We start from the raw sequence: 57,671 nt of genomic DNA on the forward strand, positions 1-57,671 counted from the left end.
GCCGTCCTCGGTGCCCCGGCCGACGCGCAGGGCGTCCACCTTCTCGGTGAGGGCCGCGACGAACGCGTCGGCGATGCCGTCCTGCACGAAGAACCGGTTCGCGGCGGTGCAGGCCTCGCCCGTGTTGCGGAACTTCGCGAGCATCGCCGCGTCCACCGCCTCGTCGAGATCGGCGTCGTCGAACACGAGCAGCGGAGCGTTGCCGCCGAGCTCCATGCTCGTCTTGAGCACGTTGTCCGCCGCCTGCCTGAGGAGCGCCGAACCGACCGGGGTCGAACCGGTGAACGTCAGCTTGCGCAGGCGCGGGTCGGCGATGATCGGCTCCGACAGTCCCTTGGCGTCACTCGACGGGATCACGTTGAGCACGCCCTCCGGCAGCCCGGCACGGCGGAACAGCTCTACCAGGAACAGGGTCGTCAGCGGGGTGAGGTCGGCCGGCTTCGCGACCACCGTGCAGCCGGCGGCCAGGGCCGGGCCGATCTTCCGCGTCGCCATCGCGAGCGGGAAGTTCCACGGGGTGATCGCGTACACGGGGCCGACCGGACGCTTCAGCACGATCGCGCGGCCGGTGCCCTCGGGGTTCGTGCGGTAGTCGCCGGTGATGCGGACCGCTTCCTCCGAGAACCACCGCAGGAACTCGCCGCCGTAGACGACCTCACCGCGGGCCTCGGCCAGGGGCTTGCCCATCTCGAGCGACATCAGGGCCGCGAGGTCGTCGGCGTGCTCGTGCACCAGGTCGAAGGCCCGGCGCAGGATGTCCGAGCGCGTGCGTGGGGCCGTCGCCGCCCACGACTCCTGCGCCGCGGCGGCTGCGTCGAGGGCCGCGAGGCCGTCCTCGGGGGTGGCGTCGGCGACCTCGGCCAGGACGGCACCGGTCGACGGGTCGTGCACGGCGAAGGTGGACCCGCTCGACGAGGCGCGCCAGGTGCCGCCGATGAAGAGTCCGGTGGGGACGCCCTCGACGCGGACGTGCTCGTCGGCGACGGTGGTGGTGGTGGTTTCGTTCGTGGTGGTGTCGGTCACAGTCGTGCTCCTCCTGGGTTCGCGAGGCCCTCGTCCATGTCGCTGCGGTCGACGTGTCCGCCGGCCGCCCGGATCTCGTCGAGCGCCCGGGCGCTGCGCTCGACGTCGACCCCGGCCACCAGGTCCTCGTACACGGCGACGTCGAGGCCCGCGGCACGGGCGTCGAGCGCCGAGGCACGGACGCAGTGGTCGGTGGCGATGCCGACGACGTCGATCGTGTGCACGCGGCGCTCGGCGAGCACCTCGGCCAGCGGGACGCCCGCCTCGGTCCGGGCCTGGAACGCCGAGTAGTCCGGCGTGCCCTGCCCCTTGCGGACGTCGACGTCGATCAGTGCGGTGTCGAGATCGGGGTGGTAATCGGCCCCGGGTGTGCCGGCGACGCAGTGCACCGGCCACGTGTCGACGAAGTCGGGTCCGTCGGGTCCGGCGAAGTGTCCGCCGTTGTCGTCGTCGCCGTGGTGCCAGTCGCGGGACGCCACGATCAGGTCGTACTCGTCCCCGTGCCGACCGAGGAACGCGGTGATGCGCTTCGCGAGCGCCGCTCCCCCGGTGACCGCGAGCGCACCGCCTTCGGTGAAGTCGTTCTGGACGTCCACGACGAGCAGTGCTCTTGGCATGGGTCCATCCAACACCCGTCGGCTCAGGAGCCGGTGAGCTTGCTCCCGCACGAGTACGTCGCGGCGGTCACCGCATCGAGTGCCGGCAGTGCCGCTGCACGCGGCGATCCGATGGCGTAGAAGGCGAAGGTCAGCCGCGACCCGTCGGCGGCGTCGATGTAGCCGCCGAGGGTGTTCGCGCTGTCGATCCAGCCCGTCTTCGCGTGCACCTTGCCGCGGGCGACCGCGTTCGCGCCGGTGAACCGGCTGGCCAGGGTGCCGGACTGGCCGGACACCGGCAGGGCGTTCGCGAGCGTGCCGAGGCCCTTCGCGCCGGAGGCGACCTGCACCATGAGGTGTGCGACGAACTCCGGCGACACGGCGTTCGAGGCACTCTCGCCCGAGCCGTCCTTGATCACGATGCCGGCCGGGTCGAGGCCGTAGGAGCGCAGTGCCGACTGGTACACGGACGACAGCGACGCCGCCGAGCCGTTCGAGCCGGACTCCTTCGAGGACACCCGGGCGAGCATCTCGGCCAGGGTGTTGTCCGAGTTCGGGATCATCTGCCCGATGAGCGTCGACACCGGCTGCGACGACACCGTGGCGATCGTCTCGGTGCCGGTGGTCGCCCGCTTGACGATCTGCGCTGACGAGGCGCCAGCGACGCCAGCGTTCGCCAGTGCCGTCCGGAAGGCGATGCCGGCGCGTCCGACCGGGTCCTCCGACCGGGGCGAGGTCGCCGCCGCGGGGTTCGCCCGGTCACCGTCGACCATGAGCGCCGTGACCTTCGGCTGGTACCCGATGGTGCGTTCGGACACCGGCCACGTGGGGTCCCAGGCGTCGGCGTCGCTCCAGTACGTGTCGTCGGTGACGATCGTGGTGACCGGGGTGTCGCCGACCTTCGCCTTCACCTGCTGCGCGAGCTGGGCGAGGGTCGGGGCGCCCGGGTACACCGTGCCGCCGCCGGCGGACAGCGTCGCGTCGCCGTGTCCGACCAGGGCGACGGTGTTCGCGGACTCCCGTGCGACGGTCGTCGGGATGCGGTGGTCGCCCCCGAGCACCGAGAGCGCGGTCGCCGAGGTCAGGGTCTTCATGACGCTGCCGGTCTGGGCGGCCCGCTCGCCGTGCTTCGAGAACAGGACCTTGCCCGTCTTCGCGTCCATCACGTACCCCTCGAAGTCGCCGAGGCCGCTCGCCGACGCAGCCGTCGCGATCGAGCAGGTCCGGAGCGCGGACGGACCGGCGAGGTCGTCCGGCACCGCGCGGGCATCGGCGGTCGGGGTGGGGGACGGCTTCGTGGTCGGGCGCTTCGTGGTGGTCGTCCGGTCCGGAGCCGAGGACGCGGTCCGGGTCGGGCTGGGCGCCGCAGCGGTCCGGGAGTCCGGGGTCGTGGCCGCAGCGACGGCGACGGCCCCACCGGAACCGACCACGAGCAGCGCCGCGAGACCACCGGCGATCCACGGGACCGGGCGTCGCGCGGCGGAGGCCCGCACCGCGGTGACGGCGGCGCGGAACCGCTCCGGGACGGAACGCGGGGTGGGCTGCTGCTCGGACATCGCGACCGATCCTACGGAACTGCGGCAGGAGCCTCCAGGCCGGATCCGGGATCCGTGGCGGACGGGAGCCGGATCAGGGAGCCGTGACGGGACCGTCGGCCGGGTACCGGACCCCGACCTGGCGTCGTGCCTCGTCCAGCACCGCCATGATCGCGACGGTCTCGTCCGGGTCCATCGGGCCGCCGTCGTGGCGGCCCGACGTGATCATCGTCTCGAAGGCGCGGGCCTCGTGCTCGTAGCCGGCGAGCTCCTCGCGGCCGTCGAACTCCTCGACGACGGCACCGTCGCGGTCACGGATCCGCCAGGTGGTCGGCGTGTACCAGGTGGAGTCGAGGTCGATGCGGCCGGTCTCGCCGATGATCGACGCCGTGTTCGGGCTCCGCAGGTCCATCCCGAAGTGGATCATCGACTGCGCACCGCCCCGGTGCGTCATGACCAGGCCCATCTGTTCGTCGACGCCCTGCTCGCTCAGCATCCCGGCTGCGACCAGCGCGGTCGGCACCCCGAGCACGTCCACCGCGAAGGACACCGGGTAGATCCCGAGGTCGAGCATCGCTCCCCCGCCGAGTGCCGGGTCGCGCAACCGGTGGCCGGGGTCCGTCGGGAGCGCCTGGTGGTGGGTCGCCTCGACCACCATCGGGCGGCCGATCCGTCCCTCGGCGACGACCTCGCGGATCATCGCCATCTGCGGCAGGAAGCGGGTCCACATCGCCTCCATCACCGCGACACCCGCTTGCCTCGCGGCGTTGACGACCGTCCGGGCCTCGGCCGCGGTCATCGTGAAGGCCTTCTCGACCAGGACGTGCTTGCCCGCCCGGATCGCGAGCAGGGCGTCCTCGGCGTGCCGGACGTGCGGGGTCGCGATGTAGACCGCGTCGACGTCGTCGTCCGCCACCAGGTCCTCGTAGGAACCATGGGCCCGCTCGATGCCGAACTCGGCGGCGAAGGCCTCGGCGTGTTCGCGGGTGCGGCTGCCCACGGCCGTGAACACGATGCCGGCCGCGGTGCAGTCACCCACGAAGGACCGTGCGATGCCGCCTGTGCCGATGACTCCCCAGCGAACCGTCATGGGTCCTGTCTACCAGCGCGGCGTGTGGCGCGGCCCGCGGCGGTCGTCAGCGGGGTCCGCGTCGGGCGGTCAGCGGCGGTGCCCGCCTCGGGTCGTCAGCGGCGGTGCCCGCCTCGGGTCGTCAGCGGCGGTGCTTGCCGAGCGCGGCGTCCGGGGCGGCCATCGGGTGGTTCCGGAACCAGCGCAGGAGCTCACGGGCACGGCTCGTGTCGGCGCTCGCATCGCCCTCGGCGAGGAACGAGTCGAAGCCGTCGGGCAGGTCGGCTTCGGCCTCCCGGTGGAACGCCATCTTCCACTCGCCGAAACGCCGGGTGTGGATACGCTCCTCGACGAGCAGGCCGACGTCGGTGTGCCGCGGGTCGTCGATGATGCGCTGGTACGTCTCGAGCACGGCCGCCTCGGGGCCCTCGAGCAGCTGCATGAACCGGCCGTCCTTGTAGACGAGCAGACCGGACAGGCCGGACGCGGTGTTGCGGACCCGTGCGTGCTCGAGCAGTGCGTCGAGCCGCTCCTGGTCGAACACCTCGTTCGCTGCGCTCATGTAGACCAGGGACAGCAGCATGACGACCTCTCGGTGACGACGGAACGGGTTCGTGTCCCATCGTTGCCCGAGTGGCCCGGCAGGGGAATCCCCAGAACGGGGATCGTTCCCGCCCGCGCACCCGCGTCGAGGTTCGGGTCATCGACGCGAGCACACGGGTGTCGGGTCGTACGACCGGACTGATTCGGAGCCCCCGTCCGGGGGGTTTGGTCACTCCGTGTCGTAGGTGCGGACCCAGTCGATCTGCACGTGCCCCGGGTCGCCCCAGTTGCCGATCTGGAACATGTAGCGATGCGGCGTGGTGGGCACGTTGCGCGGCACCGTGAACACGAGCTTGCCGTCGAGGTAGTACCGGATGATCTTCCCCGGCACCCACTCGGTCGTGTAGGTGTGCCAGTCGTTCCAGGACACCCTGGTGTTGTAGTGCTCGGTCCGCTTCTCGAGCCCCTGGAGCATCGAGTGGTGGAAGACGCGCGGTGAGCCGTTGAACTGCCCCTCCGGGTAGTTCAGCTCGCCGTCCGCCCAGGCGTTCGACGTCGGCCAGAGCATGACCGCGATCCCGTTGCCGTCGCCACCGGTCGCCCGCGCACGGATGCTGAAGGTGCCGCCGACGTGTGACCAGGCGCCGGTGGGGGTGCCGAACGTCCCGGCGGCGCCGTGCTCCCCGTCCATCGCGACGTCCAGGTAGCCGTCGTGGGCGCTGATGAGCTTGTCCGAGTAGTACTTGCCGCCCGTGCCGTCGGGGTACGGCTGCCACGAGTTCCGGTACGTCTCGGCGAAGGGGCCGCCAGCTGCGGCGGGGGTGTCGAAGTCCTCGGAGAAGGTCGGCTCGCGGTCCGCGAGGTACGCGGGGCCGGTCGCGGACGCCGTCGGGGTCGCGGAAGGACCGGTGCTCGGCGACGAGGTCGATGCGGACGTGGCACGGGACTCGGGCACGGCTGCCGCGGTGACCGCGAGGGCCCCGGCGGTGGCAGCGATCACGACGATGACCAGGACACGCTTCAGCACGGCGTCACCGCCGGTGGAGCGCTGGGCTGGTGGTCGGTCATCGTGTCCCCCGTATCGCGGACAAGGCTAGCCCGCGGACGCGCCCGACGTCTGTCCCTCGGGCGAGGGACACGGGTTTCGTCCGGAATACGAAAACCCCGGTCAGAGCCACTTCGAGTGGGTCTGACCGGGGTGTTCACGGAGCCGCCTGTCGGAATCGAACCGACGACCTATTCATTACGAGTGAATCGCTCTACCGACTGAGCTAAGGCGGCACACACTCCATGTCCGGAGTGGCACGAGCAATGACTATACAGGTTCAGACGAGTGAACGCGAAACCAGCACGCCGAGCTCGGAGAAGGACCGTTCGAGCTCGTCGACCAGGTGTGTTCCGGCCTCGGAACCCGACCACTCCCACCACGCGTGGCGCAGGGCGGCGAGGGCGACGATGGCCGCGAGACCCGCGCGGCGGCGGAGTGCCTCGGCGTCGGCGGCGAGCTCCGGGTCGGCGTGTTCGAGCCGTCGCGTGACGGCCGCCTGCAGCTCCGCCTGGAACTCCTTCATGGACGCCATGCGACGGCTGAACAGCTCCGGGTTCGCGCGGAGCACCTGCTGCCGCTCCTCGATGAGCCCGCGCTCCTCGATCAGTTCCCGCGTGGAGTGCACGAGCAGCGTGCCGATGTCGGCGAGCAGGTCACCGCTCGGACCACCGTCGACGAACGCCTGCAACGCCGCGTCGTCGGGCAGCTGCGGGTCGTCCCCGAGGATCGCCTGCTCCTTGCTCGGGAAGTAGTTGAAGAACGTCCGGGGCGAGACGTCGGCCCGCCGGGAGATCTCGTCCACCGTCACCGCGCCGAGGCCGTCCTCGATGGCGATCCGGAGCGCAGCCTGCTGGATGGCGCGCCGGGTGGCGCGGCGCTTCCGTTCGCGCAGGCCGGGTTCAGCGTCGGGCATGCCGTGATTGTCGCACGCCGGGCCTCAGCGGCGGGCGCGGGCGATGGTGACGAGCAGTGCTTCGAGCGCCAGGAGTGCCGCCACGTTCGCCGCGATGCGCTGGCGCGCCAGGGCGACGGCGTCGAGGACCTCGAGCGCGGCAGCGGGCGGTGTCGTCGGCAGCGCGTGTTCGAGCTGGTCCTGCATGGCCAGGTTGACCGGTTCCGCCGGGGCTCCGAGCCCCAGCAGGAGCAGGTCGCGGTACAGGGACGAGACGTCCACCAGGATCCGGTCGAGGCCGTCACGCAGGCTGCGGGTGGCCCGGCGTTTCTGGTCGTCCTCGAGGGCGCGGAGCTGCGACCGGAGCGCCGGCGGGATCGTCCCGCCGGGTTCGACCCCGAGCGAGCGCAGGGCTGCGTCGCGCTCTTCGGAGTCGCGCTGCTCGGTGATGGACTTCGCGTCCTCGTCGGCGACGGCGAGGAGCTCGGCGGCCGCCATGACGGCATCGCCCACGCTCCGCACACCGAGCACGGTCGTCAGGGTCCGGCGGCGACGGCCTCGGGCCGGCTCGCTCGTGGCGAGACGCTGCGCCATGCCGATGTGGCTCTGCGCCTGGCGAGCAGCATCCATCGCGAGGGCACGATCGACGCCGGTCCGGGCGACGAGCAGGTCGGCGACGGACTCGATGCCGGGCACGCGCAGGCGGACCGAGCGGACGCGCGACCGGATCGTCGGCAACAGGTCGGCTTCACTCGGAGCGCAGAGGATCCACACCGTGCGCTCCGGGGGTTCCTCGAGCGCCTTGAGCAGCAGGTTCGAGGTGCGCTCGGTCATGCGGTCGGCGTCCTCGATGATGACGACGCGGTAGCGGCCGACTGACGGCGAGTAGTACGACGAGGTGACGAGCTGCCGGATCTCGTCGATCGTGATGATCACGCGCTGGGTCGTGAGCACCGAGACGTCGGGGTGGGTCTTCGCGGTGATCTGCCGCAGGGTGTGGTCGTCGTCGGGGCCGTTGCCCACGAGCGCCGCCGCGAAGGCGGTCGCCACGTTCGACCGTCCCGACCCGGGCGGGCCGGTGATGAGCCACGAGTGCGTCATGCCGCCGGTGCCGTCGGTGGACTCGGCCGCGTTGCGCAGCGACGCGACCGCTTCTTCCTGCCCGGTCAGGCCGTCCCACACGCTCACGGGACCATCCTGTCAGTGACCACCGTCATGCCGGGTCGATCCCGACGAGCGGGGCGACCGCTCGACGGACCGCGTCCTGCACGGTGTCGGTCGGGGCCGAGGCATCGACCACCAGGAAGCGCGCCGGCTCGGCCTCGGCCATCGCGAGGAAGGCCTGACGGACGGACTCGTGGAACGCGGCAGCCTCGGACTCGAGACGGTCGAAGGTGTCGCCCCGCGCCGCGGCCACCCGGGCGCGTCCGACGGTGACGTCGAGGTCGAGCAGGATCGTGAGGTCCGGTGCGAGACCGTCCGCTGCCCACTCCGAGACGGACCGGACCTGCTCGGCGCCGAGGCCGCGCGCGACGCCCTGGTAGGCGACGGACGAGTCGATGTAGCGGTCCTGCAGGACGACCTCGCCGCGGGCGATCGCCGGACGGACGACCGTCTCGACGTGCTGGGCTCGGTCGGCCGCGTACAGGAGCGCCTCGGCCCGGGGTGCGACGTGGCCCCGCTCGTGCAGGACCATCTGCCGGATCTGGACGCCGAGGTCGGTGCCGCCGGGTTCGCGGGTGCGCACCACGGTCCGGCCGTGCGCACCGAGCCACGCCGAGAGCAGCTCCGCCTGGGTCGTCTTGCCCGCGCCGTCGCCGCCCTCGAGCGTGATGAAGCGACCGGTCACTTCTTCTTGGCCGCCGTCCGACGAGCCGGGGTCTTCTTCTTGACCGGCCCCTTGGCACGCTTGTCGGCGATGAGCTGGACCGCGCGGGCGTGGTCGACGGCCTCGACGTCCTCGCCCTTCGGGATGGTCGCGTTCGTCTCGCCGTCGGTGACGTACGGGCCGAACCGGCCGTCCTTCATCTTGATCGGCTTGCCGGACACCGGGTCGGCGTCGAACTCCTTGAGCGCGGCGCTCGCGGTGCGGTTGCCGCCGTACTTCGGCTGCGCGAACAGCTCGAGTGCGCCGGGAAGGTCGATGTCGAAGATCGCGTCCTCGCCGGGCAGGGTCCGGGTGTCCGTCCCCTTCTTCAGGTACGGCCCGTACCGGCCGTTCTGCGCCGTGATGTCGTTGCCCGTCTCCGGGTCCTGGCCGACGACGCGGGGCAGGTCGAGGAGCTTCAGCGCGGTCTCGAGGTCGACGGTCTGCGGGTCCATCGACTTGAAGAGCGAAGCGGTGCGTTCCTTCGGCGCCGCGGCCTTCTTCGTCGTCTTCTTCGCAGGCGCCTTCTTGGCGGGGGCCTTCTTCGCGGTCGCCGACGCCGTCTCGCTCGTCGCGGTCGCAGCAGCCGCGTCGGCCACGGGGGCCTCTGCCGCTGCGGGCGCTTCGACGACCTCGCCGGTCTTCGGGTCCACGGTGGGTTCGGGCTCCGGGGTGCGCTCCGTGACGTAGGGGCCGAAGCGGCCGTCCTTCGCCAGGACCTCCTTGCCGGTCTCCGGGTTGATCCCGACGACACGGTCGCCGATCACCGGGGCGTCGACGAGTTCCTTCGCCTTCTCGACGGTCAGTTCGTCGGGAGCGAGGTCCTCGGGCACGTTGACGCGCCGCGGCTTCTCGGGGTCGTCGCTCGGCACCTCGATGTAGGGGCCGTACCGACCGATCCGGAGCGTGAGGCCCGGAGCGAGCTCGACCGAGTTGATCTCGCGGGCGTCGATCTCACCGAGGTTGTCGATGACCGTCCGCAGGCCGCGCTGGTCGTCGTCGCCGCCACCGAAGTAGAAGCCCTTGAGCCAGTCCACCCGGTCCGCGTCGCCGCGAGCGATGCGGTCGAGGTCTTCTTCCATCTCGGCGGTGAAGTCGTACTCCACGAGCTCGCCGAAGTACTCCTCGAGCAGGCGCACGACGCTGAACGCGATCCAGTTCGGCACCAGCTGCGTGCCGCGGAGCGAGACGTAGCCGCGGTCGATGATCGTCGGGCTGATCGTGGGGTAGGTCGACGGACGCCCGATCCCCAGCTCTTCCAGCGTCTTGATGAGGCTCGCCTCGGTGAAGCGCGGCGGCGGGGTGGTGTCGTGCCCCTTCGCCTCGACGTCGGTGACCGTGAGGTGCTCGCCCTGGGCCACGTTCGGCAGGGCGACGTCCTGACCGGCACGCTCGGAGGACTCGTGGCGGTCCTCGTCACGGCCTTCTTCGTAGGCGCTGAGGAAGCCGCGGAACGTGATGACGGTGCCGGAGGCGGTGAACTCGGCGTCCGTGCCGTTCGCGGTCGAGGCGATGCCCTCGACCGACTCGGTCGAGGAGATGCCGAGCACGATCGACGCGGTCGAACCCTTCGCGTCCGCCATCTGGGACGCGATGGTGCGCTTCCAGATGAGGTCGTAGAGGCGCCACTCGACACCGGTGAGGGTGCCCTGCAGGTCCTGCGGGGTACGGAAGGAGTCGCCGGCGGGACGGATCGCCTCGTGCGCCTCTTGCGCGTTCTTGCTCTTGCTCGCGTACAGGCGGGGCTTGTCGGGCACGGTGGCCGAGCCGTACAGGTCCGCTGCCTGCTTGCGGGCCGCGTCGATGGCCTGCTTCGAGAGCGAGACCGAGTCGGTACGGATGTAGGTGATGTAGCCGTTCTCGTACAGGGTCTGCGCAGCGCGAGCGGTCTGTCGCGGGGACAGGCGGAGCTTGCGCGCGGCTTCCTGCTGGAGCGTCGACGTGGTGAACGGCGCGGCCGGGCGTCGCGTGTACGGCTTCGAGTCGACGCTGCGGACGGTGGCGTCGCCGGCGCGCTCGAGGACCGTGGTCAGCGACGCGGCAGCGGCCTCGTCGAGCCGGACGACGTCACCGCTGAGCGTGCCGCGGTCGTCGAAGTCACGGCCGGAGGCGACGCGTGTGCCGTGGATCCGGGCGAGTCGCGCCGAGAAGGAGGACTCGCCGGCCTTCTCGAACCGGGCGGAGAGGTCCCAGTAGTTGGCGGACACGAAGGCCAGGCGCTCGCGCTCGCGGTCGACGACGAGACGGGTGGCGGCGGACTGCACCCGGCCGGCGGACAGACCGGGGGCGACCTTGCGCCACAGGACCGGGGAGACCTCGTACCCGTACAGCCGGTCGAGGATGCGGCGGGTCTCCTGCGCGTCGACGAGGGCGGTGTCGAGCTCACGGGTGGCTTCCTGCGCGCGCTGGATCGCCTCCTTCGTGATCTCGTGGAAGACCATCCGCTTGACGGGGACCTTCGGCTTCAGGACCTGCAGCAGGTGCCACGCGATCGCTTCACCCTCGCGGTCTTCATCTGTTGCGAGGTAGAGCTCGTCGGCGTCCTTGAGGGCGCGTTTCAGCTCGGAGACGGTCTTCTTCTTGGCGTCGGACACGACGTAGTACGGCTCGAAGCCGTTGTCGACGTCCACCGAGAACTTGCCGAGGGAGCCCTTCTTGAGCTCGGGCGGCAGGTTCTTCGGCTCGACGAGGTCGCGGATGTGTCCGACCGAGGCCTGGACTTCGTATCCGTCACCGAGGTATTGCGCGATCGTCTTCGCCTTCGCAGGGCTCTCGACGATCACGAGCTTCTTCGTGCCTGGCACGTGTCTCCTTGATCGATGGTGCTGATCGGCCCTGGCCACGAGCGTGTCCGGGTCGACCGGGACATCGGTGACCGCGGGCCGACAGGCACACCATACACATAGTGTTCGGGCGGGTCGCCTGCCGGACCGGCCACCGCGAGTGCGCCGACGACGAACGGTCCGGTGCCCACGACCACGCGGACGCGGGCCGCGGTGGCGACGAGTTCGCAGGCGTCGAGGGCGGCCCCGTTCGCCGTGGCGATCCGGGTCGCGACCGCACACGGCTCCCCCGGCACCAGCCCGGTGGCGGCCGCCGCGGTGCCCACGGCGGCGGCGTCGGCGGCGGCCTGGGCGCGGAGGGCCTGCGTGCGGTGGCCGGCGGCGGCGAGCGCCGTGGACCCGACGAGGACCCCCACGCCGAAGACCGCCACGAGCAGCACGGTCGCCGAGCCGCGTTGGCCGTCGGGGATCGTCACGTCAGCCCCCTCGGGCCGCGGCGCACGCCGTCGCGGTCAGTGGGAGCGCCGCGAAGGGGCCGGTCCCGCCGCGCGTGGCGTCGACGCAGACCAGGTCACCGTCCGACCGGACGACGACCGAGACCCCCGGAGCGATCCGGTCGGCCGCGGACCGGCCCTGGTGCTCGTCGTCACGCCCGATCGCCCGGGCGGCGGTGGCTGCGGCGAGTTGCAGACGGCCCTGTGCGTCGACGACGAGGACGGCCGCGACGAGGGCGGTCAACACGATCGCCACCACGGGGAGCGCCACCGCGAACTCGACGGTCACGGAGCCGCGCTCACAGCGAGAGCGCGCCACGGACGAGGTCGGTGAGGATGGTCTGGACCTCGCCGGAGCGCATGACCGCGACGAGCACACCGGCGAACGCCACGGCGGCGAGGATGACGACCGCGTACTCGGCGGTGGCCGATCCCCGGTCGTCCCGCAGCCGGGACGACCACCGGGCGACGAGGCGACGCGGGCGACGGTGGTGGCGGATGGCCCGACGGGTGCGGCGGTCGGGGGATGACGTGGTGCTCATGGAGTCCGTCCTTTCTGTTCGGTGGGACCAGCGTGTCCTGACCGGGGTGTCGACGACGAGGCCTCGGCGCCATCTGTGGAGAGGTCACGCGGCCCCGCCCACCGTGGAGGAGAGGACCCCGACCACCACGGGCACCACCCCCACGAGCACGAACGCCGGCAGGACGCAGACCCCGAGCGGCAGCACCAGTCGGACCGCCAGTCGTTCCGCCGCCACGAGCCCGTCGGCAGCGGCCTCGTCGCGCACGTCCTCGGCGGCGCGGCGGAGCAACCCCGCGGCGGGCACCCCGGCGCGCCGGGCGAGGTCGAGGACCTCCCGCAGCCGGTGCACGTCCCCGGCGGGCGGGGCGGCTCCCGCGGACGCCTCGGCGACTGCCTGCCCGGCGGTGCTCCACGACCCGCCTCCGGCGACCGCCACGGCCCAGGCGTCGAGGAGCACCCCGGGGACTCGGCCGTCGGGGGTCGCGGAACGGACCAGCCGGGCGGTCCACCGTCGCCCGGCCAGCACGAGGGCCGCCGCGGTGCACGAGCACGCCCAACCGGCCGGTGAGCCGACCAGGACCTCGACGGCACCGGCACCCCAGGCCGCACCGAGCCCCAACCCGAAGAGCGGCAGCGCGAGCACGACCCGGGCGCTCGTCCGCGGGCCCGCCAGGGCGACCCGGATCGCCCGGTCCGATGCTGCGGCCCGCCGGAGCGCACCGGCGAGCCCGCGGAGGGTCTCCGCGACGGGCGCTCCCGTCCGGTCCGCCACGCGGAGGACGACGACGATGTCCTGCTGGGCGGGTCCTCCGACCCCGGGCAGACCGCCGACGAGCCGCCAGGCCCGCGGCGGCGGGACGCCTGCCGAGACCAGCGTCGCCACCCGGTCGAGCACCCCGGCCACCCGCGCCGGGCCGTCGGGTGTGGGTCGTCTCACCGCAGCCCGTCCACCGGGCACACCTCGAGCCTCCCGTCCGGGCCGACGCACAACGTGCCCACACCACCGAGCCGTCGCTGGCCTGCTCGTCGCTCCACGTGCAGGACCAGGTCGAAGGCGCTGACGGCCTGCCGGGCGAGCGCCTCGGCACCGAGGCCGGCGAGTGCCCCGAGCGCTTCGAGGCGCGCGGCCACGTCGGCGATGCCGTTGGCGTGCACGGTGCCGGCTCCCCCGTCGTGCCCGGTGTTCAGGGCGGAGAGGAGTTCGCGGACCTCGGCGCCGCGGCACTCCCCCACGACGATCCGGTCGGGGCGCATCCGCAGCGCCTCGCGCACGAGCCGGTCGAGGCCGAGCGCGCCGACCCCCTCGGCGTTCGCCTGCCGCGCCTCGAGCGCGACGACGTGCGGATGGGCGATCCGGAGCTCCGCGACGTCCTCCACCGTCACGATCCGCTCGTCGACGGGGACGTTCCCGAGCATCGCCGCGAGCAGGGTGGTCTTGCCGCTCCCGGTCGCGCCGGTGACCAGGACGTTCCGGCGCGCAGCGACGGCGTCCTCGACGACCGACCGCGGGACGAACGCGAAGGTCCCGCCGCGTTCGAGGGTGGCGAGAGAGGGTCGATGGACCTGTGGCAGTCGGATCGACACGGCGGTGCCCCCGACGGACACAGGGGCGAGGACGACGTGGACCCGGACGCCGTCGCCGTGCCGGACGTCCGCGCACGGGGTGGTCTCGTCGACGTGGCGGCCGCCGAGCGCGACGAGCCGGGTCGCGAGTTCGCGGGCACGCGCCTCGGTCAGTCGCGGCTGCACGGCTTCGAGGCCGGTGCCGCGGTCGACCCACGTCCCCACGCCACCGACCACCAGGACGTCCGTCACGGTGGCATCAGCCACCAGGGCGGCGAGTTCCTCGAACTCGACGACCACGGACGCCCGGCGACGAGCCGGCGGCGCTGCCCCGGGCAGGAACGGCGCCGACGGAACATGCGCCCGCGCCGGTGCCGGCACCGAGAACGCAGGCGATGTCGACGCGGAAGGCGCCGACGCGCGGGGAAGCAGTGGAGCACGGTGCAGGGGCATGCCGCCGACGGTAGGGAGCACGTCAGCCCTCAGCCGGGACGGTCCCCACTTCTGTGGACAACGTCGGAGTGCCCCACCAACGGACCGGTTTGTCCCCCGAAACGGAAAGCCGTACCCCGGTCGATGATGCGACACCGACGCGCTCGGGGCCGCCCACCACCCCCGCTTCCCCCGGCCGGACTGTGCGTAGCACCTGCTACGCAAGAACATGCAGAATGCATGCACGAGCATGGACCGGTCTGTCCACGCGACCGGCGTCCCTGCGCGGATCGGGGCACACGGCGGAGCCCGACGAGCCACCATCGCTCGAGTCGGCCCCCGGGAAACAGAAGAGGCGGCACCGGTTGGGGGGAACAGGTGCCGCCTTGACATCGAGGGATTGGGGGGAATCCGATTCGATGCCGCCGGAAACGAGTCCAGCGGGAACTACTGTACCCCACGATCGGCCCTCCAGGGCAACCCCGGACACGACCTCCGGGCGTGCCGCGCCCCGACCGGGCCGAGGGGTAGTCTCCGGATGCACGCAGGCACCGGCGACGGATGCTCGCATGCATCCACGACGGATGCCACCAGAGGCCGCAACGACGCGAAAGGACATCGATGTCCACTCCGACCCAGACCGACCCCCGAGGCGACGACGGAGCGACCTTCGCACCGCCGCCCGAGTTCGTGGCCGACGCGGTCGCCGGCGAGGATCTCCACCGCGCAGCAGCGGCCGACCGCGAGGCGTTCTGGGCCGAGCAGTCCCGCTCCCTGCTCGACTGGCGCACCCCGTTCACGCAGACCCTGGACTGGTCGGGCGCCCCGTTCGCGAAGTGGTTCGCCGACGGCACGCTCAACGTCGCCGAGAACTGCCTCGACCGACACGTCCGCGCCGGCAACGGCGACCGGGTCGCGATCCACTTCGAGGGCGCTCCCGGCGACACGCGCCGCATCACCTACGCCGAGCTGACCGCCGAGGTGCAGCGCGCCGCGAACATGCTCACCGACCTCGGCGTGGGCCAGGGCGACCGGGTGGTCGTGTACCTGCCGCTCATCCCCGAGGCCGTCGTGACGATGCTCGCCGTCGCCCGCATCGGTGCCGTGCACTCGGTCGTCTTCGGCGGGTTCAGCGCGGAGAGCCTCCGTGCCCGCATCGAGGACGCCGGCGCGAAGCTCGTCGTCACCGCGGACGGCGGGTGGCGGCGGGGTGCCGTCTCACCGCTCAAGCCCGCCGTCGACGAGGCACTGACCGGCGAGGGCACCGACACGGTCGAGCACGTCTTGGTCGTCAAGCGCGGCGGCAACGACATCGCCTGGAACGACCGCGACGTCTGGTGGCACGACGAGCTGGCGAAGGCGGCGCCGACCCACGAGGCCCAGGCCTTCCCCGCCGAGACCCCGCTGTTCATCCTGTACACCTCAGGCACGACCGGGAAGCCGAAGGGCATCGTGCACACCTCCGGCGGCTACCTGACCCAGGCGGCGTACACGCACAAGAACGTGTTCGACATGCACCCGGAGAAGGACGTCTACTGGTGCACCGCCGACATCGGCTGGATCACCGGCCACTCCTACGTCGTCTACGGCCCGCTCGCCAACGGCGTCACCCAGGTGCTCTACGAGGGCACCCCCGACGAGCCGAAGCCCGGCCGCTGGTGGGACCTCGTCGACGCGTACGGCGTCACCGTCCTCTACACCGCACCCACGGCGGTCCGCGCAGCGATGAAGGCCGGCCGCGAGATCCCGGAGGCGCGCAGCCTCGAGACCCTCCGCCTGCTCGGCAGCGTCGGCGAACCGATCAACCCCGAGGCGTGGCAGTGGTACCGCCAGGTCATCGGCCACGACCGCACGCCGATCGTCGACACCTGGTGGCAGACCGAGACCGGCGCCATCATGATCTCCGCGTTGCCCGGCGTCACGAAGCTCAAGCCCGGCGCCGCGCAGACGCCCCTGCCGGGCATCGTCGCCGAGATCGTCGACGACGACGGCAACCGTGCCGAACCTGGCGAGAGCGGCTACCTCACGATCACCGAGCCGTGGCCGTCGATGGCCCGCGGGATCTGGAACGACCCGGACCGGTTCGTCGAGACGTACTGGTCGCGGTTCCCCGGCCGCTACTTCGCCGGCGACGGTGCGCGGCTCGACGGGCAGGGCGACATCTGGGTGCAGGGGCGCGTCGACGACGTCATGAACGTCTCGGGACACCGCCTGTCGACGGCCGAGATCGAGTCCGCCCTGGTCGGCCACGAGGGCGTCGCCGAGGCAGCCGTGGTCGGCGCCGCCGACGAGACCACCGGGCAGGCCGTCGTCGCCTTCGTCATCCTGACGGCCGAGGCCGCCGCAGACGTCGACCGCGAGACCGCCTCCGCGGAGCTCCGCAACTGGGTCGGCAAGCGGATCGGCGCGATCGCGAAGCCGCGCCAGGTCGTCATCGTGCCGGAGCTGCCGAAGACACGCTCCGGCAAGATCATGCGGCGGCTGCTCCGCGACGCGGCCGAGGGCCGCCGCATCGGCGACACGACGACGCTCGCCGACCCGACGATCATGGCGACCATCGCGGAACTCATGTAGTCCCGCCGGACGGAAGCAGGGCCTCCAGTCAGATACAGACTGGAGGCCCTGCTTCCGTTCGTTCCGTCGGTCGCTGCCGTCAGGCGGTGAGTTCCACCACCAGCTCCACCTCGACCGGCGCGTCCAGCGGGAGCACCGCGACGCCCACCGCGCTCCGCGCGTGGACGCCGGCGTCGCCGAAGACCTCGCCGACCAGGGTCGACGCGCCGTTCGCGACACCGGGTTGGCCGGTGAACGACGGGTCCGACGCGACGAAGACCGTGACCTTGACGACTCGGGCCACGCGGTCGAGCGAACCGGCGACCGACTGCACGGCGGCCAGGGCGTTCAGCGCGGCCACGCGAGCCTGCGCGGCAGCGGTCTCCGCGTCGACGTCGGTACCGACCTTGCCGGTCACGGGCAGGGCACCGTCGACGAAGGGCAGCTGGCCCGCCGTGTAGACGTACTGGCCCGTCACGACGGCGGGCACGTAGGCGGCGACGGGCGCGGCGACCGCGGGGATCGTCAGGCCGAGTTCGGCGAGCCGGTCGGAGACGCTCATGCGTCGGCCTTGGGACGCTTCAGGTAGGCGACGAGACCGCCCTCGGGCCCGGTGACGATCTGGACCAGCTCCCAGCCCTCGTCCCCGTAGTTGTTGAGGATCGCGGTGGTGTTGTGGATCATCAGCGGCGTGGTGAAGTACTCCCAGCGAGTCATGCGGTTCCTTGCCAGCCTTTCAGTCGGGGGTGTCGTTTAGGCTGCATCCTATGTCTGCCCAGAAGACGTCTGCATCGCGGACCAAGCCCGTCTCAGCAGTCGGCGCCTTCATCGGATTCGTCGGGTTCAGTGCCCTCGCCGGCCTGCTCGTCACGATCGGGGTCACCCCGGCCATCGCCGTCGCAGGTGTCACGACGACATCCACGATCGGTGTGTTCGAGTCCCTGCCGGAGTACATCGAGATCGGCGACCTGCCGCAGCGCAACGAGCTGTACGCGTACTCGGGCGGCAAGTCCGTGCACTTCGCCACCCTGTATGACCAGAACCGCCAAGAGCTGAAGTTCGACCAGATCAGCGACCAGCTGAAGAACGCGGCGATCGACGGCGAGGACAAGCGCTTCTACGACCACGGCGGCGTCGACATGACGTCGCTCATCCGCGCCGGTGTGGGCAGCATCGCGGGCGGACTCGGCGACTCGGGCGGTGGGTCGACGCTGACCATGCAGCTCGTCCGCAACATCAAGATGAACGAAGCCCTGAACCTCCCCACCAAGAAGGAGCAGGAGAAGGCCTACAACGAGGCCGTCGAACAGACCATCCCCCGCAAGCTCGAGGAGATGAAGCTCGCGATCGGGCTGGCGAAGAAGTACTCCAAGAAGGAGATCCTCACCGCCTACCTGAACATCGCCTACTTCGGCGACCAGACCTACGGCGTGCAGGCTGCGGCGCAGCACTACTACAACAAGAGCGCGACCGACCTGACCCCGGCCGAGGCCGCGTCGCTCATCGCGATCGTGCAGTACCCCGAGGCGCGCAACCTGTCGAACCCGAAGAAGTACGACGCCAACGTCGCCCGACGCAACGTCGTCCTCCGTTCGATGTACGACCAGAAGAACCTCACCGAGGCCGAGTACCGAACGGCTCGCCAGTCGAAGCCGGCGGACTACGTGCACCTGACCCAGCCCTCGCAGGGCTGCCGGTCCTCGGTCGGTGACGGCTCGCAGTTCTTCTGCGACTACGCCAAGAAGGTCGTGCTCGAGATGTCGCAGCTCGGCTCCTCGCAGAAGGCACGTGACACCGCGTGGCGCAACGGCGGCTACAAGATCCAGACGACGCTGAACATCGACCTGAACGCCGAGCAGAAGCGTCTGCTGAACACCTACGACAACAAGGCCGAGACGAACCTGGCCCTGGGGTCGACGCTCAACTCGATCGAGGCCGGTTCGGGGCGCATCATCACGATGGCGCAGAACAAGGACTTCGACGAGTCGCTGAAGTCCGCACCCACGTCGACCAGCATCAACTACAGCGTCGACTACAAGTACGGCAGCTCGGGCGGCTTCCAGACGGGCTCGACGTACAAGCTGTTCACGCTGCTCGACTGGGTCAAGGCCGGGCACGGTCTGAACGAGACCGTGAGCGGTGCCGAACGAACGGTGTCCCCCTGGACCATCTGCGGCCAGACGGTCGGAACCCCCTTCCCGGTGTCCAACGACGCCCCGGGCGAGGGCGGCAACTGGAGCGTGATGGGAGCCACGGCGGGGTCGATCAACGGTGCGTTCGCCTCGATGGCGCAGAAGCTCGATCTCTGCGACATCCGTGACATCGCGCAGTCGCTCGGTGTCCACCGCGCGGACGGCGGAGAGCTGCAGTACCAGAACCCCTCCGCGATCCTGGGCACGAACGAGATCGCTCCGATGACGATGGCCGCGGCCTACGCGGCCGTCGCGAACAACGGCATCTACTGCAAGCCGATCGCCATCGACGAGATCACCTCGCCGTCCGGCAAGAAGCTCGGTGGCCAGACCAAGGACTGCCAGCAGGCCGTTGATCCGGCCTTCGCCCAGGCAGCGATCTATGCGATGAAGGGCACGATCAGGAGCGGAACGGCAGTGGGCGCGCAGACGCCCGACGGCACCCAGCTGTTCGCCAAGACGGGTACCACCGACGAGGCTGACCAGATCTGGCTCGTTGGTGCGAGCTCGCGGGTCGCCACCGCCTACTGGCAGGGCAACACCGACGGCAAGAAGAACAACCTCCGTCACTACAGCAACGGTGTCGGCGGAACGTACGCCGGAGACCGAGCCAAGGTCTGGCGCGAGGCAATGACCCCGATCAACGCGATCTATCCCGCTGGCCCGTTCACGGACCCGCAGCAGAACGCGATCCGCGGCAACGCCAAGGCACTGCCGAACCTGCAGGGCAAGACGGCGGACGAGGCCCGCGCGGCGATCTCGGGCGCCGGGTTCACCTACGTCGACGGCGGTGCGCGTCCCGGCCCGGGGAACCCCGGTTCCGTGACCTCGACGTCCCCGGCGGCGGGTGCGCTCCTTTCCTCGGGTTCGAGCGTCACCGTCTACACGTCCGACGGCACCCAGGCGACCGTTCCGGAGATCGGCGGCGACTCCCTCGGGGACGCCCGCTCGGCACTGAACGACGCCGGGTTCACGAGCGTCAACCTCGCCGACAGCTACGCCAAGGGCGGCGGTGGCAAGACCTGCAAGGTCGCCGCGGTCGAGCCGGCGATCAACGCGACGGCGAACAAGAACGACAACGTGACGATCCAGCTCTACGGCGACAAGAACGGCAAGGCGCCCAAGGACTGCAAGTGACCCGCGGTCGCACCGCACTCGGCGTCCTCGCTGCCGGCGCGGCCGTCGGAGCTGCTTCGGCAGCGTGGGGCTCGCTCGTCGAGCGGCGTCGCTTCGGGATCCGGTGGGAGACCGTCCCGGTGCTCCCGCCGGGATCCCGTGACGTCACCGTCCTGCACCTCTCCGACATCCACATGGCCCCGTGGCAGGCCGACAAGCAGCAGTGGCTGCGCGACCTGAGCCTGGTCGAACCGGACTTCATCGTGAACACCGGGGACAACCTCGGCCACGCGACCGCGAACGCCGCTGTGGAGTACGCGCTCGAGCCGTTCCGCGGGGTGCCCGGTGTCTTCGCCTACGGGTCGAACGACTTCTTCGGGCCCTCCCCGCGCAACCCGCTCAAGTACTTCTCGGGGCCGAGCCGGATGCACAAGGCTGCGGAGCCCGTCGGTCTCGACATCGATCGGCAGACGGCGTTCTTCGAGTCGCTCGGCTGGCTCGACCTGAACGACCAGGCGCACGCGATCGAACTCCGCGGCTCCCGGTTCGAGCTGTTCGGCACCTCGGACGCGCACCGCGACTGGGACCGCCTCGACCTGCTCCCCACCAACGTCGACGAGATGCGCAGCGACGTGCCGTGGTCCGAGGACGAGGACGGCCCCGCACCGGTCGCGATCGGTGTCACGCACGCGCCCTACCGTCGCGTGCTCGATGCCTTCGTGACGCAGGGTGCCGACATCATCTTCGCCGGGCACACCCACGGCGGTCAGGTGGCGGTCCCCGGGGTCGGCGCGCTCGTCACGAACAGCGACCTCCCCCGCCGGTACGCCAGCGGGTTGCACAAGTGGGAGCACCGCAACCACTGGTCGTGGCTCGAGGTCTCCGCGGGCCTCGGCACCTCGATCTACGCGCCCGTCCGGTTCGCCTGCCGGCCCGAGGCCGTCGTGGTCACCCTGACCGCGCGGGCTTCCTGAGCCGACGCGCCCGGGAGTTCACCGGATGGTCGTGAGCATCCCCGATCATCGGATAGTATTGTCTGGTTGCTCCGGTACGGAGTGATCACACCGCGGGGTGTGGCGCAGCTTGGTAGCGCGCCTCGTTCGGGACGAGGAGGTCGCAGGTTCAAATCCTGTCACCCCGACACTGTGTTGAGACAGTACGAAGAAGGCCCTGGTTCTCCGGAACCAGGGCCTTCTGCTTTCCCCGGGTGCATCTCGGCAGCCCGATGGGTCGCACGACCCAGTCAGCCGTTCCTCGACCCATCGCGAGCAGCCCTCCCGCTACGCTCGCAAGCGCCATGCAGAACGACCATCCCCTCGCCGCCGTGCTCGCCGCGATCGCCGGCGAGTTCCCCGACATCGCGGACGACCCGGCCTTGGCGCAGAGCCTCACTGAGAACGTCTCGTCGATGATCGCCGAGGCCCACGAGCGCTACGCCGCGGGGACCGACCGCAGCGTCGTGAGCCACGCGTTCCTCGACCCCGAGCACCTCGCGACCGGCAGTCTGCACGCCGAGCACGCCCAGCACCCGGCCGGCGCCATGCTCGCGGCGGAGATGCTGTTCGATGCCTACCTGCCGGTCTTCGTCGACGAGGTCGGCGCGGCCTCCACTGCCGAGGTCCTGCGCGCCACCAGGGCCCTGCACGCCGGCATCTGGAGCCGGTTCCCGGCCGGGGCGGTCGCGTACACGGAGGCACTGCGCCAACGCCTCACCACGGCGCACCTGGACTCCCGCACGCAGATCGCGCGGGACCTGCACGACCGCGTCGCCCACGGCATCCTCGCCGGGCTGCAGCGCCTCGACCTCGTCCTGCTGACGGATCCGCCGGCGGACGAACGAGCCGACCAGCTCGACGACGCAGCGCGGTTGCTCCGGAGCGCACTCGGCGACGTCCAGGACCTCGCAGTGAGCCTGCACGCCCGGGTCGGGGATGCCCTGCTCGACGACGCGCTCCGACGGCACGTGCGCGATCTGTTCCCCGACGACGACCTCCTGTCCATCGAGTCGACGGGTGTCGCCGGTCCACTGCCGAACTGGCAGGCCGAGGAAGCGCTGACGATCCTGCTCGAGGCACTCACGAACCGCAGCAAGCACGCGCGTGGATCGACGGCTTCGGTGCGCTTCCTCTGGTCACCCGCAGCGCTGGTGGTGACGGTCGCCGATGACGGACCGGGCTTCGACCTGGAGCGCGACGCCGACGGCCGCCTCGGGCAGCAGACCATGCGCGAACGTGCCGCGGTGATCGGCGCCCGGCTCGATGTCGAGAGCGTCCGCGGCAGCCGAGACCACGGCACCACCGTCCGCCTGACCATCCCGAGGGGCACCCTGTGACCGTCACCCACGTCGCCATCGTCGACGACCACCGGCTCTTCCGCGAAGGACTCGCCACGATCCTGGCCGCGGTCCCCACGATCCGCGTCGTGGCGCACGGCGAACGACCGTCGGAGGTGCTCGACTCCCCCGAGGCCGCGGCGATCGACGTCCTGCTGCTCGACGTCGAGCTGGACGGCCCGCCGGCACGGACAACGATCGCCACGGTCCGCCGCACCCGCCCGGACATCCGGGTGGTGGTGCTCACGATGCACCGGGACGCCGTCCTCCGCCGCACCCTGCTCGATGCCGGCGCGGTCGACTTCGTCACGAAGGACACCCCCAGCCGCGAACTCGTCGACCGGATCGCCCGGGCAGCCCACGCCGATGCGGCCCCCGTCACGTTCCCGGTCGACCTGGTGACCGAGGCCCGAGCCGGCTCACCGTTGAGCGACCGTGAGCTCGAGGTCCTGCGACTCCTCGCCGCCGCGCGCACCAACGCCGAGATCGCCGCCGACCTGCAACTCGCGATCGGCACCGTCAAGCGGCACGTCTACAACGTCTTCCGCAAGCTGGACGTCGGTTCCCGCGTCGGGGCGGTGGCCGCAGCCACGCGCCTGGGCCTGCTCACCTGAGGCACCAGGGAACTTCGTGAGCAGCAATGGTCGGGTGCCCAGCGGACACCCGACCATTCCTGCTCACGAAGCGAACGAACTCGACGAAGCGACCTAGACGGAGACCGACGCACCCGCCGGCACGAGCTTGCCGGCGGCGTGCAGCCCGGCCACGACGTCGAGCGCCTGGTGCCGGTACCGTGCCTGCGCGGCACCGGGCGAGACGATCACGCCGTTCGCCCCGGTCGAGGCAACGAGTGCGTTGATCTTCTCCGCGACCTGCTCGGCGTTGCCGTACGCCTGACGCTCGGTGCGGGCCGCGATGAAGCGACGCTCGAGGTCGTTGAACTCGTACGCACGCGCCTCGTCCATCGAGACCGGCTCGGGCTTCCGGCCGGAGCGCATCCGGATGAAGGAGATCATGCCCGGGGCGCTCTGCTCGTCGATGACGGCGGGGTCCTCGTCGGTGACGACCTGCACACCGATCAGCGCGTTCGGCGTCTGCCGGAAGCGCGACGGACGGAACGAGTCGCGGTACAGGGCGAGTGCCGCCTCGGTGTTGTCCGACGCGAAGTGGTGGGCGAATGCGAAGGAGATGCCGAGCGCACCGGCAACCTGGGCGCTGTAGCCGGAGGACCCGAGCAGCCAGAACTCCGGCACGTCGCCGTAGCCCGGCACGGCGCGGATGCCCGCGAGCGGGTTCTCCGCGCCCATGCCGGTGAAGAACCCGATCAGGTCGGCCAGGCGGTCCGGGAAGTCGTCGACGTCGAGTCGGTCCGTGCGGCGGAGGGCCATCGCCGTCGCGCCGTCGGTGCCGGGAGCGCGCCCCAGCCCGAGGTCGACCCGGTCGCCGTACAGCGCACGGAGGGTGCCGAACTGCTCGGCGACGACGAGGGGCGCGTGGTTGGGCAGCATGACGCCACCGGATCCGATGCGGATGGTCGAGGTGGCCGCGCCCACGGCGCTCAGCAGCACCGCCGGGGCCGAGGACGTGATGCCCGGCATCCCGTGGTGTTCGGCGACCCAGAACCGCTCGTACCCGAGCTGCTCGGCGTGCACGGCCATGTCGATGGACCCCTGCAGGGCCTCGGTGTTGGACTGGCCGTACTCGCGGGTGGCCAGGTCGAGGACGGACAGGTGCAGGGTGTCGTCGGTCATGTGGTCACCAACGCGCGTCGACGCACGTGCATTCCTGGGCATGCGACGGACTGGAGGCCCGTGGCGGCGCCGCCACGGGCCTCCAGTCCGTCTGCTGGGTGCGGACCGGACGCACGCCGGCACGAGCGGTCAGGCGCCGTCGAGGCGGCCGCCGGACTCCGTCAGGTAGCAGTTGGCGCAGAGCGACTCGTAGGCGACGTCGACGCCGTCGATCGCGACCTGGGAGCCGTCGAAGACGAACCGGCCGTCGACCGTGCGGGCGTTGAAGACCGCCTTGCGGCCGCAGCGGCAGATGGTCTTCAGCTCTTCGAGGGAGTGCGCGACCTCGAGCAGGCGGGCGCTGCCGGGGAACGCCTCGGTGCGGAAGTCCGTGCGGATGCCGTACGTGATGACCGGGATCTCGTCGAGCACCGCGATGCGCAGCAGGTCGTCGACCTGCCGCGGGGTGAGGAACTGCGCCTCGTCGACGAGCACGCAGCTGACGGGCCGCACCATGCCGTCCAGGCGGTCCGACTCGGGGTCGACGGCGCCTGCGGCGGAGACGGCCTGGCGCACGTCGGCGTCCGGCGAGAACACGATGTCGACGGTCCGGGTGACGCCGAGGCGGGAGACGATCTCACGGTCACCCTTGGTGTCCACCGCGGGCTTGGCGAGCAGCACCCGGTGCCCGCGCTCCTCGTAGTTGTAGGCGGCCTGCAGCAAGCCCGTGCTCTTGCCGCTGTTCATCGCGCCGTAGCGGAAGTAGAGCTTCGCCACTACGCGAGGAACCCGTCCTCGGCGGCCCGACGGATGAGGTCGGACTTCTTCGAGGCGGGGCGGCCCACCTTGCTGTACTTCTCGCGCACGCGACGCAGGTAGGTCTTGGCGGTCTCGTACTGCACGTTCATCTGCGCGGCGACCTCGTTCGTCGAGTAGCCGGACACGTAGAGCCGCAGCGCCTCTTCTTCACCGGCGCTGAGCTTCGGGCGCTGGTGCGCGGCGGCACCCGTCGGCAGCGGACGCCACTCGCGGGGCTGCGGGGTCTCGCGGGCGACGCCCATGATCTCGCGGGCGACGTCCATCACCTCGCGCATCGGGAGCGACTTCGACAGGAACGCCGCGGCGCCGGCTGCCAGGGCGCGGTCGCGGGACTCACGGCTGTCGACGCTCGAGAGCACGATGACCTTCGCCCCGGCGGCACGGCAGGTGCGGACGCGGGCCTCGATCGAGACCGGTTCCTTGAGCTGGAAGTCCAGGAACACCAGGTCGGTCGGGAAGCTGTCGCTGTGGACCATCTCGAGCCAGGTGTGCGCGGTCAGGGCCAGGTCGAAGTCGAACGCGTTCACCGCGATCCAGCTCGACAGGCTGTCCAGCAGCACCTCGTGGTCGTCGAGGATGGCCAGCCGCACACGTCGTGCTCCCGGGTTCGGGAGGGACGGCGACCCCTCCGAGAGCCTGTTCGGGTCAGTGCTGGTCATAGGAGAACCTTAGTGCGAGGGCGGAAGGGCGGACCGCGACGTCGAGGTCGGGGAACGTCACGCGGAGGACGGCGAAGTAGGGGTCGAAGGTGCGGTGGATGCCGATGTCGGAGTCCGCGACGGCGAGCTCCACGTCGACGGACACACGAGCGGGTGCGGGTGCCTGCGCGGGCCGGGCCGCCGGGGCTGCCCGAGCCGCGGCGGCCGCGGGGGCAGCCGGGGCTGCGTGGTCCGCCGGGCGGGCCTGGGGCGCCGGGTCCGCCAGGGTGTCCGCTCGTCGCACCGTCGCGCGGAAGCCGGCCGGGTCGACGGTCGAGGCCCGGAGGGCCGCACGGACGAAGGTGCGGACGACCGCCCGCTGGTCGGTGTCGAGCGTCGCGATGAGGCCGTCGGGGTCGTCGACCACCGGCGCCTGGCCGCCGTCGACCCGGACGGCGTGCTCGAACCAGGTGCGGTCGGCGTCGGCGACCATGGACGCGCGGATGCCGTCGGCGATCGCACGGGCCCGGGCACGGTCGGCATCGGTGATGACGTCGCGTGTGCGGAGCTCGGCGAAGAACGGGGCGACGTCGCGGGACAGGATCGTCGAGCGGTCCTGCTGCACGCTCGCCGCGATGCCGTCCCGCTCGGCACGTGCGACGGAGTACGACCCGGCACGGATCTGCACCCGTTCGGCGAGCCCCGCGAAGGTCCAGGCGAACACCGCGGACGCGGCAGTCAGCACGAGCGTCGGTGCCGCGGCCAGGAACGCCGCGACGGCGACCGGCACCTCGTGCGGGAACTCCGCAGCACCGGCGCCCCAGGTCACGGCGTTCACCGCGGCCAGCACGAGCCCGCCGATCGTCAGGTCGGTCCACGGACGGTACGGCGCGACCATGACGATGCCGGTCGCCGTGATCAGGGACATGAAGTCGTTCAGGGCGCTGCGGTCCGGTCCCCACTGCGCGGCGACGCTCGTCACCGATGCCAGGCCGAGCAACCCGACGTGCGCGACGAACGCCGACCGCGGGAAGGGCGCACGGAACGGGCTCGAGGCAGCGAGCACCACCACCGCCGAGGCCGCGACGAGCAGAACGGTGAGGGCACTGAGCGTCGGGCTGCCCACGACGTCGCGGTCGAAGATCGACACGAGCAGTGCCCAGAGGACGCTGCCGGCCCCGAGCACGACGGCCAGGGGCCGCGACCCCATCGCGCCGAGCGGGTCGTACTGCTGCGCGGTGCGACGGGGCCCCGGCCCGGACCCCTGCCGCTGCCGGATCGCCGTCATCGTTCGGTCCCCCGGTCGTCGCTGATCGCCGGCACGGTGACCGCGCCGGTGACCGGTCCGTAGGGCACGGTCATCATGACGCTCGTGCCGGAACCGGGCGACGACCAGATCTGGACGTCACCGCCGACCCGGCCGATCCGCTCGCGCACCGAACCGCGGAGGCCCATCCGGTCGGCTCCGGTGGCGTCCTCGTCGAACCCACGACCGTCGTCGACGACCATGACGGTGCAGGACGCGCTGTCGTCGAACACGCTGACCTCTGCCGCGTCGGTCCCCGCGTGCTTCCGCACGTTGGCCAGGCACTGGCCGACGGCGCGGACGACCGCCGACAGCGCACGCTGGTCCAGGCGCTCGAGCGCGGAGGTGTCACCCGAGACGGTCACGTCGAGCCCGAGCGTCCGGTGCTCGGCGACCATGGTGCCGAACGCCTCGGCCGCAGCCCCGGGACGCGGGCGGGCGGCCGGCGCGAGCCACCCCTTGCCGGTGAGCACCGCGACGTCGGCGTCGACCGTCTCGGCGAGGTGCGGGTCCATCGGGCCGTCCGGCGCGAGGGCGATCGCGCCCAGGTGGTTGAGCACGGTGTCGTGCAGGATCGCGGACGCCTCGGCCTCGACCCCGGCGCGGTACGCGGACACGTGTTCTTCGCGCGCCGAGCGCAGGAGTTCGGGCTGCACCCGTTCGCTCCGCCCCGTGCTGCGGGTCGTGAAGAGCACGAGCGCGACCACGAAGCCCAGGGTGACCCAGGCCAGGATGAGCGGACGGGGCGACTGGTCGGCCTGCACGATGGCGATCCAGGTGGCGAGTCGTCCGGTCAGGAAGCCGACGAAGGACCACAGCACGACGCGGCTCGGCACGGCCCCGGCTCCCCCGACCAGGATGAGCGGGATCACGACGAGGGACATCAGGTACGAGGTCACCCACCCGGTCGGGACCTGCTGCTGGACACCGACGGCGAACCACCAGGCGCAGACACCGCCGACGGCCAGGAACGCGATCGCGGAGACCCGGGTGCCGAACTGCACGTGCACGCCGATCATGGCGAGCATCGGGACGACCGCCAGCGCGGTGCCGACGACCTGCACCCCGGGCTCGGACAGCCCGTAGAGCACGAGGGTGATGGCCGCGGCCAACAGGGACCCGATGGCGCCGGCGTGGAATGCGCGCACGGTCGACCACGCGTTCACTCGCGGTGCGAGGTGCGTGGGGATGCCGAGCACGAGGTGGATCCTTCCGGGTGGCGAGGGCGCCGTCCACGATCCAACCACCGGAGCAGCGGCCGTGTACCCCGAATCCGGGGCCGTGCGGCGACCCGCACGATGATAGCGGCCCGGACCGGGGTCTTGCTGTCCCCCGAACGTGGACCGGACACGACCCGGACGGACGCCCCTCAGAACAGCGTCTGTGCCGCCGTCGGCCGGAGCAGCCGCTGGTCGAACCCGGGGTCGGCGCGCTTCAGCGGTGACACCGTCGGCACCGACTGCTCCTGCGGCAGCGCCGGTGGCCCGCTCGGGCGCACCCCCTGCGGCACGCCCGGCTGCAGCGTTCGCGGTTCCGAGAAGCCCATCGACCCAGTCGCCGGGTCCACGCGACCCAGTCCGACCCCGTGCGCCGCCAGGATCGGGCGGATGCGCTCCGACAGCCACCGCCGGTAGTCCTTCGGCGCGTAGGTGTTGTCGAGGTACATCGCGCGGTACCGCTGCACCAGGTCGGGTCGCTCGCGGCCGAGCCACTCGAACCACCACGGCTTGACGCCGGGCCGCAGGTGCAGCGCCGAGTACATGATGCTCGTCGCGCCGGCCGCGGTCGCCCGACCGACGGCGTCGTCGAGGTGCGCCCGGGTGTCGGTGATGTACGGCAGCACCGGCATCAGGAACACGGCGCAGTCGAGCCCAGCGTCGCGGATGGCCCGCACGGTCGCCAGCCGTGCAGACGTCGTCGGGGTGCCGGACTCGACCGACTGCTGCAGCGAGTCGTCGTACACGGCGATCGACATCGCGAGGTCGACCGGCACCACCTTCGCGGCCTCGGCCAGCAGCGGCAGGTCGCGGCGCAGCAGCGTGCCCTTGGTCAGGATGCTGAACGGGGTGCGCGACTCCGCCAGCGCCTCGATCACCCCGGGCATCAGCCGGTACCGTCCCTCGGCCCGCTGGTACGGGTCGGTGTTCGTGCCGAGCGCCACCGGGTGGCGGTCCCACGAGGGCTTGCCGAGCTCACGACGCAGCACGTCGGCGACGTTCGTCTTCACCACGATCTGCTGGTCGAAGTCGGCGCCGCCGTCGAACTCCAGGTACGTGTGGGTCGGGCGGGCGAAGCAGTACACGCAGGCGTGGCTGCACCCGCGGTACGGGTTGATCGTCCAGCCGTACGTGCCCGACCCGTCCGCGCTCGGCACCCGGTTCAGGGCGCTCTTCGCGAGGACCTCGTGGAAGGTCACCCCGGCGAACTCGGGCGTCGTCACGCTCCGGACGAACCCGCTGTTCGATTCCATCCCGGGCAGCGCGTCGCTCTGCTCGGCGTCGATCGCCTGTCCACTCCACCGCATGCCGTCATTCGAACACACGTTCGAACAGACCGCAAACCCGAGCGGACACGACCGGCCTCAGTGGTGCAGGCCGAGCACCTTCGCCGTGCGCTCGAGCGTGGCGTCGGCCAGAGCCGGGTCGTCCCCGAGGTCCTGCCCGTAGGTCGGCACCATCGCGCGGACGTCGTCCTGCCAGCCGTCCCACCGGTCCGGGAAGCACCGGCGCAGCATCGCGAGCATGATCGGCACGGCGGTCGAGGCGCCCGGCGATGCGCCGAGCAGCCCCGCGATCGAGCCGTCGGCAGCGGTGATGACCTCGGTGCCGAACTGCAGCACACCGCCCTTGTCCTTGTCGGGCTTGATCACCTGGACGCGCTGCCCCGCGGTGATGCGGTGCCAGTTCTCGGGCTCGGCGCTCGGCATGAAGTCGCGGAGCGCCTCGAACTTGGTGTGCTTCGAGGCCAGGAGCTGGCCGACCAGGTAGCGGACCAGGTCGAAGTTCGAGAACGCGACGCTCAGCATCGGCCGGAGGTTGTGCGGCCGGATCGAGCGGAACAGGTCGAGGACCGAGCCCTGCTTCAGGAACTTCGGGCTGAACCCCGCGTACGGCCCGAACATCAGCGAGGACCCACCGTCGACGATGCGGGTGTCGAGGTGCGGCACCGACATCGGCGGGGCACCGACGCTCGCCTTGCCGTAGACCTTGGCGGAGTGCTTCTGCACCACCTCGGGGTCGTCGGTGCGCAGGAACTCACCCGACACCGGGAAGCCGCCGTAGCCCCGGATCTCCGGGATGCCGGACTTCTGCAGCAGGTGCAGGGCTCCGCCACCGGCGCCGACGAAGACGAACTTCGCGGCGATGCGCTGCGTCGACCGGCCGATCTCGTTGCGCACGTTGAGCACCCAGCCCTCGGACACCTTCGAGCGGGTCAGGTTGGTGACCTGGTGCGAGGGTTCGAACTCGACACCGTCGATCTCGAGCTGGTCGAAGAGCTGGCGGGTGAGCGAACCGAAGTCGACGTCCGAGCCGGCTGCCGAGTAGGTCGCCGCGATCGGCTGGTCCTTCTTGCGGCCGGGGATGAGCGCCGGCGCCCACTTCCGGATCTGCGCCGGGTCGTCCGAGAACTCGATGCCCGCGAAGAGCGGGTGGTCCCGCATGGCCTCGTACCGGGCGCGCATGTAGGCGACGTTGGCCTCGCCCCACACGAAGGAGATGTGCGGCGTGGGGTTGATGAAGTTCGTGGGTTCGGGCAGCACGCCCGTCTCGACCAGGTGCGCCCAGAACTGCCGCGAGACCTGGAACTGCTCGTTGACCGTGACGGCCTTCGCGATGTCGACGCGGCCGTCCGGCAGTTCCGGCGTGTAGTTCAGCTCGCACAGTGCCGAGTGCCCGGTGCCCGCGTTGTTCCACGGGTTCGAGGACTCCTGCGCCACCGTGCCGAGCCGCTCGTACACGCGGATCTTCCAGCTCGGCTCGAGTTTGTGGATGATGGCCCCGAGCGTGGCACTCATGATGCCTCCGCCGATCAGGACGACGTCGATGGGGTCCACCTGCTGCTCTGCCACCCGTCGATCCTACCGGCGGCACCCGACAGACGGACAGGAGGCCCGTGGCGGTGTCGCCACGGGCCTCCTGTCCGTCTGTTGGTCGCGCTCGGGGCGCGCTACGCGTCGACGGAGCGGCGCGCGACGATCGTCTCGGCGATCTGCACCGCGTTGAGCGCGGCGCCCTTCCGCAGGTTGTCGTTGCTGACGAACAGCACGAGGCCGCGGCCCTCGGGCGCGGACTGGTCCGCGCGGATGCGGCCGACGAACGCCGGGTCCTGGCCGGCGGCCTGCAGCGGGGTCGGGACGTCGGAGAGCTCGACTCCGGGTGCGCTCGACAGGATCTCGGTCGCGCGTTCGGGCGACAGCGGACGCTCGAACTCGGCGTGCACCGAGATGGAGTGCCCGGTGAACACGGGAACGCGCACGCAGGTGCCGGCGACGAGCAGGTCGGGCAGCTCGAGGATCTTCCGGCTCTCGTTCCGGAGCTTCTTCTCCTCGTCGGTCTCGCCCAGGCCGTCCTCGACGATGCTGCCGGCGAGCGGCACGACGTCGAAGGCGATCGGGCGGACGTACTTGACGGGCTCGGGGAACGTCACGGCGGATCCGTCGTGCGTCAGCGCAGCGGTGTCCTGCTCGAGCGCGGCCTTCGCCTGGCCCAGGAGTTCCTCGACCCCGGCGAGCCCGGAACCCGAGACCGCCTGGTAGGTCGTCGCGACGAGTCGGCGGAGCCCGGACTCGGTGTCGAGCACCTTGAGCACCGGCATGATCGCCATGGTCGTGCAGTTCGGGTTCGCGATGATCCCCTTCGGCGCCTGGTCGATGGCGTGCGGGTTCACCTCGCTCACGACGAGCGGGACGTCGGGGTCCATGCGCCAGGCGCTCGAGTTGTCGACGACGAGCGCCCCGGCGGCGGCGAACTTCGGCGCGAGGGCCCGCGAGGCCGTGGCCCCGGCGGAGAACAGCGCGATGTCGATGCCGGACGGGTCGGCGAGCTCGGAGTCCTCGACCACGATCTGCTCGCCCCGGAACGGCAGCGTCGTGCCGGCGGAACGGGCGCTCGCGAAGAAGCGGACCCGGTCGGCCGGGAACGCGCGCTCTTCGAGCAGGCGACGCATCACGGCGCCGACCTGGCCGGTGGCGCCGACGACGGCGACGGTGAGGGTGCTCATGCGGTGCTCCTGGTGGTTCAGCGGATCGACGGGTCGGCGGGCGTCAGCGGCCGGTGCCGGCGTAGACGACGGCCTCGGCGTCGGCGTCGAGGCCGAACGCACTGTGCACGACGCGCATCGCCTCGTTCAGGGTGTCGGCGCGGGTGACGACCGAGATGCGGATCTCGGACGTGGAGATCATCTCGATGTTGATCGACGCGTCGTGCAGGGCGCGGAAGAGCTGCGCCGAGACGCCGGCGTTCGTGCGCATCCCGGCGCCGACCAGGGCGAGCTTGCCGATCTGGTCGTCGTACTGGATGCTCTCGTAGCCGATGTCGGCCTTCGCGACCTCGAGCGCCGTCAGCACGGTCTGGCCCTGGTCCTTCGGCAGGGTGAACGAGATGTCCGTCCGCCCGGTCGACGCCGCCGACACGTTCTGGACGATCATGTCGATGTTCGCCCCGGCGCGTGCCACGTTGGTGAAGATCTCGGCGGCCTTGCCCGGCTGGTCCGGGACCCCCACGACGGTGATCTTGCCCTCGGAGAGGTCTCCGGCGATCCCGGTGATGATCGGTTCTTCCACGGTTTCCCCCTCGGCAGGGTTGTAGACGATGGTGCCCTCGTTGTTGTTGAACGAGGACCGGACGTGCAGGGTGACGCCGTGCCGCCGGGCGTACTCGACGGCGCGGATGTACAGGACCTTGGCACCCGAGGCTGCGAGCTCGAGCATCTCCTCGCTGGTGACGCGGTCGACCTTGCGGGCCTTCGGCACGACGCGGGGGTCAGCGGTGAAGATGCCGTCGACGTCGGTGTAGATCTCGCAGACGTCGGCGTCGAGCGCTGCGGCGAGGGCGACGGCCGTGGTGTCCGAGCCGCCTCGGCCGAGCGTGGTGATCTCGCCCGTGGTGCGGTTGAAGCCCTGGAACCCGGCGACGATCGCGACGTGGCCGGAGTCGAGCGCCTCGCGCACGCGCTTCGGGGTGACGTCGACGATGCGGGCCTTGCCGTGCTGGGCGTCGGTGAGCATGCCGGCCTGGCTGCCGGTGTAGGAGGACGCTTCGACCCCGAGGCTCTTGATCGCCATCGCGAGCAGCGCCATCGAGATGCGCTCCCCCGCGGTCAGGAGCATGTCGAGCTCACGGCCGGCGGGGATCGGCGTGACGGAGTGCGCCAGGTCGACGAGTTCGTCGGTGGTGTCGCCCATCGCCGACACCGCCACGACCACGTCGTTGCCGGCCTTCTTCGTCTCGACGATCCGCTTCGCCACGCGCTTGATGCTCTCGGCGTCCGCGACGGATGAACCACCGAACTTCTGCACGATCAAGGCCACTGGCTGGTACTCCCGGAGACGGCGACACCGCGAGGTCTCGCGGTCTCACAATGGTAGTCGGTGTTTCGGGGATGTTGCGTGCGAGCGGGCCCCGACGCAAGGATCCTGCGTGGCGGTCAACCGCCGACGACGCGGCGCCCTTCGAAGGCACGACCGAGCGTGACCTCGTCGGCGTACTCCAGGTCGCCGCCGACCGGCAGGCCCGACGCGAGCCGCGTGGTGCGGATGCCCATCGGGACGAGCAGCCGGCTGAGGTACGTCGCCGTGGCCTCGCCCTCGAGGTTGGGATCGGTCGCGATGATGACCTCGGCCACGGTGCCGTCGGCCAGACGTGTCATGAGCTGCTGGATGCGGAGGTCGTCCGGTCCGATGCCGTCGATCGGGCTGATCGCCCCGCCGAGCACGTGGTACAGCCCGCGGAACTCGCGGGTGCGCTCGATCGCCGCGACGTCCTTCGCTTCTTCCACCACGCAGATCGTCGCTGGCGAGCGGCGCGGGTCGCGGCAGATGCTGCACTGGACGTTCTCGGTGACGTTGCCGCAGATCTCGCAGAAGCGGACCCGCTCCTTGACGTCGGCGAGCAGCTCGGACAGCCGGCTCGGGTCGAACGACTCGGTCTGCAGGATGTGGAAGGCGATGCGCTGCGCCGACTTCGGGCCGATGCCGGGCAGGCGACCGAACTCGTCGATGAGGTCCTGGACGATCCCGTCGTACATCAGGCACCGTCCTGGTGGAGAGCGGTCTCCTCGATGAACTGGGCGTTGAGGATCTCACGCACGACGGCCTCGCCGTACCGGCCGGCGACCGGGGCGCGGCGTGCGGGCGGTGCGGTGCGCGCGGGAGCGGCGGCGGGCTGGGCCGCACGCTGCGGGGCGGCCTGCTGCGTCGGGGCTGCCGGCGCGGCGGCTGCTGCTGGCGCTGCACCGCGTCCGATCCCCGGGTCGGGGAACGGGGCGCCGTCGTCGTACGGTTCGTCGTCGAGCGGGTAGTCGTCGACCGGGACGCCCGGCACGACGGGACCGCCGGGAGGCACGGTTCCCGCTCCGGACGCCGCCTGCGGACCCGGGGTGGTCGGGCCGTCGGGCTGCCCGGCCGTGGCAGCGCCCGGTCGCGCGGGTACGGCCGACGGTGCCGGCTCGGTCGGCTGGGGCGTGCTCGTCTCGGCGGGGGCGACGGGCGCGGACGCTGGCACGGTGCCGAAGGGTGCTGCCCAGCTGGGCTCGACGGACTCCGGGACGGCGTCGGCGGTGGGGTCGCTGGCGGGGATCGTCGCGACCGCCCAGTCCGTCACCGGCGCACCGGATGGAGCGGGGGCCGGTTCGGCCGGTGCCTGGTCGCGCTGCGGGGCGGACGCGGTCGGCGCTGCCTTCGGCTGGGGCGAGGACTTCGGCGCCGGCGCGGACTTCGGCGCGGGCGCTGCCGTCGCCGCAGGAGGTGCCATCGACTCGGGTGCTGCGGACGCGGCCTTCGGCTCGGCGGCAGGGGCAGCCGTCGGCGTGGGCTCACCAGCGGACGCGGGTGCCGGGGACTCCGGTGCTGCGGGCTCGGGCGCCGGGGCCGGGGTCGCGGCGGCGGCGGGCGCCTGGGCAGCGGGCGCCGGACGCTGGGCCGGTGCGGCCTGCTGTGCCGGAGCCGACTGCTGCTGCTGCTGCGGCTGCGGACGCTGCTGCTGTCCGGGCCCGCGGGCGACGAACTTCACCCGGAGCCCGAGGACGTCCACGATGGCGGCGCGGAGCAGTTCGCTGACGCTCGCCGAGGGGTCGGACATCTCCTTGAACGAGGCGACGTCCTGCTGGCTCGGGAACGTCAGCGTCAGCACGTCGTCGCGGAGCGCGGTGACCTGCGCCGTGACGACCACCGACCACGCCGAACGCTTGGCGTGCTGCACGTGCTCGACGATCTGCGGCCAGGAGTCGCGCATCTGCTGGAAGCCGACGGCACCGACGGTCCGGACGGCGGGCTCGTCACCGATCGTCGTGCCCTGACCGGTGGACGACGGGCTGACCGGCTCGGCCGCGGGCTTCGAGGGCTCCGGCTTCGAGGGATCCGGCTTCGAGGGATCCGGCTTCGAGGGCTCGGACTTCGCGGGCTCGGCCGAGGTCTGTCCGGGCGCTCCAGGAGTGCTCGGAGCGACCGCTGCCCACGACGCTGCGGCGTCACGGGCCACGGCTCCGGAGTCGGCCTGCGGCGCGGCGGGCTGCTCGACGGGACGCTCCGGCGTCGCACGAGCCGCTGCCGGAGCGGGCGTCGGGGCGAGGGAGGGAGCAGGCGCTGCGGGAGCCGCGGCTGCCGGCTGCTCACGACGCGGTGCAGCGGCGACGGCGGGAGCGGACTGCTCGCCGGTGCCGGCCTGGTGTCCACCGGCGTCGCCGACACCGACGCGACGTTCCAGTCGCTCCACGCGGGCGAGGGCTCCGCGCTGGGTGTCGTCGGCCTCGGGCACGAGCATCCGGGCAGTCATGAGTTCGAGGTGCAACCGGGGCGAGGTCGCGCCGGTCATCTCGGTGAGGGCACGGTTCGCGATGTCGGCGGAGCGGGAGAGCCCGGTCGCGCCGAAGACCCCGGCCTGGCGGCTCATGGTGTCGAGTTCTTCCGGTGAGACCCCGCGCAGGACGGCGGCGGCGCTCTCGTTCGTCGCCGCGACGACGATCAGGTCACGCAGGCGCTCGAGCAGGTCCTCGACGAAGCGCCGGGGGTCCTGTCCGGTCTGCACGACCCGGTCGATCGCGGCGAACGCGGACGCCGGGTCGGCGACGGCCAGGGCGTCGACGACGTCGTCGAGCAGGGCGGCGTCGGTGTAGCCGAGCAGGGCCACGGCACGCTCGTAGGCGATCGCACCGTCTTCGCTGCCGGCCATCAGCTGGTCGAGCAGCGACAGGGTGTCACGGACGGATCCACCGCCCGCACGCACCACCAGGGGCAGGACGCCGGGGGCCACCGACACGGACTCCTGCGTGCAGAGCTGCTCGATGTACTCGAGCATCACCGCGGGCGGGACGAGCCGGAACGGGTAGTGGTGGGTGCGCGACCGGATGGTGCCGATGACCTTCTCTGGCTCGGTCGTCGCGAAGATGAACTTGACGTGCTCCGGGGGTTCCTCGACCAGCTTGAGCAGCGCGTTGAAGCCCTGCGGCGTCACCATGTGCGCTTCGTCGAGGATGAAGATCTTGTAGCGGTCGCGAGCCGGGGCGAACACGGCACGGTCGCGCAGGTCACGCGCGTCGTCGACACCGTTGTGGCTCGCGGCGTCGATCTCGATGACGTCGAGCGAACCGCTGCCGTCGCGGGCGAGTTCCACGCAGCTCGGGCAGACGCCGCACGGGGTGTCGGTCGGGCCCTCGGCGCAGTTCAGGCAGCGCGCCAGGATGCGGGCCGACGTCGTCTTGCCGCAGCCACGGGGCCCGCTGAACAGGTAGGCGTGGTTGACGCGGTTCGTGCGGAGCGCCGTGCGGAGCGGGTCGGTGACCTGCGACTGCCCGATCAGCTCGGCGAAGTTCTCGGGCCGGTAACGGCGATACAGGGCGGTGACCACGCGACAAGGGTAGCCGTCACGACCGACAACCCGCGTGCCCGTCCACAGGCCAGGCGGGAACGAAGAAGACTCCTCACGCACCCGCCAGAGCCTGGTTACCCTTGCTGCGTTTCCGCCCTGGGGGAGTTGGCCTGGATGGCGTCACGTGAGGAGCCGCCGAGAAGTCTACCGGACGCAACGGGCAGACTCGAACACATGAAGATCGCCATCGCCGGAGGACACGGCCAGATCGCCCTGCTCCTCGCCCGCCAGATCACCGACGCCGGCCACGACGCCGTCGCGATCGTCCGCAACCCCGCGCACGTGGCCGATGTCGAGCAACAGGGGGCGCGTGCGATCGTCGCCGACCTGGAGCAGCTCGGCGACGACGACCTGGCGCTCCGCCTGCGCGGTGTCGATGCCGTGGTCTTCGCCGCCGGTGCCGGGCCGAACAGCGGCGCCGAACGGAAGCTCACCGTCGACCGTGACGGTGCGATCCTGCTCGCCGACGCCGCCGAGCGTGCCGGCATCGAGCGGTACGTGATGATCTCCGCGATGGCGGCCGACACCTACGACCCCGAGCTCGCCGTCGTGCCCGCGCAGGACGACGCCGCGGTGTTCCAGGTCTACCTGCGGGCGAAGGCCGAGGCAGACGCGAACCTGCGGGCTCGACGCCTCCGCTGGACGATCGTGCGTCCCGGCGGCCTGCTCGACACGCCGCCGCAGGGCACCGTCGACGTCGGTCGGACGGTGCCGCGCGGCTCGATCCCCCGCGCGGACGTCGCGACCGTCGTCCTGCACGCCCTGCTCGACGACGCCGCGGTCGGCGTGCAGTTCGAGGTCACCAGCGGCGACACCCCGATCCCGGCGGCGCTGAACGCGCTCACCTGACCGGTCCGCGCGGCGCGCACCGTGCGCGCTCCGTCACCCCGTGCGAGTTCCTCGCCGAAGGTGCCGGGCCGCGCACCGTGCGCACCTGCTCACCCCGTGCGAGCTTCCGCGCCCCGTGCCGCGCTGCAAGCGCGCACCCAGCAGGCAACCCCGCACCAGCCCACGAACACCGCACCATGCACCGGACGCGACCCACCGACGGACGGGAGGCACGGAACCAGCCCGCCCCACGCCTCCCGTCCGCACCGTGCGCACCTGCTCACCCCGTGCGGACTTCCGCGCCCCGTGCCGCGCTGCAAGCGCGCACCCAGCAGGCAACCCCGCACCAGCCCACGAACACCGCACCATGCACCGGACGCGACCCACCGACGGACGGGAGGCACGGAACCAGCCCGCCCCACGCCTCCCGTCCGCACCGTGCGCACCTGCTCACCCCGTGCGGACTTCCGCGCCCCGTGCCGCGCTGCAAGCGCGCACCCAGCAGGCAACCCCGCACCAGCCCACGAACACCGCACCATGCACCGGACGCGACCCACCGACGGACGGGAGGCACGGAACCAGCCCGCCCCACGCCTCCCGTCCGCACCGTGCGCACCTGCTCACCCCGTGCGGACTTCCGCGCCCCGTGCCGCGCTGCAAGCGCGCACCCAGCAGGCAACCCCGCACCCACCCACGAACACCGCACCGTGCGCCGCGCCGCGCCGCCGCGTGGCGCCGCGGCGCCACGCGTCAGAGCGCGACCGCAGCCGACTGCCGGGCGATCTCGAGCTCCTCGTTCGTCGGGATCACGAGCACCGCGACCCGTGAGCCGTCGGTGGAGATGCGGCGGGCGTCCCGCGACGCCAGCTCGTTGCGGTCCGGATCGATCTCGATGCCCAGGTGCTCGAGCCCCGCGAGCACGCGCCGCCGCAGCAGCGCGTTGTTCTCGCCGACACCCGCGGTGAACACGACCGCGTCGAGTCCGCCGAGCTGCGCCGTGTAGGCACCCACGTAGCGACGGATGCGGTGGCGGTACACGGCGAGCGCCGCCTCCGCCTGCTCGTCGCCCTTGGTGGCGGCGTCCTGCACGTCGCGCATGTCACCGTTGCCGGTCAGGCCGAGCAGGCCGGACCGCTTGTTGAGCATGGTGTCGAGCTCGTCGAAGGTCATCCCGGCCTCGCGGTGCAGGTGGATGAGCACCGCGGGGTCGAGGTCTCCGGAGCGGGTGCCCATGACGAGCCCCTCGAGCGGGGTGAGCCCCATCGAGGTCTCGATGGACTTCCCGCCGTCGATCGCCGCGACCGAGGCGCCGTTGCCCAAGTGCAGCACGATCGTCTTGAGTTCGGCGAGCGGCCGGTCGAGGAACTCCGCGGCCTGCTCGGAGACGTACTTGTGGCTGGTGCCGTGCATGCCATAGCGGCGGATCCCGTACTCGGCGGCCAGGTCGGCGGGGATCGCGTACGTGTACGCGTGCGGCGGCATCGTCTGGTGGAACGCGGTGTCGAACACGGCGACGTGCGGGACGTCCGAGAAGACCTGCTTCGCGGCGCGGATCCCCTCGAGGTTGGCGGGGTTGTGCAGCGGGGCGAGGCTGTTGAGGTCTTCGATCTGCTGCTCGACCTGGTCCGTGACGACCGTTGCACGGTCGAAGGTGGTGCCGCCGTGCACGACGCGGTGGCCGACGACGGCGGGCGGGTGCTCGTCGAACGACGGGCCGACCTTCGCGAACGCGTCGATCATCGCCTGGAACCCGGCCGCGTGGTCGGGCACCGACGCGGCGTCGTTGGACGACGACTCCCCCGTCAGCGCGTTGGTGTGCTTCCAGGCCCCGGCGGACTCGCCGATGCGCTCGACGAGCCCAGAGGCGAGCGTGCGCTCGTCCTCGAGTTCGATGAGCTGGTACTTGAACGAACTCGAGCCGGAGTTGACGACGAGGGCTGCGGTCACGGGGTGGTCACTTTCTGTCGGGCCTGGAGGCGCGGTGCGGGTCGGGCGGTCAGGCCGCGTCGGTCGCGGTGCCGGCCTGGATCGCGGTGATCGCGACGGTGTTCACGATGTCGCCCACCAGGGCACCCCGCGACAGGTCGTTGATCGGCTTGCGCAGGCCCTGCAGGACCGGGCCGATCGCCACGGCGCCGGCCGAGCGCTGCACGGCCTTGTACGTGTTGTTGCCGGTGTTGAGGTCCGGGAAGATGAACACCGTCGCCCGACCGGCGACCGGGGAGTCCGGCATCTTGGTCGACGCGACCGTGGGGTCGGCCGCGGCGTCGTACTGGATCGGGCCCTCGACGAGCAGGTCGGGTCGGCGTTCCCGCACGAACGCGGTGCCGGCGCGCACCTTGTCGACGTCGGCGCCGGAGCCGCTGTCGCCGGTGGAGTAGCTGAGCATCGCGACGCGGGGGTCGATGCCGAACTGGGTCGCGGTCTCGGCGGACGAGATCGCGATGTCGGCGAGCTGCTCGCTCGTCGGGTCCGGGATCACCGCGCAGTCGCCGTAGACGAGCACGCGGTCGGCGAGCGCCATCAGGAACACGCTCGACACGATCGAGGTGTCGGGACGGGTCTTGATGATCTCGAACGACGGCCGGATGGTGTGCGCCGTGGTGTGCTTCGCGCCGGAGACCATGCCGTCGGCGAGCCCGAGCTGCACCATCATCGTGCCGAAGTACGAGACGTCGGTGACGGTGTCCCGGGCGAGCTCGATCGACATCCCCTTGTGGGCGCGGAGCCGGGTGTACTCCTCGGCGAAGCGCTCACGCAGCTCGGGGTCGAACGGCGAGACGAGCTGCGCGGCCTCGAGGTCGAGGCCGAGCTCGGTCGCCCGCGTGCGGATCGCGGCGGGGTCGCCGAGGATCGTGAGCTCGCAGACCTGACGCTGCAGCAGGGTGGAGGCGGCACGGAGGATGCGGTCGTCCTCGCCCTCGGGCAAGACGATGCGCTTGCCGTAGCTGCGCGCCCGGTCGAGCAGGCCGTGCTCGAACATGAGCGGGGTGACGACCCCGGACGGGGCGAGCTGCAGGCGGTCGCGCAGGGCCTCGGCGTCGACGTGCTGCTCGAACAGGGCGAGCGCGAGGTCGGCCTTCCGGGGTGAGTCGGCGGCCAGGCGGCCACGGGTCTGGGTGATCCGGAGGGCGGTGTCGTACGTGCCGAGGTCGTTCTGCGCGATCGGCAGCGAGCTCGACAGGCCCTCGAGCAGCCGGGACACCTGCGGGGCGATCTCGAACCCGCCGTTCAGGATGACGCCGGCCAGGCTCGGGAACGTCTCGGACTGGTTGGCGAGCAGCGTGGCGATGAGGACGTCGCTCCGGTCACCCGGGACGACGACGATGCCGCCCTCGATCAGCCGGGGCAGGACGTTCTCCATGCTCATGCCCGCGACGACGGTGCCGAGGGCCTCGCGGTCGAGCAGGGCGTCGTCACCGCGGACCAGGGTGGCGCCGGTGGCCTGCAGCAGGGCGCGGACGGTCGGGGCGACGAGCACGCGGTCCTCGGGGATCGCCCACACCGGCACGTCCGGGTGGTCGTCGTGCACGGCCTGCTCGACGCTCGTCACGATGGCGGCGAGGGCGTCCGGGTCGGCACGGTTCACCACGACGCCGAACAGCTGCGCGTGTGCCGCCCGCAGCTCGCTGGTCGTGACGTCCGCCACCTGCGCCATGCCCTCGGGGGTGCGGGCTGCACGTTCGGCGGCGTCGCGGCCACCCAGCACGAGGAGCACCGGAGCGCCGAGGTTCGCGGCGACCTTCGCGTTGAAGGACAGCTCGGTGGGGCTGCCCACGTCGGTGTAGTCGGACCCGAGCACCACGACGGCGTCGCACTGCCGCTCGACCTGGGCGAACCGGGTGACGATGGTGCCGAGCGCCGCCTCGGGGTCGGCGTGCACGTCGTCGTAGGTGACCCCGACCGCGTCGTCGTACGAGATGCCGACGGCCGTGTGCTGCAGCAGCAGCTCGAGCACGTAGTCGGGTTCGACGACCGATCTGGCGACGGGCCGGAACACGCCGACGCGGCCGACGGACCGGGCGAGGGTCTCGAGGACACCGAGGGCGACGGTGCTCTTGCCCGTGTGCCCTTCTGCTGACGTGATGTAGATGCGGGTCGACACGAGGCCCAGGGTAGTCGCCGGACATGTCACGACATCTGGGAGCACCGGCGCCGACGACACGCGGTCGTGAGCACCGCGCAGAACCTGTACCATTGGGTGTCGCCGTCGCGAGACGGTGTCAGGAGAATTCGCCTAGTGGCCTATGGCGCACGCTTGGAAAGCGTGTTGGGTGCAAGCCCTCGGGGGTTCGAATCCCCCATTCTCCGCAGCGAGCAACACAGAACCACCCACGAAGGACCCGCACCGATCGGTGTGGGTCCTTCGTGGTTGTGCTCATGAAGGCGCAGTGGTCCCCCACCCTGCGGACGAGCGCGTGCCCTGTTCCCCCTCGGTTGGCCGGGAAACGCCGACCAGGGGTGGAACGGGCTGTCCCCGGTACCCGTCGGTCGCCTATGCTGGCCGAGCGAACGGCTCCGGGACGAGCCGACCGCGGTGCATCGAGCGGCAGGGGCGTCGCTCGGAGGGCGTGCTGATCAGCGTGCCCGGAACACCCGAGGGGACGAGGAGACGCGCCATGGGGGACACCACCGTGCCCGCAGTGCCCGTGCGACCCGCCGTCTTCGACACGGTCCTCCGTCCGCGCCGGTCCCTCGTCCGCTCCACCGCGCTGAGCATCGCCTTCTCGGCCGTGCCGCTCGCCGTCGCCCTGGTCTGGGTCTCGTTCCCGTTCCGCACGTGGGCCGTGTTCGCCGGGATCGTCGTCGCCATGGCCGCGGCCGTCGGCATCGTGTTCGTCCGACTGCACACCGCGTTCATCGGCATCGACGACGACGGTCTGACGATCCGCGGGGTCCTCACGGCGCACCGGCGGATCCCCCGCGCCCGCGTGCACAGCCTGGTGCTCGCCACGACCTTCGGCTCGTCGGTGGACCGGACCGTCCGGGAACTCGTCGCCTTCGACCGGACCGGCACCCACCTCTTCCGGCTCCGCGCCGACGTGTGGGGCGACGACGGGCTCGACCGGGTCGTCGACGCGCTCGGCGTGCAGGTCGTCGAGGATGCCCGGCCGGTCTCCGCCCGCACCTTCGCGAAGCGCTACCCGACGAGCCGCGCCTGGTACGAGCAGCGGTCGGCGTTCCTGCTCGTCGGCGGCCTCGTCGTGCTGGTCGTCGGCGGGCTGCTCGCCGTCGAGTTCGCCGGCCTCGACGCCCGCTGACCCACCGGCTGGCCGGTCAGCGGCCACCGCACGGCACCGGTCAGCGCCGCCGCCGCAGCGTCGAGAAGATCCCGCGCACCACTTCCTTCGCGATGGTCCCGCCCAGCCCGGAGCCGAGCAGGTCCGACAGCGGGTCCCCCGCGGTTCGCCGCGTCCCGGATCGCTGCGTCCCGGATCGCTGCGTCCCGGACCGCTGCGTCCCGCCCGACCGACCGGAGCCGCCGGACCGACCGGACCGCCGGGCGTCCGACGCTCGCTCGGCCCGCTCGAACTCCCGCTGCTGCCGCTCGTACTCCCGCTGGGCATCCGCCGACGCGTCCGCCGCGGCAGCAGCGGCCTCGTCGGCTGCAGCGGCAGCGTCGGCCGCAGCGGCCGCCGCCTCCATCCGTCGCGCGAGCACCTCGCGGGCCGAGTCCGGATCGACGCGGGTGCCGTAGGTCGCCAGGAGCGGTGAGGCCTGCACCCGTGCGGCCATCTCGTCGACCGGCATCGGGTCCATCGACCCCTGGGGTGCGCGCAGCCGGGTCCACGCGACGGGGGTCGGCGCGCCCCGCTCGTTCATCACCGTGACGATCGCCTCGCCGGTCGCGAGCGACGTGAGCACCTCGCCCAGGTCGTAGTCGCTCGTCGGGTAGGTCGACACCGTCGCCCGGAGCGCCTTCGCGTCGTCCGGGGTGTGGGCGCGGAGCTGGTGCTGGATGCGCGACCCGAGCTGCGCCAGCACGTCGTTCGGCACGTCCTTCGGGGTCTGCGTCACGAAGAAGACCCCGACGCCCTTCGACCGGATGAGCCGCACGGTCCGCACGATCTGCTCGGTGAAGTCCTTCGACGCCCCGCTGAACAGCAGGTGCGCCTCGTCCAGGAAGAACACGAGCTTCGGCTTCTCCTGGTCGCCGACCTCGGGCAGCTCGTTGAACAGGTCCGCCAGCAACCACATCAGGAACGTCGAGAAGACCTCCGGCCGGTCCTGCACACCGGGCACCTCGAGCAGACTGACGATCCCCCGCCCGTCCGCCGCCGTCCGCAGGAACACCTGCGTGTCGATCTCGGGCTCGCCGAAGAACTGGTCGGCACCCTGGTCCGCGAAGGTGACGAGCTCCCGCAGGATCACCCCGGCGGTCTGCTTCGACAGGCCCCCGAGCTCGGCGAGCTCGCCCTTGCCCTGCTCGCTCACCAGGAACGTCAGCACGCTCCGCAGGTCGTCGAGGTCCACCAGCGCCAGGCCCTGCTGCGTGGCGTAGTGGAACACCAGACCGAGCGAGGACTCCTGCGTGTCGTTCAGCCCGAGCACCTTCGACAGCAGCAGCGGCCCGAACCCGGAGACGGTGGCGCGGATCGGCACGCCGGTGCCCTGCCCGCCCAACGAGAACAGCTCGGCCTGGCTCGCGACACCCTGCCACTGCTGGCCGATGCCCGCGGTGCGGTCGAGCAGCTTGTCGGTCGCCTGCCCCGCGACGGCCAGACCCGACAGGTCGCCCTTGATGTCGGCGGCGAACACCGGCACCCCGTTCGCCGCGATCTGCTCGGCGAGCACCTGCAGCGTGCGGGTCTTGCCGGTGCCGGTCGCCCCGGCCACCAGTCCGTGCCGGTTCAGCATCGCGAGCGGGATCCGGACCTGCACGTCGGGCACCGCTGCGCCGTTGATGAGGGCACCGAGTTCGATCGCACCGCCGTCGACGGCGTAGCCGTCACGGATGGCCGCGACCGCGTCCGGTCCGAGCGGGCCGGCTTCGGCACGGACGGGAGGCACGGTGCCGGTCGCCCCCGTCGCCCCCGGATCCGGGGCGGTCGCCTCGACCGCTGCGGCAGGGGTGGTCGGAGCCGGTGCGGCCGCAGGGGCGGGCTCCGCGTCGGGCGCGAGCCGCGCCTCCAGGCCGGTGGGTGGTGGGGACCCGACGACCGCGGGTTCCGCGTCGGCGGTGGGCTCCGTCTGCTCCTCCACCGCCAGTGCGGCGGCGAGCTCCTCGGCTTGCCGCGCCGCTTCGTCGGCGAGCCGACGTGCCTCGTCTGCGGCCTGTCTCGCTGCCTCGGCAGCCGCCCGTGCCCGCTCCGTCGCGTCGCTCATGGGCACAGCCTAGGGACCGGAGCGCGCGGCGGTCCGGGTCGTCAGTGCGTGAGTGCGGGGACCGTCCGGGGGCGGACCACGAACCAGAGCATCAGGATCGCGACGGCGGCGGTCGACGCCATCACCATCGCCATCGGGGTGGCCGTCGTGATGCCGAGCCAGCCGACGACCGGCGAGATGAGCCCGGCGACGCCGAAGTTCAGGGCACCGAGCACCGAGGCGGCGGTCCCCGCCTCTTTCCCGTGGGCGGCGAGACCGATGACCTGGACGAGCGGGAACGAGAACCCGCACGCGGCGATGAAGAACCACAGCGGTACCAGCACGCCGACCAGACCGGCCCCGAGCTGGTCGAGGACGATGATCGCGAGCGACGCCAGCAGCAGGGTCGCGGTGGAGCACGCCAGGATCCACTGCGGACCGACGCGCTGGGCGAGGCGCGACGAGATCTGCACACCGAGGACGACCCCGACCGAGTTGACGGCGAAGAGCAGCCCGTACTGCTGCGCGTCGAGCCCGTAGACCTGCTGGAACAGGAACGGCGACGCGCTGAGATACGAGAACAGCCCGCTGAACACCATGGCGCCGATGAGTGCGACGCCGACGAAGATCCGGTCGGAGAACAGCGCCTTGTAGCGCTGGCCGATGGTGGAGTGCCCGGCCTCGTGCCGGCGGGCCGGCGGCAGGGTCTCGACGATGAGCAGGATCGAGGCGATGACCACCGCGAGGCCGTAGCAGGCGAGGAAGACGAAGATGCCGCGCCAGCTGGTGAACTGCAGCATCTGCGAACCGATGAGCGGCGCGAGGATCGGTGCGAGACCGTTCACCATCGCCAGGCGGGACAACATGCGCACCAGCGGCTTGCCGCCGAACAGGTCACGCACCGTCGCCATCGCGACGACACCACCGGCTGCGGCGCCCATGCCCTGCAGCACGCGGAACACCGCGAGCAGCTCGATGTCCGGCGCGGTCGCGGCGCCGATCGACGCGGCGATGTGCACCGTCGTCGCGATGATCAGCGGCAGGCGACGGCCCACCTTGTCGCTCCACGGGCCGACGAGGAGCTGCCCGATGGCGAAGCCGAGCGTCGTCGCGGTGAGCGTCAGCTGGACCGCGCCGTCGGTGACGCTGAACTGGTCCTTGATCGCCGGGAACGCCGGCAGGTACAGGTCGATCGTGAACGGACCGAGCGCCGTGAGGGCGCCCAGGACGAAGACGTAGACGAGTCGCTGCCCGCGGGAGAGCGAGTCTCCCGGGTGCAGGACGACCCGGAGCGAACCGGTGGTGGCGGGCGCGGTCACGAGACAGGAGTCCTTCGACGATGAGGGGGCGGAGGGTGATCGCGGGTCGATCGAATCGATTCGTCCGCGGAACCATCCTACGGTCGTCGGTGCGTGCTCGGCGCCGCCGGTGCGGGCCTCCCGCGTGAAGCGGCTCGTGCTGCCCCTCGGCCCGGCGCGGACCATGCGGTAGCGTCGGGTTGCTCGGGGGCCTTCCGGGTGAAGCGGATCAGAAGGGGGTGGGCGTCATGGTGGATGCCCGGATCCTGCACACCACTGCAGCGCTGCGCGAGGCGATCCTGCGACTCGCCGCGGACCGACCGGTCTCGGAGATCACCGTCGCCGACGTCACGCGTGCCGCCGGCATCAACCGGGCCACGTTCTACTCGCACGCCGTCTCCCCCGGGTCGCTGCTCGCCGACGTCCTGACGCCGGAACTCGACCGCATCCGGCAGGACGACGCCGACGAGCGCCGGGCCGCCGCCGAGCGGGGCGCCGGAGCCGATGAGCTCGTGGCCATCACCCGGCGCGGCATCAACGCCGTCGTCGAGCACGTGACGACGCACCGCGACATCTACGGCAAGGCGCTGCCGGACCCGAACGACGCCTCGCTGCACCGGCTGCTCGTCGAGCACTTCACGGTGTCGAGCGCCCTGCACATCCGGGAGCTCGACCCCGCACACCGGCCCGACCTGCTCGACGACGTCGCCGCGGGGTTCGTGGCGCAGGGCTTCGTCGGGGCGATCGAGGCCTGGCTCGCCGGGCCCCGTCGGTCGCGGAAGGCGCTGGTGGAGACGATCACGCTGTCGTTCCCGGCGTGGTGGAGCTGAGCGGACCGCTCTACTCGGCGTCGGTCGTGTCGCCGTCCGTCGGGTCGGTCTCCGGCTTCTCGCCGCGCTGCAGGGACTGCACGACGTCGACCGCCGTCGCCGCGGTGTCGGCGTCGTCGCCCTCCGACGGCACGCGGTAGTCGGCGGACACCCCGTCGCCACCGGTGCCGGTCGCGGGCAGCGGATCACCGAGGGACACCACGACGACCCCGGCGTCGTGGGCGGTCTGGATCACGCCGGTCAGTGCGGACGGCCGGGCGGCGTGCACGAGCAGGGCCTTGGCCCCCTTCCGCACGAGCTGGGCGACCGCGGTCCGCTGGGACGCCGCTGCACCCGATGCCGGAGCGACCCGGACGTCCGGCCGGAACCCGGCGTCGGTCAGGTCGGTGCGGAGCCGGTCGGCGAGGGCCGCGTCGTCGTGGACCAGGACGACACCGATCACGGCCTGCTGGTCGAAACCCCCGTCGGAGCTCGTCAGGTCGGTGCTCTGCACGGGCGTGGGGGCGGCCGACGTCGTGCCCTGGCACCCGGCCAGGGTAAGGGCCGCCGCCAGGGCGACGGTCACGGCGACGATGCGCAGCACGGTGGTCTCCTCTTCGGTCCGGTCTGCCACGCTACCCGGCGGCCGGGCCGTGCGACGACGGAGTCCGCGACGGGACGGATCCGCCCGGGCCTGCCGACACCGCCGTCGCCGGCGCCGGCACGGGTCCGAGCCGTCGGACGGCCGCGATCGCCAGGGCAGCGAACCCGATCATCGCCGCGAACACCAGGGGGAACGACACGGTGCCGTCGGCTCCACCGGTCGCGGTGAAGAGCAGGCCGGTCACCGCCAGGCCGATCACGCTGCCCGCGGCATCAGCGATCGTCAGGGCCGAGCTCGCGAACCCGTCGTCGCCCTCGCCGGAGAAGCGCAGCGTCAGCATCGAGGCGCGCGGGTAGATCGCGCCCATGCCCGCACCGCCGACGAACCAGCCGGCGACCAGCACCCACCACGACAGGTCGAACGTCGCGACCGCGAGCGCGGTCACCAGGCTGACGAGCACCAGCGCGAGGCCCACCCCGAAGGTGCGCCGGGCGCTGAGCCGCCGCTCCCCCAGACGGCCGTGCGCCCAGCTCGACGCGGCCCAGCTGAGTGCCGCCACCGTCAGGGCGAGCCCGGCGGCCGACGGCGACAGCCCGTGTTCGGCCTGCAGCAGGAACGGCACGTACGCCTCGCTCCCGAAGAACGACGCGGCGACGAGCCCGCGCAGCAGCACGACCGACGGCAGCCCGGCCGCGGCCCGGAACGTCCCGGTCGGCAGGAGCGGCCGCAGGGCGAACCAGGTGCCGACCAGCCCGACGACGACCGCCGCGACCATGCCCCACGGGGTCAGGTCCGGCGCGACGTTGAGCAGCAGGATCGACACGGCCGCCGCCACCGACCACCCGATCCGGACCCGCTGCCACGGCGGGCGGAGCGACGCGGCCGGGGCGTGCAACCGGCCGAGCGTCGGCACGAGCAGGACGAACGCGGCCAGCGCGATCACCAGGGCCCCGGCGAAGACCCAGTGCCAGTTCCAGGTGTCGGTGACGATGCCGGCCAGCGCGGGACCGATCAGCGCGGGGACGACCCAGGCCGCGGCGAACCCGGCGAACACCGGTCCGTGCAGCTCGGCGGGGAAGATCCGGGCGACCAGCACGTACAGCACCACGTCGATCGCCCCGGCGCCGAAGCCCTCGATGAGCCGCCCCGCCAGGAACACCTCCATGGTCGGCGCGAGCATCACCACGGCGGTCCCCACGGCGAAGAACACCGCCGACACCCAGGCAACGATCCGTCCGCCCGCACGGTCGGCCCAGTTGCCGGCGAGCACCATGCCGGGCACCCCGGCGGCGAGCGGGGCGGCGAAGGCGAGGGCGTACAGGGTCTCGCCGTCCAGGTCGCGGCTGATCACCGGCATGATCGTCGTCATCGCGAGGTTCTGGAACGCCGCGACGCCGACGATCGCGACCATGCCGATGGTCGCGAGGGCGTACGGCCCGCTCAGCAGGCTGGTCCGCGACGCCGTTGTGCTCACCCGATCATCGTAGGGGCGAGGGGTGACGCTCTGGCAGCGTCACCGGGCCACGCGTCAGCGCGCCAGCGCCTGCTCCAGGTCCGCCACCAGGTCGCCGGCGTCCTCGATGCCCACCGACAGGCGGACCACGTTCTCCGGCACGGCCAGCTCGGTGCCCTTCACCGACGCGTGGGTCATCTCGCTCGGGTACCCGATGAGCGACTCCACACCGCCGAGCGACTCGGCCAGGGCGAACAGCTCCGTCGACTCCGCGAACCGCTTCGCCGCCTCGGCGCCGCCGGACAGCGCGACCGAGAGCATCCCACCGAAGCCGCGCATCTGGCGTGCGGCGACGTCGTGCCCCGGGTGGTCGGGCAGGCCCGGGTAGTAGACGCGCTCGACACCGGGCGCGACGACGAGCGCCTCGGCGACGGCCTGCGCGTTCCGCGAGTGCCGCTCCATGCGCACCGCGAGCGTCTTGATGCCACGGGTGGTCAGGTATGCGTCGAACGGCGACGAGATCGCGCCGGCGCCGAACTGCAGGAACTGCACCTTCGCCGCGAGCTCCTCGTCCGCCAGCACGACGGCTCCGCCGACGACGTCGGAGTGTCCGCCGAGGTACTTCGTGGTCGAGTACACGACGACGTCGGCGCCGAGCGACAGCGGCTGCTGCAGGTACGGCGACGCGAACGTGTTGTCGACGACCACCAGTGCGCCCGACTCGTGCCCGAGGGTCGCGAGCGCGGCGATGTCGGCGATCTTCATGAGCGGGTTCGTCGGCGTCTCGACCCACAGCACGGTGGTGGCCGGCGCGCCCTGCAGGGCTGCGCGGACCTGGTCCAGGTCGCTCATGTCGACGACGACGAGCTCGACGCCCCACGGCACGTGCAGCCGGCTCACCAGGCGGTGCGTCCCGCCGTACACGTCGTTGCCCATCACGACGCGGCCACCGGGGACCAGCGCGGCGCGGAGCAGGGCGTCCTCGGCGGCGAGCCCGGACGCGAACGACGACGCCGCGACGCCGCCGTCGAGGTCGGCCAGGAGCACCTGCAGCGAGTCACGCGTCGGGTTGCCGGCGCGCGAGTACTCGTAGCCGTTGCGCATGCCGCCGACGCCGTCCTGGACGTACGTCGACGTCAGGTGGATCGGCGGGATGACGGCGCCGGTGGTCTCGTCGGGCTCCTGGCCGGCGTGGACGGCCCGGGTGCTGAACTCGGTCATGCTCGGTGGTTCCTTACTCGGAGAGGTAGGTGAGGAGGTCGTGCCGGGTCAGCACGGTGACGGGCTTGCCGTCCGCGACGACGAGGAGCGCGTCGGCCGACTCGAGCGCACGACGCGCCGCGGAGACCGATTCGCCGACGCCGATGAGCGGCAGCGGGTCGCCGACGAAGCCGGTGAGCGCGTCCGACATCTTCGCGGTGCCGGTGAAGACCTGCTCGAGCAGCGCCTTCTCCTCGACGGCGCCGACGACCTCGCCGATGACGACGGGCGGCTCCGCGCTGAGCACGGGCATCTGCGAGACGCCGTACTTGGTCATGATGTCGACGACGTCGCGCACGGTGTCCGCCCGGTGCGCGTGCACGAGGTCGGGCAGGCGGCCGTCCTTGCCGGCGATGAGCGAGCCGACGGTGCGCTCGTCGTCGGTCTCGGAGAAGCCGTACGAGCGCATCCACCGGTCGTTGAAGATCTTGCCGAGGTAGCCGCGGCCGCCGTCCGGCAGCAGCACGACGACGACGTCGTCCTCGGTCAGGTCACGGGCCGCTCGGAGCGCCGCGACGACGGCCATGCCGCTCGAACCGCCGACGAGCAGTCCTTCTTCGCGCGCCAGGCGCCGGGTCATCGCGAAGGAGTCGGCGTCCGACACGGCGATGATCTCGTCCGGCACGCCGGCGTCGTACGCGCTCGGCCAGAAGTCCTCGCCGACACCCTCGACCAGGTACGGGCGACCGGTGCCGCCGGAGTACACGGAGCCCTCGGGGTCGGCCCCGACGATGCGGACGGCGCCGTCGGACGCCTCCTTCAGGTACCGTCCGGTGCCCGAGATCGTGCCGCCGGTGCCGACGCCCGCGACGAAGTGGGTGATCTGCCCCTCCGTGTCGCGCCAGATCTCCGGACCGGTGGTCTCGTAGTGGCTGCGGGGACCGTTCGGGTTCGCGTACTGGTTCGGCTTGTAGGCGCCGGGGATCTCCTGCACGAGCCGGTCCGACACCGAGTAGTAGGACTCGGGGTGCTCCGGCGCGACCGCGGTCGGGGTCACGACGATCTCGGCGCCGTACGCCGTCAGCACGTTGCGCTTGTCCTCGCCGACCTTGTCGGGCAGCACGAAGACGCACCGGTAGCCCCGCTGCTGTGCGACCAGGGCCAGACCGACGCCGGTGTTGCCGGAGGTCGGTTCGACGATGGTGCCGCCGGGGCGCAGGTCGCCGGAGGCCTCGGCCGCGTCGATGATCCGGGTGGCGATGCGGTCCTTGGACGACCCACCGGGGTTCAGGTACTCGACCTTCACGAGGATGGTCGCCCGCACCCCCTCGGTCACCCGGTTGAGCTTGACGAGCGGGGTGTCGCCGACGAGGTCGACGACGGAGTTCGCGTAACGCACGGCGTCGAGTCTAGGACGCGGTCCCCGCGTCCCGCTGGGATGTGTCGTGCGCGGACAACGCTCCGGGATCCGGCGGCGGACGGCGGGCCCTGGTCGCGCTGCGCGCCGGACGGGAGGCCCGTGCGGACGCCGCCACGGGCCTCCTGTCCGGTGCCCGGTCGCGACCACGACCGTCAGGGGCGGACGACGTCCGCCGAGGTGTTCTGCTGCCGGTGCAGCTGCGCGTACGTGCCGTCGAGGGCGAGGAGTTCGTCGTGCGTGCCCTGCTCCACGATCTGCCCGTGGTCGAGGACGAAGATGACGTCGGCGTCGCGGATCGTCGACAGCCGGTGCGCGATCGAGATGGTGGTCCGGCCGGCCGCCGCCGTGTCGAGCGCCGTCTGCACGACGTGCTCCGAGATGGAGTCGAGTGCGCTGGTGGCCTCGTCGAGGACGAGCACCGGCGGGTCCTTCAGCATGACCCGGGCGATGGCGATGCGCTGCTTCTCGCCACCGGACAGGCGGTAGCCGCGCTCCCCCACGACGGTGTCGTAGCCGTCCGGGAACGACGCGATCGTGTCGTGGATGTTCGCCGCACGGGCCGCACGCTCGAGCTCGTCGTCGGTGGCGTCGGGCTTGGCGTACCGCAGGTTCTCGCCGATCGTCGCGTGGAACAGGTACGTCTCCTGGCTGACGATGCCGACGTGCCGCATCAGGTCCTCGTGCACCAGGTCGCGGACGTCCTGCCCGGCGAACCGCACCGATCCCTCGGTCGCCTCGTACAAGCGGGGCACCAGGTAGGACACCGTCGTCTTGCCCGCGCCGGAGGGACCGACGAAGGCCGCGAACTGCCCGGGGCGGAGCTCGAACGACACCCCGCGCAGGGTCGGCTTGTCGGCTTCGCCGTCGGGGTAGGTGAAGACGACGTCCTCGAAGGCGACGTGGCCGACCTTCGACTCGTCCACGGACCGGGCGGTCGGTGAATCCGTGATGGCCGGCTTGAGGTCGAAGTACTCGAAGATGCGGGCGAAGAGCGCACCGGAGGTCTGCAGGTCGAGGACCACGCGCAGCAGCCCGACCGTCGGGAACAGCAGCCGGGACTGCACCGTCGTGAACGCGACGATCGTGCCGGCCGTGATCGGGACGTCACCGATGATCAGGTACGCGGCGACGACGTAGATGATCGCCGGGATGATCGACAGGAAGATCTGCACGATCGCGAAGAACCACTGCCCGGACATCTGCTGGCGGACCTGCAGGGTGATCTGGTTGCGGTTCTCGTCCCCGTAGCGGCGGGTCTCGCTGGCCTGCTGGTTGAAGCTCTTCGCGAGCAGGATGCCCGAGACGCTCAGCGCCTCTTGCGTGATGGCCGTCATGTCGGACAGCGACTCCTGCGTCTGCGCGGCGATGCGTGCCCGGACCTGGCCGACGCGGCGCTGCGCGATCACGAGGAGCGGCAGCAGGACCACGGCGACCAGCGTCATCTGCCAGCTCAGCAGGAGCATCGCGACCACGGCGGCGATCACGGTCACGGTGTTGCCGAGCACCGACGAGATCGTGTTGTTCAGCACGCTCGCCACGCCACCGACGTCGTTCTGCAGGCGCGACTGGATGACGCCGGTCTTGGTGCGGGTGAAGAACGCGAGCTCCATCCGCTGCAGGTGCGCGAACAGGCGCATCCGCATCGCACCCATGACCTTGTTGCCGACCGTCGCGGTCAGGTACGTCTGCCAGACGCCGACCCCGGCGCTCGCGATCCAGAGCAGGACCATCGCGGACACGAGCTCGATCAGCACGGGGACGTCCGGGCGACCCGACGGCGGGAACAGCCCTCGGTCGAACGCCTGCTGGGTGAGCAGTGGCGGCACGACCGAGATGGCCGCGCCGACCAGCACGAGGACGACCGTGAGCAGGATCGCCCGGCGGTGCGGCTCGAACAGCGCGGCGATGCGCCGGACCAGGTGCGGGATCCTCGGCGCCTCGGCGTTGGCGGCCTTCTGCGCGCGGAAGTCGCCGCTCGAGATGCGCCCACCCCCGCGCGGGCCGCCGCCTCGCCCGCCGTGTCCCATGCTCATGGAGCCACCGTAGCCCCGCGCTCGGACATCGACCGCCCTGTCCACAGCACCGCAGTATTTGACCCCGTTCAGGGGGCGTGCGAGCATGTGCCGTCCCCGTCCCCGCACCACCGAGGTCCCATGTCGTCCGCGCCGTCACGTCCCACGTCCCTGGGGGCGCAGCTCGCCCGCCGCAAGCCGATCGAGCAGCTGCAGGCCGAAGCCTCCCGCGGTGTGAACGGTGAACCGCTCCGTCGGTCGCTCGGGGTCTGGCAGCTGACGATGATCAGCGTCGGGGCCACGCTCGGCACCGGGATCCTGGTCGTCCTCGGCACCGCGGTCCCGCTCGCCGGTCCCGCCGTCTGGATCTCGTTCGTCGTCGCGGGGATCGCCGCGCTGCTGTCCGCGCTGTCGTACGCCGAGATGGCGGGCGCCGTCCCGACCTCGGGGTCCAGCTACTCGTACACCTACGCCACGATGGGCGAGGGCATCGCCTGGATCTGCGGCTGGTGCCTCGTGCTCGAGTACGCCGTCTCGGTGGCCGCGGTCGCCGTGGGTGCCAGCGAGTACGTCGACGAGACCCTCCGCGTGTTCGGCCTGCACCTGCCCACCGCACTCTCCGTTCCCCCGGTCGACGGCGGCGTGGTCAACCTGCCCGCGGCGGTCCTGGTCCTGCTCGCCACCGTCGTGCTGCTGCCCGGTGCCCGCGAGAGCGCCTGGGTGAACACGGTCATGGTGATCGTGAAGATCGCCCTGCTCGTCTTCTTCGTCGTCGTGGCGTTCACGGCGTTCCGGGCGCAGAACTTCGAACCGCTCGCCCCGATGGGCGCCGCCGGGGTCACCGCCGCGGCGTCACGGTTGTTCTTCTCCTACATCGGCTTCGACGCCGCTTCGACCGCCGGTGAAGAGGCGAAGAACCCCCGCCGCGACCTGCCCCGGGCGATCATCGGCTCCATCGCGCTCATCACCGCGCTGTACATCCTCGTCGCGATCGCCGCCGTCGGGGCCCGCTCGTGGACCGCGTTCTCGTCGTCCGAGGCGTCGCTCGTCCGCATCGTCGTCGACGTCACGGGGCAGCCGCTCGTCGCCCTCGTTTTCTCGATCGGCGCGGTCGTCGCCATCGCCAGCGTCGTGCTCACCGTGCTGTACGGCCAGACCCGCATCCTGCTCACGATGTCCCGCGACGGCCTGGTACCGAAGGTCTTCGGGCGGGTCTCCCGCCGCACCGGCACCCCGATCGCGAACACGCTCATCATCGGGATCGCCGTGACGATCGTCGCCGCGCTCGTGCCCCTCGGGGAACTCGCCGACGCCACGAGCATCGGCACCCTCGTCGCCTTCGCCCTGGTGAACGTGTCCGTCATCGTGCTCCGCCGCTCGCAGCCCGACCTGGAGCGCTCGTACCGGGTGCCGCTGTTCCCCGTCGTGCCGATCCTCGGCACCCTGAGCTGCGTGCTGCTCGCGGTGTTCCTCGGCGCCACCACCTGGATCGCCTTCGGCATCTGGATGGTCGCCGGCGCCCTGCTCTACCTGGCCTACGGCCGCCGCCACAGCACCCTGCGCTGACGCACCCGCGCCGACCCGACCTCGCCCTCGCGCGCTCACCGACACTTCACGCGCGCCGTCCCCCGTGAACTGTCGCTGAGCGCGTGTACTCGCGACGCGGTTCCTCGTCCACAGCTGCCACGTCGAGACCACGTCGTCCACAGATGTCCCGTCGCGACACCGTCGGCGGCGGACGACGACGAACATCACGGCATGAACGAGAGCACCCACCGTCCGCGCCTGCTCCGTGCCACGGCACAGGACCCGACCAACGCGCGACTCCTGCAACGTCGGCACGCCTCTGGGGCGATGGTCCGCCTGCTCGCGGGCGTGTACATCGGGACCGAGGAGTGGGACGCGTTGAGCTCCGTCGGCCAGCACCTCGCCCGTGCACGGGCGATCGCGCCACGGCTGCGTCGTGGCTCGGTGTTCTCCCACGTCACCGCTGCGCTGATCCACGGCTGGCCACTGGTCGGGGACGCACCCGATCGGGTCCACGTGATCGACCCGGCTGTCCCGGTCATCCAGCACCGAGCCGGTCTCGTCCGACATCCGAGCGGTCCGACGCCGCGGACCGCTACCACGGCCTTCGACGGCGTACCGGTCACGGCTCCCCTGGACACCGCGACGGCGCTCATCACGACAGGGTCGCCCCACGTCGCCGCCGTGGCCGTCGATGCTGGCATCCGTCAGGGGGTGCTGGCGCTGGACGACCTCCGCGGCGTGGTCCACGTCCGTCCTGCACGCGGCTCAGTGCATGCCGAGATGGTCCTCTCGGCGCTCGATGCACGGCACGAGTCCGTCGGCGAATCGTTCGCTGCGATCCGGTTCGTGCAGGTCGGGCTCCCTTCGTGTGAGCCGCAGGTCGAGTTCCGGCACCTTGACGGCACGGTCGACCGCGTCGACTTCTGGTTTCCGTCGCTCGGCGTCGTCGTCGAGTTCGACGGCCGGCAGAAGTACGTCGACCCGTCGATGCTGCAGGGGCGCGATCCCGCGGACGTCCTCTGGGCGGAGAAACGTCGTGAGGATCGGCTCCGCGCGCTCCCGGCAGTGCGGGCCGTCATCCGTGTGACGTGGTGGCACCTCATCGAGCCCGACCGCCTCGTTGCGCTCTTCCGCTCGCATGGCGTCCTCATCTGAGCTGTACGAGCTCACGCGCTGGCAGACACTTCACGGACTGGTGCGCGCGTGAAGTGTCGGTCAGCGCGAAACGTCGCCGCGCGCCGCCGCCAGCGCCGCCGCACACCCCCCGCACACGACGAAGGCCGCCGCCCCGAGGGGCAGCGGCCTTCGTGACCGAACGGTCGAGACTACGCGAGCTCGATCGTGGCGCCAGCGGCCTCGAGGGTCGCCTTCGCCTTGTCGGCGGTCTCCTTGTTCGCACCCTCGAGGATCTTGGCGTCGGCGGTCTCGACGAGCGCCTTGGCCTCACCGAGGCCGAGCGACGTCAGGCCACGGACCTCCTTGATGACCTGGATCTTCTTGTCACCAGCGGACTTGAGGATGACGTCGAACTCGGTCTTCTCCTCAGCGGCCTCGGCCGGAGCAGCTGCGCCGGCGGGGGCGGCAGCGGCGACCGGGGCGGCCGCGGTGACCTCGAAGACCTCTTCGAACTTCTTCACGAAGTCCGAGAGCTCGATGAGCGTGAGCTCCTTGAAGGCCTCGATGAGCTCGTCCTGCGAAAGCTTCGCCATGATTTTCTCCTACTACTAGCTAGTACGTGTGGTTGATGAACGCGAGCCTGATCAGGCCGCGGACTCCTGCTTCTCGCGAAGGGCGTCCACGGTGCGGACGGCCTGCGAGAGGGGTGCCTGGAACAGGTACGCAGCACCGAACAGCGAGGCCTTGAGTGCGCCGGCGAGCTTGCCGAGCAGCACTTCACGGGACTCGAGGTCGGCGAGCTTGTCCACCTCGGTCGCGGTGAGCGGGTTACCGTCGAAGTAACCGCCCTTCACCACGAGCTCGGGGTTCGCCTTGGCGAATGCACGCAGCGACTTCGCGACGGCGACGGTGTCACCGTGGACGAAGGCGAGAGCGGACGGACCAGCGAGCTCGTCGTCG

The 57,671-nt window shown here is 71.5% G+C and carries 49 protein-coding genes, 3 tRNA genes and 1 other RNA gene (2 of these 53 running past the window's edge); 12 read left to right on the top strand and 41 right to left on the bottom strand.

Annotation, left to right across the window (positions count from 1 at the left end; all coding sequences use genetic code 11):
• From DEI96_RS12100 to DEI96_RS12175, 16 genes are all read right to left on the bottom strand, one after another.
• A protein-coding gene (locus DEI96_RS12100; protein ID WP_111022291.1) for an NAD-dependent succinate-semialdehyde dehydrogenase crosses the window boundary here: on the bottom strand, positions 1–1,023 show its 5' portion. Its footprint begins 486 nt before the window's first position; the window shows 1,023 of its 1,509 coding nt (coding positions 1–1,023); the start codon lies at positions 1,021–1,023; its stop codon lies off the left edge, out of view.
• A complete protein-coding gene (locus DEI96_RS12105; protein ID WP_181440435.1) occupies positions 1,020–1,640 on the bottom strand; it encodes an isochorismatase family protein in 621 nt (206 codons plus the stop codon). Before DEI96_RS12105 ends, DEI96_RS12100 begins: the two co-directional genes overlap by 4 nt.
• 23 nt (positions 1,641–1,663) lie before the next feature.
• On the bottom strand, positions 1,664–3,175 hold the full coding sequence (gene dacB / locus DEI96_RS12110) for a D-alanyl-D-alanine carboxypeptidase/D-alanyl-D-alanine endopeptidase (protein ID WP_111022290.1): 1,512 nt from the start codon (positions 3,173–3,175) through the stop codon (positions 1,664–1,666).
• 73 nt (positions 3,176–3,248) lie between these two features.
• The gene (locus DEI96_RS12115) at positions 3,249–4,244 is read right to left on the bottom strand and encodes a Gfo/Idh/MocA family protein (RefSeq protein ID WP_111022289.1); all 996 of its coding nucleotides are present in this window, start codon (positions 4,242–4,244) and stop codon (positions 3,249–3,251) included.
• A 121-nt stretch (positions 4,245–4,365) separates the two neighbouring features.
• On the bottom strand, positions 4,366–4,806 hold the full coding sequence (locus DEI96_RS12120) for a BLUF domain-containing protein (protein ID WP_071404995.1): 441 nt from the start codon (positions 4,804–4,806) through the stop codon (positions 4,366–4,368).
• Between the two features lie 189 nt (positions 4,807–4,995).
• The gene (locus DEI96_RS12125) at positions 4,996–5,793 is read right to left on the bottom strand and encodes a glycoside hydrolase family 16 protein (RefSeq protein WP_111022288.1); all 798 of its coding nucleotides are present in this window, start codon (positions 5,791–5,793) and stop codon (positions 4,996–4,998) included.
• Positions 5,794–5,974: 181 nt separating this feature from the next.
• Positions 5,975–6,047: transfer RNA gene (locus tag DEI96_RS12130), tRNA-Thr, on the bottom strand.
• A gap of 44 nt (positions 6,048–6,091) precedes the next feature.
• Complete coding sequence (locus DEI96_RS12135) at positions 6,092–6,727, bottom strand: TetR/AcrR family transcriptional regulator (protein WP_111022287.1); 636 nt, start codon at positions 6,725–6,727, stop codon at positions 6,092–6,094.
• 24 nt (positions 6,728–6,751) lie between these two features.
• Complete coding sequence (locus DEI96_RS12140) at positions 6,752–7,894, bottom strand: DNA polymerase III subunit delta' (RefSeq protein WP_111022286.1); 1,143 nt, start codon at positions 7,892–7,894, stop codon at positions 6,752–6,754.
• Positions 7,895–7,919: 25 nt separating this feature from the next.
• On the bottom strand, positions 7,920–8,555 hold the full coding sequence (gene tmk, locus DEI96_RS12145; protein ID WP_111022285.1) for a dTMP kinase: 636 nt from the start codon (positions 8,553–8,555) through the stop codon (positions 7,920–7,922).
• Positions 8,552–11,377, bottom strand: a complete 2,826-nt coding sequence (gene topA, locus DEI96_RS12150) for a type I DNA topoisomerase (RefSeq protein ID WP_111022284.1) — start codon at positions 11,375–11,377, stop codon at positions 8,552–8,554. The genes tmk and topA overlap by 4 nt, the downstream gene beginning before the upstream one ends.
• On the bottom strand, positions 11,353–11,832 hold the full coding sequence (locus tag DEI96_RS12155; RefSeq protein ID WP_111022283.1) for a hypothetical protein: 480 nt from the start codon (positions 11,830–11,832) through the stop codon (positions 11,353–11,355). The genes topA and DEI96_RS12155 overlap by 25 nt, the downstream gene beginning before the upstream one ends.
• A gap of 1 nt (position 11,833) precedes the next feature.
• On the bottom strand, positions 11,834–12,139 hold the full coding sequence (locus tag DEI96_RS12160) for a TadE family type IV pilus minor pilin (protein WP_164941211.1): 306 nt from the start codon (positions 12,137–12,139) through the stop codon (positions 11,834–11,836).
• 10 nt (positions 12,140–12,149) lie between these two features.
• Entirely contained in the window at positions 12,150–12,392 is a 243-nt protein-coding gene (locus DEI96_RS12165; protein ID WP_175330804.1) for a DUF4244 domain-containing protein, read from the bottom strand.
• An 84-nt stretch (positions 12,393–12,476) separates the two neighbouring features.
• Positions 12,477–13,310: a type II secretion system F family protein gene (locus DEI96_RS12170; RefSeq protein WP_181440434.1), complete on the bottom strand. Its 834-nt coding sequence runs from the start codon at positions 13,308–13,310 to the stop codon at positions 12,477–12,479.
• Positions 13,307–14,236 (bottom strand): TadA family conjugal transfer-associated ATPase, encoded by a 930-nt coding sequence (locus DEI96_RS12175; RefSeq protein WP_111022280.1) that lies wholly within the window; start codon positions 14,234–14,236, stop codon positions 13,307–13,309. The genes DEI96_RS12170 and DEI96_RS12175 overlap by 4 nt, the downstream gene beginning before the upstream one ends.
• 753 nt (positions 14,237–14,989) lie before the next feature.
• Between DEI96_RS12175 and acs the strand changes: the two genes are divergently transcribed.
• Entirely contained in the window at positions 14,990–16,942 is a 1,953-nt protein-coding gene (gene acs, locus DEI96_RS12180) for an acetate--CoA ligase (RefSeq protein ID WP_111022279.1), read from the top strand.
• 79 nt (positions 16,943–17,021) lie between these two features.
• On the opposite strand, the gene DEI96_RS12185 is transcribed toward acs, so the two are convergent.
• Positions 17,022–17,483: a RidA family protein gene (locus tag DEI96_RS12185; protein WP_071405006.1), complete on the bottom strand. Its 462-nt coding sequence runs from the start codon at positions 17,481–17,483 to the stop codon at positions 17,022–17,024.
• Positions 17,480–17,638 carry a Sp36 family protein gene (gene sp36, locus DEI96_RS12190; RefSeq protein WP_017888699.1) on the bottom strand — a complete coding sequence of 53 codons (159 nt, stop codon included), beginning with the start codon at positions 17,636–17,638 and terminating at the stop codon, positions 17,480–17,482. Before sp36 ends, DEI96_RS12185 begins: the two co-directional genes overlap by 4 nt.
• A gap of 50 nt (positions 17,639–17,688) precedes the next feature.
• On the opposite strand from sp36, the gene DEI96_RS12195 reads away from it, so the two are divergent.
• The 5 genes from DEI96_RS12195 to DEI96_RS12215 all read left to right on the top strand — a co-directional run bounded on the left by DEI96_RS12195 (position 17,689) and on the right by DEI96_RS12215 (position 23,175).
• Entirely contained in the window at positions 17,689–20,250 is a 2,562-nt protein-coding gene (locus DEI96_RS12195) for a transglycosylase domain-containing protein (protein WP_111022278.1), read from the top strand.
• The gene (locus DEI96_RS12200) at positions 20,247–21,203 is read left to right on the top strand and encodes a metallophosphoesterase (protein WP_071405008.1); all 957 of its coding nucleotides are present in this window, start codon (positions 20,247–20,249) and stop codon (positions 21,201–21,203) included. Before DEI96_RS12195 ends, DEI96_RS12200 begins: the two co-directional genes overlap by 4 nt.
• A gap of 93 nt (positions 21,204–21,296) precedes the next feature.
• Positions 21,297–21,370: transfer RNA gene (locus tag DEI96_RS12205), tRNA-Pro, on the top strand.
• 156 nt (positions 21,371–21,526) lie between these two features.
• Entirely contained in the window at positions 21,527–22,561 is a 1,035-nt protein-coding gene (locus tag DEI96_RS12210; RefSeq protein ID WP_181440433.1) for a sensor histidine kinase, read from the top strand.
• Positions 22,558–23,175, top strand: a complete 618-nt coding sequence (locus DEI96_RS12215; protein WP_111022276.1) for a response regulator transcription factor — start codon at positions 22,558–22,560, stop codon at positions 23,173–23,175. Before DEI96_RS12210 ends, DEI96_RS12215 begins: the two co-directional genes overlap by 4 nt.
• 93 nt (positions 23,176–23,268) lie before the next feature.
• Here the strand turns inward: DEI96_RS12215 and DEI96_RS12220 are convergent, their stop codons facing one another.
• From DEI96_RS12220 to ffs, 12 genes are all read right to left on the bottom strand, one after another.
• Positions 23,269–24,312 carry an LLM class flavin-dependent oxidoreductase gene (locus DEI96_RS12220; protein ID WP_111022275.1) on the bottom strand — a complete coding sequence of 348 codons (1,044 nt, stop codon included), beginning with the start codon at positions 24,310–24,312 and terminating at the stop codon, positions 23,269–23,271.
• Between the two features lie 129 nt (positions 24,313–24,441).
• A complete protein-coding gene (locus DEI96_RS12225; protein WP_111022274.1) occupies positions 24,442–25,068 on the bottom strand; it encodes a thymidine kinase in 627 nt (208 codons plus the stop codon).
• Complete coding sequence (locus tag DEI96_RS12230; RefSeq protein WP_035808846.1) at positions 25,068–25,769, bottom strand: response regulator transcription factor; 702 nt, start codon at positions 25,767–25,769, stop codon at positions 25,068–25,070. Before DEI96_RS12230 ends, DEI96_RS12225 begins: the two co-directional genes overlap by 1 nt.
• On the bottom strand, positions 25,756–27,036 hold the full coding sequence (locus tag DEI96_RS12235; protein WP_181440432.1) for a hypothetical protein: 1,281 nt from the start codon (positions 27,034–27,036) through the stop codon (positions 25,756–25,758). Before DEI96_RS12235 ends, DEI96_RS12230 begins: the two co-directional genes overlap by 14 nt.
• On the bottom strand, positions 27,033–28,253 hold the full coding sequence (locus tag DEI96_RS12240; protein WP_111022273.1) for a sensor histidine kinase: 1,221 nt from the start codon (positions 28,251–28,253) through the stop codon (positions 27,033–27,035). The genes DEI96_RS12235 and DEI96_RS12240 overlap by 4 nt, the downstream gene beginning before the upstream one ends.
• Before the next feature lie 170 nt (positions 28,254–28,423).
• Entirely contained in the window at positions 28,424–29,578 is a 1,155-nt protein-coding gene (locus tag DEI96_RS12245) for an Rv2578c family radical SAM protein (RefSeq protein ID WP_111022272.1), read from the bottom strand.
• 57 nt (positions 29,579–29,635) lie between these two features.
• Positions 29,636–31,123: a malate:quinone oxidoreductase gene (locus tag DEI96_RS12250; protein ID WP_111022271.1), complete on the bottom strand. Its 1,488-nt coding sequence runs from the start codon at positions 31,121–31,123 to the stop codon at positions 29,636–29,638.
• A gap of 98 nt (positions 31,124–31,221) precedes the next feature.
• Positions 31,222–32,274, bottom strand: coding sequence for an aspartate-semialdehyde dehydrogenase (locus tag DEI96_RS12255; RefSeq protein WP_071405015.1), 1,053 nt, complete (start codon positions 32,272–32,274; stop codon positions 31,222–31,224).
• 43 nt (positions 32,275–32,317) lie between these two features.
• Complete coding sequence (locus tag DEI96_RS12260) at positions 32,318–33,583, bottom strand: aspartate kinase (RefSeq protein WP_017888681.1); 1,266 nt, start codon at positions 33,581–33,583, stop codon at positions 32,318–32,320.
• A 116-nt stretch (positions 33,584–33,699) separates the two neighbouring features.
• Entirely contained in the window at positions 33,700–34,299 is a 600-nt protein-coding gene (gene recR / locus DEI96_RS12265; protein ID WP_017888680.1) for a recombination mediator RecR, read from the bottom strand.
• Complete coding sequence (locus DEI96_RS12270) at positions 34,299–37,115, bottom strand: DNA polymerase III subunit gamma and tau (protein ID WP_111022270.1); 2,817 nt, start codon at positions 37,113–37,115, stop codon at positions 34,299–34,301. The genes recR and DEI96_RS12270 overlap by 1 nt, the downstream gene beginning before the upstream one ends.
• A 61-nt stretch (positions 37,116–37,176) precedes the next feature.
• Positions 37,177–37,273: signal recognition particle sRNA small type (gene ffs / locus DEI96_RS12275), an RNA gene on the bottom strand.
• Between the two features lie 37 nt (positions 37,274–37,310).
• On the opposite strand from ffs, the gene DEI96_RS12280 reads away from it, so the two are divergent.
• The gene (locus DEI96_RS12280; RefSeq protein ID WP_111022269.1) at positions 37,311–37,985 is read left to right on the top strand and encodes an SDR family oxidoreductase; all 675 of its coding nucleotides are present in this window, start codon (positions 37,311–37,313) and stop codon (positions 37,983–37,985) included.
• A 729-nt stretch (positions 37,986–38,714) separates the two neighbouring features.
• On the opposite strand, the gene DEI96_RS12285 is transcribed toward DEI96_RS12280, so the two are convergent.
• Together DEI96_RS12285 and pta are read right to left on the bottom strand one after the other, a co-directional pair.
• Positions 38,715–39,911 carry an acetate/propionate family kinase gene (locus tag DEI96_RS12285; protein ID WP_027466390.1) on the bottom strand — a complete coding sequence of 399 codons (1,197 nt, stop codon included), beginning with the start codon at positions 39,909–39,911 and terminating at the stop codon, positions 38,715–38,717.
• Positions 39,912–39,960: 49 nt separating this feature from the next.
• Positions 39,961–42,069: a phosphate acetyltransferase gene (pta, locus tag DEI96_RS12290; protein ID WP_071405020.1), complete on the bottom strand. Its 2,109-nt coding sequence runs from the start codon at positions 42,067–42,069 to the stop codon at positions 39,961–39,963.
• Positions 42,070–42,190: 121 nt separating this feature from the next.
• On the opposite strand from pta, the gene DEI96_RS12295 reads away from it, so the two are divergent.
• A tRNA-Ser gene (locus tag DEI96_RS12295) sits at positions 42,191–42,275 on the top strand.
• A 308-nt stretch (positions 42,276–42,583) separates the two neighbouring features.
• Positions 42,584–43,225 carry a YdbT family protein gene (locus DEI96_RS12300; protein ID WP_111022268.1) on the top strand — a complete coding sequence of 214 codons (642 nt, stop codon included), beginning with the start codon at positions 42,584–42,586 and terminating at the stop codon, positions 43,223–43,225.
• Positions 43,226–43,265: 40 nt separating this feature from the next.
• On the opposite strand, the gene DEI96_RS12305 is transcribed toward DEI96_RS12300, so the two are convergent.
• Together DEI96_RS12305 and DEI96_RS12310 are read right to left on the bottom strand one after the other, a co-directional pair.
• Positions 43,266–45,290, bottom strand: a complete 2,025-nt coding sequence (locus tag DEI96_RS12305; protein ID WP_111022267.1) for a helicase HerA-like domain-containing protein — start codon at positions 45,288–45,290, stop codon at positions 43,266–43,268.
• A 41-nt stretch (positions 45,291–45,331) separates the two neighbouring features.
• Positions 45,332–46,588, bottom strand: a complete 1,257-nt coding sequence (locus tag DEI96_RS12310) for a multidrug effflux MFS transporter (RefSeq protein WP_051596893.1) — start codon at positions 46,586–46,588, stop codon at positions 45,332–45,334.
• Between the two features lie 227 nt (positions 46,589–46,815).
• Between DEI96_RS12310 and DEI96_RS12315 the strand changes: the two genes are divergently transcribed.
• The gene (locus tag DEI96_RS12315; RefSeq protein ID WP_146246838.1) at positions 46,816–47,397 is read left to right on the top strand and encodes a TetR/AcrR family transcriptional regulator; all 582 of its coding nucleotides are present in this window, start codon (positions 46,816–46,818) and stop codon (positions 47,395–47,397) included.
• 10 nt (positions 47,398–47,407) lie between these two features.
• On the opposite strand, the gene DEI96_RS12320 is transcribed toward DEI96_RS12315, so the two are convergent.
• From DEI96_RS12320 to DEI96_RS12340, 5 genes are all read right to left on the bottom strand, one after another.
• Positions 47,408–48,010 carry a substrate-binding domain-containing protein gene (locus tag DEI96_RS12320; RefSeq protein WP_111022264.1) on the bottom strand — a complete coding sequence of 201 codons (603 nt, stop codon included), beginning with the start codon at positions 48,008–48,010 and terminating at the stop codon, positions 47,408–47,410.
• 1 nt (position 48,011) lies between these two features.
• Positions 48,012–49,454 carry an MFS transporter gene (locus DEI96_RS12325; protein WP_111022263.1) on the bottom strand — a complete coding sequence of 481 codons (1,443 nt, stop codon included), beginning with the start codon at positions 49,452–49,454 and terminating at the stop codon, positions 48,012–48,014.
• Positions 49,455–49,508: 54 nt separating this feature from the next.
• The gene (locus DEI96_RS12330; protein ID WP_056070707.1) at positions 49,509–50,654 is read right to left on the bottom strand and encodes a cystathionine gamma-synthase; all 1,146 of its coding nucleotides are present in this window, start codon (positions 50,652–50,654) and stop codon (positions 49,509–49,511) included.
• A gap of 13 nt (positions 50,655–50,667) precedes the next feature.
• On the bottom strand, positions 50,668–52,032 hold the full coding sequence (locus DEI96_RS12335) for a cystathionine beta-synthase (protein ID WP_111022262.1): 1,365 nt from the start codon (positions 52,030–52,032) through the stop codon (positions 50,668–50,670).
• A 173-nt stretch (positions 52,033–52,205) separates the two neighbouring features.
• Entirely contained in the window at positions 52,206–54,080 is a 1,875-nt protein-coding gene (locus DEI96_RS12340) for an ABC transporter ATP-binding protein (RefSeq protein ID WP_111022261.1), read from the bottom strand.
• A gap of 126 nt (positions 54,081–54,206) precedes the next feature.
• On the opposite strand from DEI96_RS12340, the gene DEI96_RS12345 reads away from it, so the two are divergent.
• Complete coding sequence (locus tag DEI96_RS12345; protein WP_111022260.1) at positions 54,207–55,631, top strand: amino acid permease; 1,425 nt, start codon at positions 54,207–54,209, stop codon at positions 55,629–55,631.
• 192 nt (positions 55,632–55,823) lie between these two features.
• Positions 55,824–56,750: a hypothetical protein gene (locus DEI96_RS12350; protein WP_111022259.1), complete on the top strand. Its 927-nt coding sequence runs from the start codon at positions 55,824–55,826 to the stop codon at positions 56,748–56,750.
• A gap of 170 nt (positions 56,751–56,920) precedes the next feature.
• Here DEI96_RS12350 and rplL read toward each other — a convergent pair whose 3' ends face one another.
• The gene (gene rplL, locus DEI96_RS12355) at positions 56,921–57,304 is read right to left on the bottom strand and encodes a 50S ribosomal protein L7/L12 (RefSeq protein ID WP_027466380.1); all 384 of its coding nucleotides are present in this window, start codon (positions 57,302–57,304) and stop codon (positions 56,921–56,923) included.
• 51 nt (positions 57,305–57,355) lie between these two features.
• Positions 57,356–57,671, bottom strand: the 3' portion of a protein-coding gene (gene rplJ, locus DEI96_RS12360) for a 50S ribosomal protein L10 (protein WP_017888663.1). Its footprint extends 200 nt past the window's final position; only the last 316 of its 516 coding nucleotides appear in the window; its start codon lies beyond the right edge, outside the window; its stop codon occupies positions 57,356–57,358.

The organism is Curtobacterium sp. MCLR17_031 (assembly GCF_003234775.2).
Classification (GTDB): domain Bacteria; phylum Actinomycetota; class Actinomycetes; order Actinomycetales; family Microbacteriaceae; genus Curtobacterium; species Curtobacterium flaccumfaciens.

What these genes read in the sequence shown, in the direction of transcription:
- DEI96_RS12105 (WP_181440435.1), bottom strand. Translation starts at nt 1,640, where the DNA reads ATGCCAAGAGCACTGCTCGTCGTGGACGTCCAGAACGACTTCACCGAA.
- dacB (WP_111022290.1), bottom strand. Translation starts at nt 3,175, where the DNA reads ATGTCCGAGCAGCAGCCCACCCCGCGTTCCGTCCCGGAGCGGTTCCGC.
- DEI96_RS12115 (WP_111022289.1), bottom strand. Translation starts at nt 4,244, where the DNA reads ATGACGGTTCGCTGGGGAGTCATCGGCACAGGCGGCATCGCACGGTCC.
- DEI96_RS12120 (WP_071404995.1), bottom strand. Translation starts at nt 4,806, where the DNA reads ATGCTGCTGTCCCTGGTCTACATGAGCGCAGCGAACGAGGTGTTCGAC.
- DEI96_RS12135 (WP_111022287.1), bottom strand. Translation starts at nt 6,727, where the DNA reads ATGCCCGACGCTGAACCCGGCCTGCGCGAACGGAAGCGCCGCGCCACC.
- DEI96_RS12165 (WP_175330804.1), bottom strand. Translation starts at nt 12,392, where the DNA reads ATGAGCACCACGTCATCCCCCGACCGCCGCACCCGTCGGGCCATCCGC.
- acs (WP_111022279.1), top strand. Translation starts at nt 14,990, where the DNA reads ATGTCCACTCCGACCCAGACCGACCCCCGAGGCGACGACGGAGCGACC.
- DEI96_RS12185 (WP_071405006.1), bottom strand. Translation starts at nt 17,483, where the DNA reads ATGAGCGTCTCCGACCGGCTCGCCGAACTCGGCCTGACGATCCCCGCG.
- sp36 (WP_017888699.1), bottom strand. Translation starts at nt 17,638, where the DNA reads ATGACTCGCTGGGAGTACTTCACCACGCCGCTGATGATCCACAACACC.
- DEI96_RS12195 (WP_111022278.1), top strand. Translation starts at nt 17,689, where the DNA reads ATGTCTGCCCAGAAGACGTCTGCATCGCGGACCAAGCCCGTCTCAGCA.
- DEI96_RS12210 (WP_181440433.1), top strand. Translation starts at nt 21,527, where the DNA reads ATGCAGAACGACCATCCCCTCGCCGCCGTGCTCGCCGCGATCGCCGGC.
- DEI96_RS12220 (WP_111022275.1), bottom strand. Translation starts at nt 24,312, where the DNA reads ATGACCGACGACACCCTGCACCTGTCCGTCCTCGACCTGGCCACCCGC.
- DEI96_RS12230 (WP_035808846.1), bottom strand. Translation starts at nt 25,769, where the DNA reads ATGACCAGCACTGACCCGAACAGGCTCTCGGAGGGGTCGCCGTCCCTC.
- DEI96_RS12235 (WP_181440432.1), bottom strand. Translation starts at nt 27,036, where the DNA reads ATGACGGCGATCCGGCAGCGGCAGGGGTCCGGGCCGGGGCCCCGTCGC.
- DEI96_RS12245 (WP_111022272.1), bottom strand. Translation starts at nt 29,578, where the DNA reads ATGCGGTGGAGTGGACAGGCGATCGACGCCGAGCAGAGCGACGCGCTG.
- DEI96_RS12255 (WP_071405015.1), bottom strand. Translation starts at nt 32,274, where the DNA reads ATGAGCACCCTCACCGTCGCCGTCGTCGGCGCCACCGGCCAGGTCGGC.
- recR (WP_017888680.1), bottom strand. Translation starts at nt 34,299, where the DNA reads ATGTACGACGGGATCGTCCAGGACCTCATCGACGAGTTCGGTCGCCTG.
- DEI96_RS12280 (WP_111022269.1), top strand. Translation starts at nt 37,311, where the DNA reads ATGAAGATCGCCATCGCCGGAGGACACGGCCAGATCGCCCTGCTCCTC.
- DEI96_RS12300 (WP_111022268.1), top strand. Translation starts at nt 42,584, where the DNA reads ATGGGGGACACCACCGTGCCCGCAGTGCCCGTGCGACCCGCCGTCTTC.
- DEI96_RS12305 (WP_111022267.1), bottom strand. Translation starts at nt 45,290, where the DNA reads ATGAGCGACGCGACGGAGCGGGCACGGGCGGCTGCCGAGGCAGCGAGA.
- DEI96_RS12315 (WP_146246838.1), top strand. Translation starts at nt 46,816, where the DNA reads ATGGTGGATGCCCGGATCCTGCACACCACTGCAGCGCTGCGCGAGGCG.
- DEI96_RS12330 (WP_056070707.1), bottom strand. Translation starts at nt 50,654, where the DNA reads ATGACCGAGTTCAGCACCCGGGCCGTCCACGCCGGCCAGGAGCCCGAC.
- DEI96_RS12340 (WP_111022261.1), bottom strand. Translation starts at nt 54,080, where the DNA reads ATGGGACACGGCGGGCGAGGCGGCGGCCCGCGCGGGGGTGGGCGCATC.
- DEI96_RS12345 (WP_111022260.1), top strand. Translation starts at nt 54,207, where the DNA reads ATGTCGTCCGCGCCGTCACGTCCCACGTCCCTGGGGGCGCAGCTCGCC.
- DEI96_RS12350 (WP_111022259.1), top strand. Translation starts at nt 55,824, where the DNA reads ATGAACGAGAGCACCCACCGTCCGCGCCTGCTCCGTGCCACGGCACAG.
- rplL (WP_027466380.1), bottom strand. Translation starts at nt 57,304, where the DNA reads ATGGCGAAGCTTTCGCAGGACGAGCTCATCGAGGCCTTCAAGGAGCTC.